The organism is Bradyrhizobium sp. CCGB20, assembly GCF_024199855.1.
In the GTDB taxonomy this organism is placed as follows: domain Bacteria; phylum Pseudomonadota; class Alphaproteobacteria; order Rhizobiales; family Xanthobacteraceae; genus Bradyrhizobium.
The window spans coordinates 3,769,215-3,824,210 of sequence record NZ_JANADN010000001.1; the positions used below are offsets into that span (position 1 = coordinate 3,769,215).

General features: G+C 63.3%; 57 protein-coding genes (2 of these 57 running past the window's edge). 30 read left to right on the top strand and 27 right to left on the bottom strand.

From position 1 onward, the window contains the following. From NLM15_RS17145 to NLM15_RS17165, 5 genes are all read left to right on the top strand, one after another. Positions 1-845, top strand: partial view of a fatty acid desaturase gene (locus NLM15_RS17145; protein ID WP_254118243.1) — the 3' portion only. It extends 115 nt beyond the left edge of the window; 845 of the gene's 960 nt are visible here — the last part of the coding sequence; the start codon falls outside the window, past its left edge; its stop codon occupies positions 843-845. A gap of 393 nt (positions 846-1,238) precedes the next feature. Beyond that, on the top strand, positions 1,239-2,174 hold the full coding sequence (locus NLM15_RS17150; protein WP_254118244.1) for an NrtA/SsuA/CpmA family ABC transporter substrate-binding protein: 936 nt from the start codon (positions 1,239-1,241) through the stop codon (positions 2,172-2,174). After that, a complete protein-coding gene (locus NLM15_RS17155; protein ID WP_254118245.1) occupies positions 2,171-2,950 on the top strand; it encodes an ABC transporter permease in 780 nt (259 codons plus the stop codon). The genes NLM15_RS17150 and NLM15_RS17155 overlap by 4 nt, the downstream gene beginning before the upstream one ends. Beyond that, the gene (locus tag NLM15_RS17160; protein WP_254118246.1) at positions 2,938-3,813 is read left to right on the top strand and encodes an ABC transporter ATP-binding protein; all 876 of its coding nucleotides are present in this window, start codon (positions 2,938-2,940) and stop codon (positions 3,811-3,813) included. The genes NLM15_RS17155 and NLM15_RS17160 overlap by 13 nt, the downstream gene beginning before the upstream one ends. 68 nt (positions 3,814-3,881) lie before the next feature. Continuing rightward, positions 3,882-4,607, top strand: coding sequence for a Crp/Fnr family transcriptional regulator (locus NLM15_RS17165; protein ID WP_254118247.1), 726 nt, complete (start codon positions 3,882-3,884; stop codon positions 4,605-4,607). Here NLM15_RS17165 and atzF read toward each other — a convergent pair. Continuing rightward, positions 4,604-5,986: an allophanate hydrolase gene (atzF, locus tag NLM15_RS17170; RefSeq protein ID WP_254118248.1), complete on the bottom strand. Its 1,383-nt coding sequence runs from the start codon at positions 5,984-5,986 to the stop codon at positions 4,604-4,606. The genes NLM15_RS17165 and atzF overlap by 4 nt on opposite strands. 985 nt (positions 5,987-6,971) lie before the next feature. Here atzF and NLM15_RS17175 point away from each other — a divergent pair. Then, positions 6,972-7,856, top strand: a complete 885-nt coding sequence (locus tag NLM15_RS17175) for an alpha/beta fold hydrolase (RefSeq protein WP_254118249.1) — start codon at positions 6,972-6,974, stop codon at positions 7,854-7,856. Positions 7,857-7,894: 38 nt separating this feature from the next. Here NLM15_RS17175 and NLM15_RS17180 read toward each other — a convergent pair whose 3' ends face one another. From NLM15_RS17180 to NLM15_RS17205, 6 genes are all read right to left on the bottom strand, one after another. Then, entirely contained in the window at positions 7,895-8,404 is a 510-nt protein-coding gene (locus tag NLM15_RS17180; RefSeq protein ID WP_254118250.1) for an Lrp/AsnC family transcriptional regulator, read from the bottom strand. Between the two features lie 45 nt (positions 8,405-8,449). Continuing rightward, positions 8,450-8,671, bottom strand: coding sequence for a hypothetical protein (locus NLM15_RS17185; protein ID WP_254118251.1), 222 nt, complete (start codon positions 8,669-8,671; stop codon positions 8,450-8,452). Between the two features lie 144 nt (positions 8,672-8,815). Further along, positions 8,816-9,142 (bottom strand): hypothetical protein, encoded by a 327-nt coding sequence (locus NLM15_RS17190; protein ID WP_254118252.1) that lies wholly within the window; start codon positions 9,140-9,142, stop codon positions 8,816-8,818. A gap of 9 nt (positions 9,143-9,151) precedes the next feature. Then, complete coding sequence (locus NLM15_RS17195; RefSeq protein WP_254118253.1) at positions 9,152-9,967, bottom strand: MetQ/NlpA family ABC transporter substrate-binding protein; 816 nt, start codon at positions 9,965-9,967, stop codon at positions 9,152-9,154. A gap of 39 nt (positions 9,968-10,006) precedes the next feature. Further along, positions 10,007-11,350, bottom strand: a complete 1,344-nt coding sequence (locus NLM15_RS17200) for an LLM class flavin-dependent oxidoreductase (protein WP_254118254.1) — start codon at positions 11,348-11,350, stop codon at positions 10,007-10,009. A 44-nt stretch (positions 11,351-11,394) separates the two neighbouring features. Then, entirely contained in the window at positions 11,395-12,231 is an 837-nt protein-coding gene (locus tag NLM15_RS17205) for a class I SAM-dependent methyltransferase (RefSeq protein WP_254118256.1), read from the bottom strand. Positions 12,232-12,605: 374 nt separating this feature from the next. Here NLM15_RS17205 and NLM15_RS17210 point away from each other — a divergent pair, with 374 nt between their 5' ends. From NLM15_RS17210 to NLM15_RS17230, 5 genes are all read left to right on the top strand, one after another. Beyond that, on the top strand, positions 12,606-14,045 hold the full coding sequence (locus NLM15_RS17210) for an FAD-dependent oxidoreductase (RefSeq protein WP_254118257.1): 1,440 nt from the start codon (positions 12,606-12,608) through the stop codon (positions 14,043-14,045). Between the two features lie 296 nt (positions 14,046-14,341). Next, positions 14,342-15,268 carry a TauD/TfdA family dioxygenase gene (locus NLM15_RS17215; RefSeq protein WP_254118258.1) on the top strand — a complete coding sequence of 309 codons (927 nt, stop codon included), beginning with the start codon at positions 14,342-14,344 and terminating at the stop codon, positions 15,266-15,268. Between the two features lie 21 nt (positions 15,269-15,289). Beyond that, positions 15,290-16,348 (top strand): ABC transporter substrate-binding protein, encoded by a 1,059-nt coding sequence (locus NLM15_RS17220; RefSeq protein ID WP_254118259.1) that lies wholly within the window; start codon positions 15,290-15,292, stop codon positions 16,346-16,348. Next, entirely contained in the window at positions 16,345-17,220 is an 876-nt protein-coding gene (locus NLM15_RS17225; protein ID WP_254118260.1) for an ABC transporter ATP-binding protein, read from the top strand. Before NLM15_RS17220 ends, NLM15_RS17225 begins: the two co-directional genes overlap by 4 nt. Beyond that, positions 17,213-18,079 carry an ABC transporter permease gene (locus NLM15_RS17230; protein WP_254118261.1) on the top strand — a complete coding sequence of 289 codons (867 nt, stop codon included), beginning with the start codon at positions 17,213-17,215 and terminating at the stop codon, positions 18,077-18,079. Before NLM15_RS17225 ends, NLM15_RS17230 begins: the two co-directional genes overlap by 8 nt. Here the strand turns inward: NLM15_RS17230 and epsC are convergent. From epsC to NLM15_RS17260, 6 genes are read right to left on the bottom strand one after another with little or no spacing between them, the layout of a single operon-like run. Next, positions 18,076-19,020 carry a serine O-acetyltransferase EpsC gene (gene epsC / locus NLM15_RS17235; RefSeq protein ID WP_254118262.1) on the bottom strand — a complete coding sequence of 315 codons (945 nt, stop codon included), beginning with the start codon at positions 19,018-19,020 and terminating at the stop codon, positions 18,076-18,078. The two genes, NLM15_RS17230 and epsC, sit on opposite strands and share 4 nt — an antisense overlap. Before the next feature lie 6 nt (positions 19,021-19,026). Further along, on the bottom strand, positions 19,027-19,599 hold the full coding sequence (locus NLM15_RS17240) for a flavin reductase family protein (RefSeq protein ID WP_254124269.1): 573 nt from the start codon (positions 19,597-19,599) through the stop codon (positions 19,027-19,029). A gap of 42 nt (positions 19,600-19,641) precedes the next feature. Continuing rightward, positions 19,642-20,874: an acyl-CoA dehydrogenase gene (locus tag NLM15_RS17245; protein WP_254118264.1), complete on the bottom strand. Its 1,233-nt coding sequence runs from the start codon at positions 20,872-20,874 to the stop codon at positions 19,642-19,644. A gap of 22 nt (positions 20,875-20,896) precedes the next feature. Beyond that, on the bottom strand, positions 20,897-21,901 hold the full coding sequence (locus NLM15_RS17250) for an NrtA/SsuA/CpmA family ABC transporter substrate-binding protein (protein ID WP_254118266.1): 1,005 nt from the start codon (positions 21,899-21,901) through the stop codon (positions 20,897-20,899). Continuing rightward, positions 21,894-22,646 (bottom strand): ABC transporter ATP-binding protein, encoded by a 753-nt coding sequence (locus NLM15_RS17255; protein WP_254118268.1) that lies wholly within the window; start codon positions 22,644-22,646, stop codon positions 21,894-21,896. Before NLM15_RS17255 ends, NLM15_RS17250 begins: the two co-directional genes overlap by 8 nt. Continuing rightward, positions 22,643-23,443: an ABC transporter permease subunit gene (locus NLM15_RS17260; protein ID WP_254124270.1), complete on the bottom strand. Its 801-nt coding sequence runs from the start codon at positions 23,441-23,443 to the stop codon at positions 22,643-22,645. The genes NLM15_RS17255 and NLM15_RS17260 overlap by 4 nt, the downstream gene beginning before the upstream one ends. Before the next feature lie 337 nt (positions 23,444-23,780). Here NLM15_RS17260 and NLM15_RS17265 point away from each other — a divergent pair, with 337 nt between their 5' ends. Next, positions 23,781-24,872, top strand: coding sequence for an LLM class flavin-dependent oxidoreductase (locus tag NLM15_RS17265; protein WP_254118269.1), 1,092 nt, complete (start codon positions 23,781-23,783; stop codon positions 24,870-24,872). A 1-nt stretch (position 24,873) separates the two neighbouring features. On the opposite strand, the gene NLM15_RS17270 is transcribed toward NLM15_RS17265, so the two are convergent. The 3 genes from NLM15_RS17270 to NLM15_RS17280 form a co-directional block, all read right to left on the bottom strand. Further along, positions 24,874-26,214, bottom strand: coding sequence for an LLM class flavin-dependent oxidoreductase (locus NLM15_RS17270; protein ID WP_254118271.1), 1,341 nt, complete (start codon positions 26,212-26,214; stop codon positions 24,874-24,876). 60 nt (positions 26,215-26,274) lie between these two features. Further along, on the bottom strand, positions 26,275-27,240 hold the full coding sequence (locus NLM15_RS17275; RefSeq protein WP_254118272.1) for an aliphatic sulfonate ABC transporter substrate-binding protein: 966 nt from the start codon (positions 27,238-27,240) through the stop codon (positions 26,275-26,277). Between the two features lie 186 nt (positions 27,241-27,426). Beyond that, positions 27,427-28,833, bottom strand: coding sequence for an LLM class flavin-dependent oxidoreductase (locus tag NLM15_RS17280; RefSeq protein WP_254118273.1), 1,407 nt, complete (start codon positions 28,831-28,833; stop codon positions 27,427-27,429). Between the two features lie 255 nt (positions 28,834-29,088). Between NLM15_RS17280 and NLM15_RS17285 the strand changes: the two genes are divergently transcribed. From NLM15_RS17285 to NLM15_RS17315, 7 genes are read left to right on the top strand one after another with little or no spacing between them, the layout of a single operon-like run. Continuing rightward, positions 29,089-30,408: an O-acetylhomoserine aminocarboxypropyltransferase/cysteine synthase family protein gene (locus tag NLM15_RS17285; protein WP_254118274.1), complete on the top strand. Its 1,320-nt coding sequence runs from the start codon at positions 29,089-29,091 to the stop codon at positions 30,406-30,408. A 36-nt stretch (positions 30,409-30,444) separates the two neighbouring features. Next, the gene (locus NLM15_RS17290) at positions 30,445-31,242 is read left to right on the top strand and encodes a MetQ/NlpA family ABC transporter substrate-binding protein (RefSeq protein WP_254118276.1); all 798 of its coding nucleotides are present in this window, start codon (positions 30,445-30,447) and stop codon (positions 31,240-31,242) included. A 29-nt stretch (positions 31,243-31,271) separates the two neighbouring features. Then, positions 31,272-31,523, top strand: a complete 252-nt coding sequence (locus NLM15_RS17295) for a hypothetical protein (RefSeq protein ID WP_254118277.1) — start codon at positions 31,272-31,274, stop codon at positions 31,521-31,523. A gap of 41 nt (positions 31,524-31,564) precedes the next feature. Continuing rightward, entirely contained in the window at positions 31,565-32,347 is a 783-nt protein-coding gene (locus NLM15_RS17300) for a MetQ/NlpA family ABC transporter substrate-binding protein (RefSeq protein WP_254118279.1), read from the top strand. 24 nt (positions 32,348-32,371) lie between these two features. Further along, positions 32,372-34,000: an FAD-dependent oxidoreductase gene (locus tag NLM15_RS17305; protein ID WP_254118280.1), complete on the top strand. Its 1,629-nt coding sequence runs from the start codon at positions 32,372-32,374 to the stop codon at positions 33,998-34,000. Then, on the top strand, positions 33,997-34,317 hold the full coding sequence (locus NLM15_RS17310) for a ferredoxin family protein (RefSeq protein WP_254118281.1): 321 nt from the start codon (positions 33,997-33,999) through the stop codon (positions 34,315-34,317). The genes NLM15_RS17305 and NLM15_RS17310 overlap by 4 nt, the downstream gene beginning before the upstream one ends. 28 nt (positions 34,318-34,345) lie before the next feature. Then, entirely contained in the window at positions 34,346-34,699 is a 354-nt protein-coding gene (locus tag NLM15_RS17315; RefSeq protein ID WP_254118282.1) for a DUF3088 domain-containing protein, read from the top strand. Positions 34,700-34,720: 21 nt separating this feature from the next. Here NLM15_RS17315 and NLM15_RS17320 read toward each other — a convergent pair whose 3' ends face one another. From NLM15_RS17320 to NLM15_RS17340, 5 genes are all read right to left on the bottom strand, one after another. After that, entirely contained in the window at positions 34,721-35,545 is an 825-nt protein-coding gene (locus tag NLM15_RS17320; RefSeq protein WP_254118283.1) for an ABC transporter permease, read from the bottom strand. Next, on the bottom strand, positions 35,538-36,353 hold the full coding sequence (locus NLM15_RS17325) for an ABC transporter ATP-binding protein (RefSeq protein ID WP_254118284.1): 816 nt from the start codon (positions 36,351-36,353) through the stop codon (positions 35,538-35,540). Before NLM15_RS17325 ends, NLM15_RS17320 begins: the two co-directional genes overlap by 8 nt. A 1-nt stretch (position 36,354) precedes the next feature. Next, positions 36,355-37,362: an ABC transporter substrate-binding protein gene (locus NLM15_RS17330; RefSeq protein ID WP_254118286.1), complete on the bottom strand. Its 1,008-nt coding sequence runs from the start codon at positions 37,360-37,362 to the stop codon at positions 36,355-36,357. Positions 37,363-37,432: 70 nt separating this feature from the next. Beyond that, on the bottom strand, positions 37,433-37,633 hold the full coding sequence (locus tag NLM15_RS17335; protein ID WP_254118288.1) for a hypothetical protein: 201 nt from the start codon (positions 37,631-37,633) through the stop codon (positions 37,433-37,435). A 221-nt stretch (positions 37,634-37,854) separates the two neighbouring features. Next, positions 37,855-38,043 (bottom strand): hypothetical protein, encoded by a 189-nt coding sequence (locus NLM15_RS17340; protein WP_254118289.1) that lies wholly within the window; start codon positions 38,041-38,043, stop codon positions 37,855-37,857. Between NLM15_RS17340 and NLM15_RS17345 the strand changes: the two genes are divergently transcribed. The 8 genes from NLM15_RS17345 to NLM15_RS17380 all read left to right on the top strand — a co-directional run bounded on the left by NLM15_RS17345 (position 38,029) and on the right by NLM15_RS17380 (position 43,892). Continuing rightward, positions 38,029-38,340, top strand: a complete 312-nt coding sequence (locus NLM15_RS17345; RefSeq protein ID WP_254118290.1) for a helix-turn-helix domain-containing protein — start codon at positions 38,029-38,031, stop codon at positions 38,338-38,340. The two genes, NLM15_RS17340 and NLM15_RS17345, sit on opposite strands and share 15 nt — an antisense overlap. Next, positions 38,262-38,651, top strand: coding sequence for a cupin domain-containing protein (locus tag NLM15_RS43735; protein WP_254118291.1), 390 nt, complete (start codon positions 38,262-38,264; stop codon positions 38,649-38,651). Before NLM15_RS17345 ends, NLM15_RS43735 begins: the two co-directional genes overlap by 79 nt. 75 nt (positions 38,652-38,726) lie before the next feature. Then, positions 38,727-39,287, top strand: coding sequence for a hypothetical protein (locus NLM15_RS17355; protein WP_254118292.1), 561 nt, complete (start codon positions 38,727-38,729; stop codon positions 39,285-39,287). Between the two features lie 147 nt (positions 39,288-39,434). Beyond that, positions 39,435-41,078, top strand: coding sequence for an FAD-binding protein (locus NLM15_RS17360; protein WP_375166845.1), 1,644 nt, complete (start codon positions 39,435-39,437; stop codon positions 41,076-41,078). Continuing rightward, entirely contained in the window at positions 41,075-41,455 is a 381-nt protein-coding gene (locus NLM15_RS17365) for a ferredoxin family protein (protein WP_254118295.1), read from the top strand. Before NLM15_RS17360 ends, NLM15_RS17365 begins: the two co-directional genes overlap by 4 nt. A 138-nt stretch (positions 41,456-41,593) precedes the next feature. Further along, entirely contained in the window at positions 41,594-42,586 is a 993-nt protein-coding gene (locus tag NLM15_RS17370; protein ID WP_254118297.1) for an NAD(P)-dependent oxidoreductase, read from the top strand. Between the two features lie 16 nt (positions 42,587-42,602). Then, complete coding sequence (locus NLM15_RS17375) at positions 42,603-43,385, top strand: class II aldolase/adducin family protein (RefSeq protein WP_254118298.1); 783 nt, start codon at positions 42,603-42,605, stop codon at positions 43,383-43,385. A 105-nt stretch (positions 43,386-43,490) separates the two neighbouring features. After that, positions 43,491-43,892: a VOC family protein gene (locus NLM15_RS17380; protein WP_254118299.1), complete on the top strand. Its 402-nt coding sequence runs from the start codon at positions 43,491-43,493 to the stop codon at positions 43,890-43,892. A 38-nt stretch (positions 43,893-43,930) separates the two neighbouring features. On the opposite strand, the gene NLM15_RS17385 is transcribed toward NLM15_RS17380, so the two are convergent. After that, the gene (locus NLM15_RS17385; RefSeq protein WP_256565454.1) at positions 43,931-45,283 is read right to left on the bottom strand and encodes an FAD/NAD(P)-binding protein; all 1,353 of its coding nucleotides are present in this window, start codon (positions 45,281-45,283) and stop codon (positions 43,931-43,933) included. 181 nt (positions 45,284-45,464) lie between these two features. Continuing rightward, positions 45,465-46,379, bottom strand: a complete 915-nt coding sequence (locus tag NLM15_RS17390; RefSeq protein ID WP_254118302.1) for a LysR family transcriptional regulator — start codon at positions 46,377-46,379, stop codon at positions 45,465-45,467. Positions 46,380-46,468: 89 nt separating this feature from the next. On the opposite strand from NLM15_RS17390, the gene NLM15_RS17395 reads away from it, so the two are divergent. After that, positions 46,469-47,392 carry a hypothetical protein gene (locus NLM15_RS17395; RefSeq protein ID WP_254118304.1) on the top strand — a complete coding sequence of 308 codons (924 nt, stop codon included), beginning with the start codon at positions 46,469-46,471 and terminating at the stop codon, positions 47,390-47,392. Continuing rightward, positions 47,389-48,402 (top strand): DUF2891 domain-containing protein, encoded by a 1,014-nt coding sequence (locus NLM15_RS17400; protein WP_254118305.1) that lies wholly within the window; start codon positions 47,389-47,391, stop codon positions 48,400-48,402. Before NLM15_RS17395 ends, NLM15_RS17400 begins: the two co-directional genes overlap by 4 nt. 19 nt (positions 48,403-48,421) lie before the next feature. Here NLM15_RS17400 and NLM15_RS17405 read toward each other — a convergent pair whose 3' ends face one another. The 4 genes from NLM15_RS17405 to NLM15_RS17420 are packed head-to-tail and all read right to left on the bottom strand — an operon-like array spanning position 48,422 to position 53,650. After that, complete coding sequence (locus tag NLM15_RS17405) at positions 48,422-50,134, bottom strand: ABC transporter ATP-binding protein (protein ID WP_254118306.1); 1,713 nt, start codon at positions 50,132-50,134, stop codon at positions 48,422-48,424. Beyond that, positions 50,113-50,952, bottom strand: coding sequence for an ABC transporter permease (locus tag NLM15_RS17410; RefSeq protein ID WP_254118307.1), 840 nt, complete (start codon positions 50,950-50,952; stop codon positions 50,113-50,115). The genes NLM15_RS17405 and NLM15_RS17410 overlap by 22 nt, the downstream gene beginning before the upstream one ends. After that, entirely contained in the window at positions 50,949-51,959 is a 1,011-nt protein-coding gene (locus NLM15_RS17415) for an ABC transporter permease (protein WP_254118308.1), read from the bottom strand. Before NLM15_RS17415 ends, NLM15_RS17410 begins: the two co-directional genes overlap by 4 nt. Positions 51,960-51,997: 38 nt before the next feature. Further along, positions 51,998-53,650: an ABC transporter substrate-binding protein gene (locus NLM15_RS17420; protein WP_254118309.1), complete on the bottom strand. Its 1,653-nt coding sequence runs from the start codon at positions 53,648-53,650 to the stop codon at positions 51,998-52,000. A gap of 1,259 nt (positions 53,651-54,909) precedes the next feature. Between NLM15_RS17420 and NLM15_RS17425 the strand changes: the two genes are divergently transcribed. Next, positions 54,910-54,996 carry the 5' portion of a carbohydrate porin gene (locus NLM15_RS17425; protein WP_254124271.1) on the top strand. Its footprint extends 234 nt past the window's final position, so the window shows 87 of its 321 coding nt (coding positions 1-87); the start codon lies at positions 54,910-54,912; its stop codon lies off the right edge, out of view.

Consider the following 54,996-nt stretch of genomic DNA (forward strand, 5'->3'; position numbering starts at 1 on the left):
TCATCGTCGCTGTCGGCGCGCTGATCTGGCTGGTCTCGTCGCGATACGGAATCGTCTGGGCGTTGCCGCTGGTCGTCGTCCAAGGCTACTTTGTCGCATTCCTGTTCATGGTGGTGCACGAGACCGCCCATAAGACGGCGTTCCGCAGCCGCGCGCTCAATCTCGCCTTCGGTCATCTCTCCGCGTTCGCGGTCGGCTTGCCTTACGAGTACTACTGCCTGTTCCACTGGGATCATCATCGCTATACGCAGGATCCAAAGAGGGATCCGGAACTACTGTCGGTTCCGATCCCGACTTCGGACGCGCAACTGGTGATCGTCTATAGCGGCTTGCGGCAGGTAGCCTTCCGGGCGCGGCTGATGCTTCGCCATGCGTTGACCGGCAACGCCACATCGCCCTGGATTCCGGAAAGCAAACGCCACATTGTCGTGACGGAAGCGCGCCTCTATCTGGCAGGCTACGTCGCGCTGCTGCTGGCATCGGTCGCGCTGCAAACTTTGATCCTGTTGTGGATCTGGGTCGTTCCCGTGATCGTCGGTCAAGTGTTTCTGCGTCCGTATCTCCTTGCCGAACACACCGGTTGCGATCGCACACGCAGCGCCTTCCAGAATACGCGCACCACTTATACCGCCATGTTTGTGCGCTGGTTTGCATGGAACATGCCCTATCATGTCGAGCACCATGCCTATCCTTCGATTCCGTTTCACGCGCTGCCGAAACTGAACCGGATCGTCGCCGAGCAGATCGTCCACCGCGGCCCTGGCTACATCGCAGTGACGCGGCAGACGTGGGCTTGGTTTCGCCGCGCACGCAATGGCATCGAAAGCGCGATCGGTTCTGATTGAATCGAGATCAGGGCCTGACGAAAGCCAGCAGGGTGCCGTTGCCGCAGGCAGCGGCGCGCAGATGCCGCCCGCGCTGCGAACGCCGGTCGCGCGCCTTTGCTTCTCCGGAGGCGGTTCCGATCCCGAACAGATCAGCCCCGGCTACGATGCGCCCAAGGAGTGGGCAGCTTGATGAATTTATTGCCGCGGTCACAGTCGGAAGCTGCTCTGCTTACGCAAGAATTGGGCAGCGTCGGGCCTTGTCGATTAATTGCTTCACGGTCTCCCGTCTTCAGACGACCCTCTCGCCACGGTCGATCACTCCGGTCGCCGGCATCACAGGGGTTTGGCATGCGATCAACAACCGCTCTTCGCTCTGCCGTGTTCGTGCTATCTGCGTCCTTTCTGTTTGCGATGCCTGTGCGCGCGACAGCCGAAGAATTGCGGAAGGCGCGGCTCGCCCAGAATCTTGGGCCGATCTCAGGACTGGCGATCATCGCCAATGCGAAAGGCATTTTCGCCAAGCAGGGGCTCGACATCTCGGTCTCCAATTTCACCAGCGGGAAGCAGTGCCTCGATACGGTGCTTGGGGGAGGGGCGGATATCGCGACAACCGCCGAGGCGCCGGTCACGGCGGCCGCGATGGCGCAACAGCCGATCGCCTTCGTGGCGGGGATGGAATATTCGGATCTCAAGACCATGACCGCAGCTTCTGCCGGGATCAGGACGAAGGCCGATCTGCGTGGAAAGCGAATCGCCTTTACGGCCGGAACCGGCAGCGAAGTTTACACGTCGGTTCTGTTGAAAGCGGCGGGCCTGACATCGAAGGACGTGACGCTCGTCAACCTGCGACCTCAGGAGATGCTTCCCGCCATGGCGGCCGGCAGTATCGACGCGTTCGATACCTGGGAGCCGCACGTCGCGAATGCGAAGAAGGCTCTTGGCGAAGGCGCGATCCCGCTTGAGACCAAAGGTCTCTACTCGGAGACCTTCAACATTGTCGTTACGCAGTCTTACCTCGCGGCCAACCCGGCGACCGTCAGCAAGTTCCTGGCGTCCCTCATCGAAGCCGAGGGCTGGCTCAAGGCGCATCCGGATGAAGCGATCGACGTCATCGCCGCAGCGACCGGGATGAAACGCGATGAATTGGCTGCGATCTGGCCAGACTACATCTACCATGTGCGTCTCGACGACAGGATTCTCGCGACTCTGAAAACCCATGCCGCCTGGCGGCTCGAGACCGGCAATCATCCCCCTGGAGCGAGCATGCCCGATTTCTCGAAAGTCTTGGTGACGGCGCCGCTGAAGGCGCTCGATCCAGCTCGCGTCACACTGGAGGCGCGCCCGTGAGCGTCGGCGGACGCAGCAGTGCGCGCGCGACCGCACGGCTGAGCGTACTGGTCGCTATCCTCTCCGTGCCCGCCTTCACAGGCGTGTGGGAACTGGTTGCGCGCTCCGGCATCGTGAACGCCGTGCTGTTTCCGCCGCCATCGACCGTCGCTGTCGCCGTTCTCGAATGGATCCGCAGCGGACAGTTTTTCGGGGACCTGATGGCGAGCCTCTCGCGCGTGGCCGCGGGATTTGCGATCGGGGCCGCGGGCGGGATCGTACTTGGCGTCCTGACTGGCAGGTTTCGGCTGGTGTCCAGCCTGCTTTCACCCTTGTTTCACATCCTTCGACCAATTCCTCCCATCGCCTTCGTGCCGATCGTCATCCTCTGGTTTGGCCTCTCGGAGACAGGCAAGCTCTTCCTGGTCGTTTGGGGCGTGTTCTTCACGGTATGGCTCGCGACCCACATAGGGGTGCAGAAAGTCGACCGTGGACTTATCCGTGCCGCCCAGATGCTCAGCACGCCGCAACCGCAGATGCTGTGGGAGATCGTCCTTCTTGGCGCGCTGCCTTATATCACGGTCGGTCTTCGGACCGCGGTGAGCATCTCTTTCTACACGCTGGTCGCCGCGGAGTTGGCGGGAGCGTTCGCCGGTATCGTCTACCGTATCGAAATTGCGCAACAGAACATGCAAACGGGTCAGGTCATGGGCGGGTTGGCGGCTCTCGGGTTGCTTTCCTTCGTCGCCGACCGTTCCTTCGCGATTCTTGCCGAACGTGCGGTGTGGTGGCGATGATCCCGAGCCTGCTTCGTCCAGACCAGCCGCTCAGGCTCGTGGATACGTACTCGCCTTCCGCGCCGGCGCGTCAGGCGATCATCCGGGTCGAGGAGCTGAGTATCGTCTTCGATGCGCCGAGGGGACAGGTTATCGCGGTCGACCGCGTATCCCTGGCGGTAGCCCATGGGGAATTCGTCTCGATCGTCGGTCCATCCGGCTGCGGCAAGTCCACGCTCCTGAATGCGATGGCCGGCCTCGAGCGGCCGTTCGAAGGTCAGGTGCTCATAGCCGGCGAAGCAATGCTCGCGCCACGGCCCGAGATCGGGATGGTCTTCCAGCAGCCACATCTGTTTCCGTGGAAATCGGTGCGCCGGAACATCGCGCACGGGCCGCGCGCCCTCGGCAAGCCGAAAGCGGAGGCGCTGCGGATTGCCGACGACCTCATCGAGATGATCGGACTGACCAAATTTGCGTCGTCATATCCGCACACGCTGTCGGGAGGCATGCAGCAGCGGGTTGCGATTGCCCGTGCCCTCGCCAATCAGCCGCGTGTGCTGTTGATGGACGAGCCTTTCGGAGCGCTGGATGCGCAGACCCGGGCGGTCATGCAGGACAATCTGCTCGAGCTCCGCGAGCGGATCAACGCAACAATCGTCTTCGTCACACACGACATCGATGAAGCGATCCTTCTCTCTGACCGTGTGCTGATCATGAGCGCGGGACCAGGCCGCATCCTCAAAGACCTTCAGGTGAGCCTGCCGCGACCGCGCTCCAACGCCATCGTTGCGGAGGCTGCCTATCTCGCCCTCAAGCGGGATTGCCTTGACCTGATCCGCTCGGAAGGCCGCAGGGCCTTCGAGCAGCTGGAAATCAGGAGGTAGGCGCCTGACGACATCGTCTGGCACGGCTCTTGAATGGTTTTCCTTGCGGCGGCAAGGGGAGCGAGCAGATGTCAGCGGCAGGTCTCAGGAATACGACCGGCATCATGCTGGCGGGATCGGATGCTCTGGTCGGGTCGCTGCCCGGCTTGTTGGATCCGCTGTGTGAGGCTGACCGGAGTCGTGTCCTCGCCATCGGCCGCGAGGAGGTCCTGCAGGCAGGCAAGCATGTCTGGCGGCAGGGCGACCTACAGAACGGCATTTATCTGATCGAAGAGGGGCGTATTCGCAGCTACTACGCGGCTCCTTCCGGACGTGAGGTGACGCTGGCCTATTGGTTCGCCGGCAATTTTGTCGGCGGCCCGGATCTGTTCGGTACCGGTGCCCACGTATGGTCTTCGGTTGCGGTGGAGCGGAGCCAAGTGACGTTTTTGCCCGGCCCAGCCCTACGCGCGCTAGCGCTTCAATCGGCCAGCATCGCGGTCGCTCTCCTGGATGCACTCGCGTTCAAGGCAAGGTGCTACTCGGCCATGGCGCAAATGCTGGGGACCCGCTCGGTTACCGAGCGGTTGCATCGTCTGTTGGTTTTTCTCTCGAAGATCTACGGCTCGCAGCAAGGCCGTGAGATCGTGATCGGGATCCCGTTCACGCATGGTGATCTCGCCAATCTGATCGGCTCAACCCGCCAATGGGTTACGGTGCAGCTTTCTCGCATGCAGGCAAGGGGCGTCATCCGTTATCATCGGGGCCTGATTGTGATCCTCAATCTACGCGCTCTCGATCTCGAAGTCGTCTAAGGCGCGGCCTTCTGATATTCTTTTAGATCGAACTGTGCAGCCTTCGCATCGGGCAGCCATCGCTCGGCAAGGTCGAGAAGAGCGTGGTCACGCCACGCAGGCGCCAGCAAAGTGATGCCCATCGGCATCCCGTTGACGAGCGTTGCGTTGGGAACTGCCACCGCGCACAAGTCCACGAGATTGGCAAAATAAGAGTAGTAACCGAGGCGACTATTGAGCGTGATAGGATCTTCCATCATCTCCGAGATCGTGAAGGGGCGTGGTGCGGTAGGTACCACCAGGACATCGATCTCCTCGAAAAGCGATTGGATCTGCCGTCGCAGCTTCAAGAGCAGATGTTGCGCGGCGAACGCATCTATTGCGGAAAACCGGGCAGCTGCGCTCAGCACGTTGCGGGTGACTTCAAGCAGTTCGCCATGATCGATGTCGAGGAGCTTACTGATCGCAGCATGACGTTCAGCAATCCAAGGCCCTGAGAAGAGCATTTCACCGGCTTCGGCGAAGGGCGTGAAGTCAATCTGTCTGGCTTGACCTCCCAGTCCCGAAAGCCTCGCGCAGGCCTGCCTGTAGAGGTCATTACATTCCGGCATGCCGAATGAATTCAGATGACCGACCGAGACCTGGCCGAACCGGAATTTGCGAGGAGATGGGGAGGACGAGGCAATCCGTTGGCGGCTAAAAGGATCGGCGTCGTCGAATCCTTCGATCAACCCGAGCAGAATTCGACCTTCGGCAATGGAATTGCAGAAAATCGAGGGACAATCGAGCGTCGGACAGTTCGGCACAAGCCCCCGGGACGAGACGAGGCCGACGGTTGGCTTGATCCCAATGATCCCATTGAAGCCTGCGGGAATCCGGCCCGAGCCGCCGGTATCAGTGCCGAGAGCGAAGGCAACATGGCCGGATGCTACAGCAGCAGCCGAACCGGAACTCGAACCGCCGGAAATATACAGATCGTTAGCAGCGCTGGAACAGGTGCCATAGGGGGAGCGGGTGCCGGACAGTCCGGTTGCGAATTGATCCAGGTTGGTTTTGCCAAGACAGATCGCACCAGCGGCCGTCAATCTCTCGACGCATCTGGCCGATTGCGCAGCCACATATTCGAATGACGGACAGGCTGCTGTCGTTGGCATGTCCTCGACGTCAATATTATCCTTGACGCCGAATGGCACGCCAAGGAGCGGCAGGACTTCACCCTTCTCCGCTCGCTGTACAAGGGCATCAGCCTCGGCCAGCGCTTCTTCTATGGGCCGCACATAGATCCAGCAGTTGCGGCGCCGGTCCCGTTCGATCCGCTCATAGACGGTTGTAATGATGGAGGCTAACTCGGCAGGCGAACGTAGAGGCCGACTCTGCGCGGATAAGATAGCTTGCGGCACGGAATGAAACTCCTGAGGGGCATGACCCCATAAATACGAAGCCGCTCCCAGCAGTGAAAGCAACTAAGCGCCTCTGCCGCTCCGGCGGGACTCGAACCTGCAACCAGACTGTTATGAGCGGCGGGACATCGATCAGCTTCGTTGAATTTCCTGCGCTTTTCGTGGAATTCGGCCACGTTCGCTGCGCTTCACTTGCGCATTCGCCAACGCACCAATTGGGTCAGGTCGAAAAGAAGCCCTATCGGATAGAGGTGTCGAAATCGGTTCGTCACCATTCGACACTGCTCTTTCGTTTGCCGTTCCTCCATGGTGGCGTCCGCGCGCAGCGAGATCTTGCCGAGGCTGCGGACGGCTTGGCGATCACGCGCTTTCGGTCGCTATACTATTTCCGCAAAAATAGTATAACGGGAGCGAGCTGGAAGAAATTGTGGTAATAGATTGAAATCTCAAGACTATCTCTTCTCCGTGGCCCCCATGATGGATTGGAGCGAGAATTTAAGTTTTTCAACTGGTTAGAGGTCGGCGTGTGCGCCACGTGTGCACCGGGAGATCAAGAAAAATCTTGCGTCAACCAACGTGAGCAAAGTCCTCTGAAACGGAGCGGGCAGTTCTGGAAACACAACATGCTGGAACAGCTACGACTGCGACCTACTATCCCATCAGCGACGCGGCGCACTGGGATCGGAGGGCCATGTTTCACGCCTTCATGCGTCCCCCAAATCGATCATTTGGCGGCGCTTCACTCAAGGTCGGCGAGGATTGGATCGGCAGACTGCCGTTGATGGGATCCAACAGCTGTGTTTTAGGGGAGAACGGGCAAGGAAGTCGGCAGAAAGCGGAAAACTATGTGCCGGTCAACTCGTTCAGGGGGGCCGGGCGACAGACGAGTTGCAAAATTGGGCTACCCTGCGCGAAGCGTTGACATCGCTCTACGGCCGCTGAATGCGGGTAGATCATCAGGAAGCAAATCGGGGCGAGGCCAGTCATGTTCAACGGCTTCGAGCGACATGACATCCGGACCGATGGCGCGACGATTGCCGCGTTCATAGGCGGGAGCGGTCCTCCGCTGCTGCTTCTCCACGGCTATCCGCAGACACACGTCGCCTGGCATCGCATTGCTCCCGTTCTGGCGCGCGACCACACCATTGTCGCTACGGATCTGCGGGGATATGGCGACAGCCGCGGGCCGCAGCAGGCCGACGCCTCGGCCTACTCCAAGCGCACGATGGCGCGCGATCAGGTCGCGGTCATGAAGCAATTCGGGTTTGATCGCTTTGCCGTCGTCGGACACGACCGCGGTGCCCGGGTCGGATACCGGTTGGCATTGGATCACCCTGGAGCCGTACGGGCCTTCGTGTCCTTGACCGTCATTCCAACCAGCGAAGTCTGGGCGCGTGCCGGCAGGGATTTTGCGCTCGGCGCCTATCACTGGCTGTTGTTCGCGCAACCCTATGACTTGCCGGAACGGCTGTTGAGCGGAGACCCCGATTTCTTCCTGGACCGGACGTTGCGAAGAATGACCAAGGAGTTTGGTTGCCTGTCGGACGAAGCGCTCTCGGTCTATCGAGAAGCATTCCGGAGACCGGACGTGCGGCATGCAATGATGCAGGACTATCGCGCCGGAGCCACGATCGACCATGAGCACGACCTCGCCGATCGTGCTGCCGGGCGCACTCTCGATTGCCCCGTGCTGGTGCTATGGGAGCAAGGCCGCTTCAGCGAAACGGATTCGCCGCTCCAGATCTGGAGGAACTGGGCCGCCGATGTCGAGGGCTGGGCCATCCCCGGCGGTCATCTCCAGCCGGAAGAACAGCCTGAGGCCGTGCTCGCCGCCGTCAAGCCATTTCTCTCGCGGTACGCAACGGTCTGACGGCAAGGCCACGGGCCGCGTTCATCGCGTGTGAGATCTCAATCCGCCGCCAACGGCGGAACCGGCAGCGCCGTGATCGACTTGATCTTCTCCATCGCAAAGCGCGAGGTGACGTTCTTGAGCGGAACGGCGTGGATCAGCTTCTTGTAGAATACGTCGTAGCTTTGCATGTCCGGGATGACGACGCGCAGCATGTAGTCGACATCGCCGGCCATCCGGTAGAACTCCATGACCTCCGGCATTGCGCTGACCGCCGTGGCAAAACGCTTCAGCCAGGCATCGGAGTGATCGGAGCTTTCCACCGAGACGAACACCGAAAGGCCGAGGCCGATCTTGTTCTGATCGACCAGCGCAACACGCTTCAGGATGATGCCGTCGGCCTCGAGCCGCTGGATCCGTTTCCAGCACGGCGTCGAGGACAAGCCGACCCGGTCGCCGATTTCAGCCACCGAGAGCGCGGCATCCTCCTGAAGCACCGTCAGGATCTTGCGGTCGATGGCATCCAGGCGGCGGCCGGTCTCGGCGAGCTGCAGCGCAGCGTCGGTCATGTCAAAAACCTCAGTGTGATGGAAAGTTGGACGCGTTGTCTGGCGTCAGCCGTGAGGCCCGAACAGGAAGATCTCGTAGAGATCGTCTTGCTTGTCGTCCGGGCCGCCTGTCCGCGGCCGCGGCGAGCGCTGGAACCATCCGCGTGCCTGTTCGATCAAACGAGCGAAGCCTGATTGCAGCGAGATGACGTAGCTCATGTTCACTCCGGACAACGGTGTAGGGCGAGAACTCGGAAAAGCTATCACGTCGGCGATGGCGTTGAACATTGCTACTCACGCGTCGGGATCAGTTTGGTTGAATCATGCTGGCGTCGTTGCGAGCGCGGTTGGAAAATTGCACGCTGCTTGGCAGCTGTGGATGATTTTGATGCTCACCGCCTCGGGGAAGGCATGAAAGGCATAGCCTTGCCGCTAGTCAGCCGTCATTAGCGCGAGCACGTCGGCTTGTTGGAGCCGCGGCACTGAACCCAGGTTCGACGGCCTGCGGCATAATGCCGACGCCGGATAGAGCATGGGCATGCCCATGCCTCCGGATACGAGATACGGCAAGGCGTCGTTGGCTCGTCCATTCAAATGTGCGCCTGTCATGATGCCCAGCGCGAACAGGAACACGATCAGCAGGACCAACGGGAAGATCAAAGCCTCGCGGATGTGGAGCTGATCAGTCACCGCTCGCGCGTCGATCGCGCGCTCGGCGACGGAACGACGGCCCGCCCATTCAAGCGTGAATTCGAACATGCGCTCCGCTCACTTCATGTAGTCAGGCAAGGTGAAACCGTCGTAGAACCGGTCGGCGTGGATCGCGGCCCTGAACGCAGGCGACTTGTAGCCGGCGACGATGTCCTGCGCCCATTCGGCGTTGGCATTCGCCTTCTTCACGGCGAGCACATTGATATAGGGCGTTGTCATCTTCTCGAGCGCGAAGGCGTTGGTCAGCTTCAGCCCGCTGAAGATCGCGAAATTGCCCTGGATGGCGGCGAAGTCGACGTCGTCGAGCGCGCGCGGTGCCTGCGCGGCCTCGAGCGGGACCAGCTTGATGCCGCCGGGATTCTTGACGACATCGAGCTCGGTGACGTCGACGGGCTTGCTGTCGCGAATCTCGATCAGGCCGAGATCGCGCAACACCCAGAGTGCGCGCTGCAGATTGACCGGATCGTTTGGCACGGCGACGCTGGAGCCCGGCTTGATCGGCGAACCCAGCTGGTGCTTCTTCGAATAGAGGCCCATCGGTGGTGTCGGGACGTGGACGATGCCGACGAGATCGGTCTTCTGACGCTCGTTGTAAGACTCGAGGAAGATCGTGTGCTGCATCACATTGGCATCGATCTCGGACTTGAACACCGCGTTATTGGCTTCGAGCCCCGTCGAGAACTCGACATAGCGGATCTTGTAGCCCTTCTTCTTCAGCTCCGGCTCGACGCCGATCTTGAACTCGTCGATGTAGGGACCCGGCACGAAGCCAACCCGCAACTCCGGCTTCGCGGGTTGCTGTGCCGAGACATTTCCGGCAGCGAAGGGGGAGAGAGCCAAAAGGCCGGAGAGGAGAAACAACGCTGTCTTCATTTTCACTTGCTGAGCTTGAGTTCTGAATGGGGGATGCGGTTAGGCGATCGCCTTGACCGCGTTGGAGTAGATGCTGGCCGGGCGCGCAAGGCCGTAGTGCTCGCGCAGCGTCGTGCCGGTATAATCCTGACGGAACAGGCCGCGCTTGCGCAGGATCGGGACCACCTGCTCGGCGAAAATATCGAGGCCGCCGGGCAGCCAGGGCGGCATCACGTTGAAGCCGTCCGCGGCGCCATTTTCGAACCAGGCCTGGATGTTGTCCGCGATCTTTTCGGGCGTGCCGGCGATGACCCAGTGGCCGCGCGCGCCGGCGAGGCGTTGGACGAGCTGGCGGATGGTCGGCTTCTCGCGGTCGACAATATCGACGACGAGCTTGAAGCGGCTGGCTACGCCGCGCGCGCTCGCCGTGTCGATGAGATGGCGGGGAACGGGGCCGTCGAGGTCGTAGCCGGTGAGATCGACGCCGATCATCTGGCGCAGCTGGGTCAGGGAATATTCGGGCTGGATCAGTGCGTTGAATTCCTCTTCCAGTCGGTCGGCCTCGGCTTGCGTGCTGCCGATGAACGGACTGATGCCGGGCAGGATCTTGATCTCGTCGGGGCCACGGTCGAAGGTGCGGGCCTGGCGCTTGATGTCTTCATAAAAGGCCTTGGCCGAGTCCAGCGTCTGGTGTGCGGTGAAGATCGCCTCTGCATAACGGGCGGCAAAGGCGCGGCCGTCGTCGGAGGCGCCGGCCTGCACATAGACCGGCCGGCCCTGCGGCACGCGCGAGATGTTCAGCGGGCCACGGACGCGAAAGTGCTTGCCGACATGGTCGAGCGTATGGATCTTGCTGGTGTCGGCGAAGATGCCGGAGGCTGGGTCGTTGACGAGCGCGTCGTCCTCCCAGCTGTCCCAGAGCCGCGAGATCACATCGAGATACTCGCGGGCGCGCTCGTAGCGTTCATGATGCGGGGGGTGTTCGGGCAGGCCAAAATTCTGCGCGGCCTGCGGCGCGCTGGTGGTCACGATATTCCAGCCGGCGCGGCCCTGGCTCAGATGGTCGAGCGAGGCAAACAGGCGTGCGAGGTTGTAGGGCTCGGTATAGGTGGTTGACGCGGTCGCGATGAGGCCGATGCGCTTCGTGACTGCGGCGATCGCGGCCAGCCATGTGATCGGTTCGAAGCGAAAGCGCTGGGCATAGCGGACGTTGTCGGCGAGGGCCGGCCCGTCGGCAAAGAAGATCGCATCGAATTTGCTGGCCTCGGCCCGCTGCGCCAACTCCTGATAGAAGGTGATGTCGAGGATGCGTTCCGCCGACGATCCCTTGTAACGCCACGCGGCTTCGTGATGGCCGCCGGGGTAGATGAAAAGATTGAGAACAAGCTGCCGTTGGTTGCTCATGGTTCGAATGTCCAGGTGCGATGGCCGGATAGAGACGCGAGCGGCTATGAGACGGAAGGGGTTGTTTGCGGCGCCGGCTTTCGCGCGAAGGCGAAGCGCAGATAGCGCTCTAGGCGCAGGCCCTCCGGGATACGCTTCGCTTCGAGCAGCGCAGCAAAGGCCGCGTCGATCTGTGTCCGTTCTGCCGGTGAGAAGGCGGCAAGGAAATTGCCGAATGCGCTGGCCTCAGACCATTTGAGCACTGAGGTCACGTTCTGGTGGAGATCGACCAGCGAGCGCAGGTCGCTGCGGTAGTCGACGAAGCCAGTCTCGGCGAACAGCGTCTTGAGCTCGTCGTCGGTCGCCCCGAGCACCCGTTGCGACTCGCCGCTTCTCTCGCCGAACCCGGCCCGTTCGATTGCCTGGCGAAGCAGGGTTCGCGACTCGTGAGGTTTGCTCGGATCCTGAACGTTCAGCCCGATCCGGCCGCCCGGCTTGAGGACGCGCTCGATCTCGCGCAGCGCCAGCCGCTTGTCCGCGATCCAGTGGAAAACGCTGTTGAGGTAGACGGCGTCGAATTCCGCGGGTCCAAAGCGCGAAAGGTCCTCGGCGCGGCCGACATCGAAGGTCAGTGTCTCCGAGGCACGCAGGCGCGCGATGGCGATCCGGTTCTCCAGCGGGTCGATGCCGATCACGCGGCCGGTCGGGCCGGCAAGTCCCGCGACGAACTCGGTCAGGCGGCCAGTGCCGGCACCGATATCGAGTACGCGGTCTCCGGACTTCAGGGACAGCGGGCCTATGAGGAATTTGCCGTGGTGAAACTGAAGGATGCTGGCCTGCTCGTAGGTGTGTGCAAGCTCGGGCGAGTCCCGTTCAAGGCTGATGACGCCGGCGGTCGACATCGTTCTGTCCAAAATCTCCTGCAGCCGCCGAGGCGACTTTGATCGAGACGAACTCTATGTTGCCCGGGTGAGAAAAGTCGATGAAATGGATTTGCGTTGTTCGGTGCAACGCGAGCATGAATCTAGCGGCGGGAGCGCATTAAGTAGATGATGTCACAAACCGATCGTCTCAACAGAAAGTAGTCGCTGCGAACGAATGTCGCGTCGCGCTTCTGGGTTGCTCGGCGCTGTCGACGCAAATCGTTCGACGCGCCGTGACGTCATGGTGAGTTCGTTGTTCGAGCCCGCAAACAAAACCAATTCCATTTCATTGACTGAGCGTCGTTGGCTTCTACGATTTGGTCGCATCTGATGCAGACAAATCCGGGTGCAACATGTTTCAATCCGATATCGACGACGCGGCTCGCGAGACCTTGCGATTGATTGGTCCAGATCCGCAGAACTGGGTCCCGGATCGTCACGCGATTGATCACAACGTCGCGGTCATCGGCGGCGGGCAATCCGGAAGCGCTTTTGCCTTCGCATTGCGCCGCGCCGGCATCGGCAAGGTCACGGTGATCGATGCTGCAAGTGACGCGGCCTCGTCCGGCCCGTGGCTGAGCAGCGCGCGCATGCACAAGCTTCGCACGCCTAAAAGCCTGCCGGGACCGGAGCTTGATCTGCCCGGGTTGAGCTTTCAGGCCTGGTATGAGGCGCGCCATGGCGCGGCTGCATACGAGGCGATCGATCGAATTGCTCGTGTGGACTGGGCAGCCTATCTCGACTGGTATCGCAAGACGCTTGGCATCGAGGTGCGCTACCGGACGAGGCTTCTCCGCATCGAACCGGTGCAGGATCACCTGCGGCTTCATCTCGACGTCGGCGGTGAGGCGAGAACCGAAACCGCCCGTAAGATCATCCTGGCCAGCGGTTTTCCGAGCAACGGCGGTCCGTCCATTCCCGAGGTGCTCTCGCGCCATCTGCCCAAGGAGCTCTATGCACATACCCTGGAGGCGATCGATTTCGGCAAGCTGCGCGACAAGTCGGTAGCGGTGCTGGGCAGCGCGGCGTCCGCGTTCGACGCTGCGGCGGTTGCACTCGAAGGCGGGGCGAGGGAGGTGCATCTGTTCGCGCGCCGCGACAGGATTGCGTCGGAGCCCGTGATCAGGACGCGTGGATATCCTGGTGCATACGACAATTACGGGGCGCTGCCGGATGCGCTGCGCTGGCATCAGGCCATTCGTTTCCGCCGCGCCGGGTCGACGCCGCCGCCCGACGCGATCGCACGCGTGGTCAAATCCCCGAACTTCCACCTGCATCTGGCGGCGCCGTGGACCTCAGCCAGGCCGTTCGGGCGGCGGCTGCTTGCGACCACGTCGCAGGGCGATATCGCATTCGATTTCGTCATCGCCGGTACGGGCTACCAGGTCGATCTCGCCAGACGGCCGGAGCTCGTCGCCTTTTCCCACGAGATCCTGCTATGGCGTGACCGCTTCTCGCCGGCAGCGGGCGAGCAGGACGATTTCCTCGGTGCGCACCCTTATCTTGGCGCGGGGCACGAATTCCTGGAGAAGGAGCCGGGCCGTGCACCTTACTTGCGGAACATTCACGTGTTCAACCCGGCGGCCTTCGTCAGCTTCGGCCTGCCGATCGGAGACGTGCCGAGCTTCAAGCGCGATATTCCAGGCGTCGTTGCGCGGATCAGCCGCGATCTATTCCTCGACGACCTTCCCGCGCATGAGGGGCGGATCAACGGGCCCATCGCCGACGATTTCGAGCCGTCGCTCTATGCGTCGGCCGTCTGGCGGTCGCCGAACATCGTCGCGGCGGAATAGAGGAGAGCGCAAGTCGCAACTGGACAAGCCATGACCATGGTGCGTCTGTTTTCTACTTGCTTCGAACTTTGGAAGCTATTTCCGAAGTCGTTGAGTTAGCATCGTGTGACTGAACAAGAGCTGCATGGATGCAGCTCTCACGGAAAGGTCCCGCCAGACGGGATTGCCGCCAGAGCAGACGGCAGTCCTGCAAGAGGATCGATCGCAACATCACTGTCATTCACTCCGCCGTCGCAGCAGCGATCGGCGAACGGCGGAGCCTTGTCCAAATGGATCGCGGTCTCGGGGAAGATGACATGACTGACGGAATCACCATCGACAACGTCATTCCGCGTGCGGATATCGTCAAGCGGTCCGCCCGTATCGGCGCGGAGATCAGGAACATCAAGCTCTCGGGCGATCTTCCGGATCGGACGATTGCAGCGATCAATCAGGTGCTGCTTGAACACAAGGTGATCTTCTTCCGCGACCAGGGTCATCTGGACGACGCCGAGCAGGAGCGGTTTGCCGTCCGGCTCGGCAAGCTGGTGCCGCATCCGACGGTCGGCGCAACCAAGGGAACGGCGTCGATCCTCGAACTTGATTCCGGGCGAGGCGGCGGCCGCGCGGACCAGTGGCACACCGACGTCACCTTCGTCGATGCCTATCCCAAGATTTCCGTCCTGCGCGGGGTCGTAATCCCTGAGTTCGGCGGCGACACGATCTGGTCGAATACGGCCGCGGCCTATCTCGACCTGCCGGCTCCGCTGCGCAAGCTCGCGGATGAACTCTGGGCCGTGCACAGCAATGCCTACGACTACGCCGTGAAGACGCGGGCGAGCAAAGCCGACAGGAAGCACTTCGAGGAGGTCTTCACCGGGACGATCTATGAGACCGAGCACCCGGTCGTTCGCGTCCACCCCGAAACCGGCGAGCGGACGCTGGTGCTCGGCAACTTCGTCCAGCGCTTCGTCGGCCTGCCGAAATATGACGGCCAGAAGCTGTTCGACCTGTTCCAGTCGCACATCACCGCGCCGGAGAACACCGTGCGGTGGAGCTGGAGACAGGGGGACGTCGTGATCTGGGACAATCGTGCGACCCAGCACTACGCCGTTAATGATTATGGCGATCAGCATCGCGTCGTGCGCCGCGCGACCATCGATGGCGAGGTGCCTGTTAGCATCGACGGCCGCCAGAGCGTGACCCGCATCAAGTCGGCCAAGCCGCAAGCCAAGGCCGCCTGAGGCGGGTAAGGAGTGAACACGATGAGAATTGCTATCTCCACACTACGCCGCCTGGTTGCCGGTTTGCGTGCAAGAGGCCGTCAACTCGGCCTTACCGCTCTTGGCCTGATCGGTCTCGTCGGAAGTGCCATGGCCGAGCCGCAGCTCGAGAAGACCGAGATCCGCTACCAGGGCTGGGCCGGCCAGGTCACATTCATCGAGCTCGCCGACGACCTCGGCTATCTGGCTCCGCTCAAGCTCAAATGGATCGGCAACACCATCAGCGGTCCGCAGGACATCCAGACCGTCGTCACCGGCGATATCGACATCGGCGGCGCTTTTTACGGTGCGATCATCAAGCTGATCGCCGCCAAGGCGCCGATCAAGGCGGTGGTCGGGTACTACGGTTCGGACGACAACACCTACAACGGCTACTATGTGAAGGAGGACAGCCCGATCAAATCCGCGCGGGATCTGATCGGCAAGAAGGTCGCCGTCAACACGCTGGGTGCGCATCTCGAATTCGTGCTGCGCGAATATCTGGCCCGCAACGGCCTGACGCCGGCGGAAGCAAAACAGGTGACGCTGGTCGCGATCCCACCGGTCACGGGCGAGCAGGCGTTGCGGCAGGGACAGGTTGAGGTCAGCACGCTCAACGGCGTGCTGCGCGACAAGGCGCTGGAACGCGGCGGCATCCGGAGGCTGTTTGCGGATACCGACATCTTCGGCAACTTCACTGGCGGCTCCTATGTGCTGCGGGACAAGTTCATCAAGGACAACCCGAACACTTCGCGCAAGCTGATCGAAGGCATCTCCCGTGCCATCGCCTGGGCGCAGACCACGCCGCCGGAAGAGGTTCGGGCCCGCTTTGAGCGCGTCATCGCCGAGCGCAAGCGCAACGAGGACGCAACGCCCATCAAATACTGGAAGAGCACGGGTGTCGCGACCAAGGGCGGCGTGATCGGCGATGCCGAACTCCAGGTCTGGGTCGACTGGCTGGTGAAGGATGGTCTCCTGAAGCAGGACCAGCTCAAACCGTCCGATCTCTACACCAACGCGTTCAACTACTTCCGCCCCGGCAAGACCGCGGAGGCCAAATGACCACGGCCAAGATCCGCTTTGAGCATGTGCGGAAGGAATTCCTGGTCCGCGGTAAGGATGGCGGGCCGACGGAGCGCTTTACCGCGCTGGAAGATATCGAGCTGGACGTTCGTGCCGGCGAATTCCTGGCGTTGGTCGGGCCGAGTGGATGCGGCAAGTCGACCCTGCTGGACCTGCTCGGCGGGCTGACGACGCCGAGCAGCGGGCGCATCCTCCTCGACGGCAAGCCCATCGAGGGGCCGGCGCGCGACCGCGGCATCGTGTTCCAGCAATATGCGCTGTTTCCCTGGCGCACGGCCGCGCAGAACGTCGAGTTCGGGCTCGACATTGCCGGCCTGAAAGCCAGGGAGCGGCGGGAGAGGGCACTGCATTACCTCGACTTGGTCGGACTGTCCGGCTTCGCCAACCGCTATCCGCACGAGCTCTCCGGCGGCATGAAGCAGCGCGTCGCGATCGCCCGCAGCCTTGCTTATGACCCCGAGGTTCTGCTGATGGACGAGCCGTTCGCGGCCCTCGATGCGCAGACGCGCGAGACACTGCAGGGCGAGTTGCTGCGAATCTGGCGCAGCACCGGAAAGACCATCCTGTTCATCACGCACGGCATCGACGAGGCCGTCGTCCTCGGCCAGCGCGTTGCCGTCATGACCTCGCGTCCTGGCCGTATCAAGCAGGTCGTCGATATCCCCGACGAGCTGCACAGCGAGACCGAAGACGTCCGCTCGCTGCCCCGGTTCGGGCAGGTCAGGCACGAGGTCTGGTCCTTGCTGCGCGACGAGGTGCTGAAGGCGCAAGGGTCGCAAGCGCAAGGATCGCAGGTGCGCGCTCCGGACGGCGAGCGCGGCGCAAAGGCGAAGGAGCTGGCCCATGTCTAATCTGGAGATCCTGACGCTGCTGGAGTTGGCCGAGGGGAGCCCGAAAGACCGCGCCAGGCAACGCGCCGGCGCGCTGGCCGCAGCCACGGGCGGCGTCGCGCGATGGTTCGGCGCCATCGGGCAGAGATCCCTGCTGCTGCTCTTGTTTCTCGCCCTCTGGGAGACGGCGCCGCGACTCGGCCTGATCGACCAGACGTTCCTGCCGCCGTTCTCCGAGGTGATCGCCGCGGGCTGGCAGCTCGCGCAGAGCGGAGAGCTCTATGACGACGTCGGCGCCAGCCTGCTACGCGCGCTCAGTGGCTTCCTGATCGCCATCGCCCTGTTCGTGCCGCTGGGTGTGCTGACGGGATGGTATGCCCGGCTCGGCGATCTCCTCAACCAGATCATCGAAATCGCGCGCAACACGGCACCGCTTGCGTTGCTGCCGGTCTTCATCCTGCTGCTGGGAATCGGTGAGCTCTCGAAGGTCTCGATGGTGATCTATAGCTGCGCCTGGCCGCTGCTGCTCAATACCATCGCGGCCGTCCGCCAGGTCGATCCGCTGCTGGTCAAGTCGGCACGGACGATGGGCGCGACGCCAAGCCAGCTGTTCCGGAAAGTGATCCTGCCGGCGTCGCTGCCGACGATCTTCGTCGGCATTCGGCTCGCGAGCGCATCCGCGATGCTGGTGCTGGTGGCCTCCGAAATGGTCGGCGCGAAATCCGGCCTCGGCTATCTCATCATCAACAGCCAGTACAGCTTTCTGATCCCGCAGATGTATTTCGGCATCCTCGGCATCACCGTGATTGGCCTTGTCTTCAACGCGATCCTCGAGGCGCTGGAACGCCGCCTGACGCGCTGGAAGGCGCCGGCTGTCTAGCTCTGCTTGTTGCGGGCCGTAGCCTGGGTGACCATGCTGTTCGGCGGCACGTCCTGGGTCACCCAGACGTTGCCGCCGATGGTCGAGCCCCGGCCGATCGTGACCCGGCCGAGAATGGTGGCGCCGGCATAGATTACGACATCGTCCTCGACGATCGGATGCCGCGCGTCGCCCTTGATCAGATGGCCGTCGTCATCGGTCGGAAAGTGCCGGGCGCCGAGCGTCACGGCCTGGTAGATTCGGACATTGTCACCGATGATGGCGGTCTCGCCGATGACGACGCCCGTGCCATGATCGATGAAGAAGCCGGAGCCGATGCTGGCGCCGGGATGAATGTCAATGCCGGTCCTTGTGTGCGCGATCTCCGCGACCAGGCGAGCAATCAGGCGCGCGCCGAACTGATGGAGAATGTGGGCGAGGCGATGATGGATGATCGCGGTCATGCCGGGATAGCCGATCAGAATCTCCGGAAAGTTCCTGGCGGCGGGGTCGCCAACGAAGGCGGCGCGGAGGTCGCTGATGATCAGCCCGCGGACATCGGCAAGCTGCGAGGCGAATCGGCGCGTCAGCTCGATCGCGTCCTGACGCTCGAAGCCGGGTACGAGCTCGTCCCCGATGAACAGCGCAGCGCGGTGAACCTGGTCGCAGAGGCCGTCGAGTGCGATGCTCAGGCGGTTGCCGACGAAATAGTCGATATTCTCGCCGTCGAGATCGAACTGGCCGTAGTGGCGGGGGAACAGTGCTTCAGTGAAGCCGTCCAAGATCGACTGGAGCGCCTCGCGCGACGGCGCGCGGCGGGCCTCGCCATCCCGGCGAATGCTGTGGGTCTCCTCGCGGGAGACACGGAGTGCCGCGACGAGTTGCTCGAGCTGCCAGCGCTTCTGGGCCGGGCTATCGGGGCCGCGATCGTCGGATGGTTTGCGTGATAATTCGTGCTTCATCCCATCTCATCTGACATGTGCCAGGGGAATGCTGATCTCGGCGAGAAGATCGAGGTCGAAATCGTGGTTGATCTCGATGTACTGGCCGTTCCAGTACACCAGCCCGGAGAGGTGGGGCGACAGCTCGAAGCTCAAGAGACTGCCGACGATGATTCCATGCGAATAGCGCTCGATGATCTCCTCGACCCGGCATTCGACGGTCGCCAGCGAGTTTCCAAGGAGTGGCACGCCCGAGGTTCCGGCAGACCAGGCAATGCCCTCGAAGCGCTGCGAGCCCTTGAGGCGGGCGTTGCTGAAGCGGTCTGCCAGATCCTGCTGGTCAGAGCCGAGGATGTTCACGCCGAACGTACCGAAGCGCTCGATCAATGCGAAGGATGACGCCTGGCGATTGACGCTGACCAACACACGCGGCGGGCTTGCGCTTAAGGAGGTGAGCGACGTGACCGTCATGCCCGTGATGTCGTCGTCACGCCCGGCAGTGATGATGCTGACGCCGCCGGCGAGGCGGCGCATGACCCCGCGGAACTGACGCTCGATCTCATTGCTGTCAGTGACAAGATGGATATCGGATCTTCCCATATCCGTTTCTCCCTGGGGCGGACCCTCGCGCGCCGGCATGGCTTAAAAGAAGCCCTTTGCCGGCAACGGCGTGCCATTGATCTCGTGCTCACCGATCGAACGCGCCTTGTAGGTGGTCGGATTGTGCGAGGAGAGCGTTCGCGCATTGCGCCAGTGACGGTCGAAATTGGTGACTTTCTTGGTCGCCGAGGCGCCGCCGACGTCGAACAGCAGGCTGCCGCCGCGGATCGCGAAATCATCGGCAATGATCTTGGCCTTGGCCGACAGCAGCGCGGCGGTGTGGGCCGCCTCCGTGGCGTTCGACGCGCCGGCGTCAAACGCGTCGGTCGCGACATCCAGCGCTTCGGCGGCGGCAAGCACGACCGTCTCGGCCGCAAAAGCGCCGCTGGCGATCTGGCCCACCGTCTGCTGCAGAAGCGGATCATCGGTCGGGATTTCGGTCGGGGCATAGTAGAACGTGCGCTTGCGCGAACGCACGAGCGCGGTGGCGTCCCGCAAGGTCGCGCGCGCAATCCCCGCGACGATCGCGGTCAGGAAGAGTTGGGCAAACGTGTTGGAATAGGGAACGCCGTAGCCGCCGTCGCGCGTGTCGAACACGACTTCCTGCCGCTTGATCCTGACGTTGCGGAAGTGGGTCGTTCCGGTGGCTGTGAGCCTCTGGCCGAGACCGTCCCAATCGTCGACCAGCTCGATGCCCTCGCGCTTGATCGGAACGATCGTCGCGCTGGTCGCTCCCGAAGGATCGGCCGCGCGGACCAGGACGAAATCGGAGTAGAGAGTGCCGGTGCTGTAGTATTTGGTGCCGTTCAGCAGGAAATCGCCGCTCCCGTCAGGCGTAAACGTCGTGCCGGGCGTCACATTGCCGACGCGCGGGCTTTCGAGCTCGGTCGTCGCAAGCCCAATGATCGCGCCCTCGGCGACGGCCTTCTGCCACTCGCGGCTCTGATCGTCCTTGGGGGTCCGCACCAGCCGCTCAACCACGCTGAAATGGTTGCGCAGGATATGGGCCACGTTCGCATCGGCCTCGCCGAGGCGGATGACGAAAGCGAAAAGATCGCGGATCGTGCTGCCGGCACCGCCAGCGGCGATGGGCAGCCGCAAGGCACCGAGGCGGCCGCGACGAATGAGGTCGATGACATCGAAGGGCAGCACACGGTCGCGCTCGCGCGCGCTCGCGCCATCGGCGATCTGGTTGAGCAGCGCCTCCAGTTCCGGCGAGCCTGTCTTGAGTGGCTCGGATGTCGTCAAGGACGGGGCAGAAACGGTCTTGTTCATGATTGGCCTGTTGGTCACGTTCTCAGAGCTGGGCGAGATGGTCGGTCACCTTGACCGGCTCGGGCAAAACCTTGCGGGCGACGAGCCAGTCGGCGGCCTTTTGCAGCTCGCTGATGAACCGTTCGTCGTTGACGGCGAAGTAGCGGTACTGGCGCTTGAGCGCGATGAACTGGTCGCGGACCTCGTCGCTGTACTTGCCGGCCTTTTGGGCGATGTACTCGGCGTCCTTGCCGTTCTCCGAGATCCACTTCCCTTCAGCACGGAACGCATCGTTCACGGCGCGCACCAGCGCGGGATTGTCGGTCGCGAATTTCCGGGTGGTGAGGTAGGACGTATAATCGATCTGGAAGTCGAGATCGCGGCCTTCCAGGAAAATGTCATGCGCCTTGTATTCGAGGCGAGCGATATCGACGCCGGGGCTCCACATCGACCAGGCATCGACCTTGCCGGAGGCGAGCGCCGGCGCCGCGTCGGGGGGATTGAGATAGACGAACTTGACCGCAGAGCGGTCGACCTTGTGCTTCTCGAGCGCGGCCACCAGCAGGAATTCGCCGAGCCCGGAGCGGTTGACCGCGACCGATTTGCCGACGAGGTCTTCCACCTTGTCGATGCCGGAACCGTCCTTGGCGATGATGGCTGTGGTGCGGGGCTCGTAGACTACGAACTGGGTGAACACCAAGGGTGAGCCGGCAATGATCGCCGCCAGTGCCGGCGTGGTGCTGCCGCCGAAGCTGAAATCGGCGCTGCCGCCGGTCACTGCCTGCAGGGTCGGCGCATGGTTCGGGAAAGGCCCGAGCCATTCGACCTTGATACCGTCCTTGGCCAGGACCTTTTCGAATTCACCACGTTCCTTGGCGATCAAATTGAGGCCGCTGAGTCCCCAGGTCAGGCGCACCGTGTCCGTGGTGCGGCCTGTCGCGGCCTCGGCAAAACCGCCGATGTTCAGGCCGGCGAGGGCACCGACGCCGAAGGCTGCAGTGCCGAGAAAGTTGCGCCGGGACGGCTTGGCGATGGGAGAGTCAGACATACGGGCCTTCCAGTGAATTAGTGGAGGATTGAGACTTCACGCCGAGCTCGCCAAGGAGTTCGCTGCGCGAGATGGGTGTCGATCCGTTACGAACGGCGCGGTGCTCGTAAGCGATGGCGCCGTCCCGCATCACCAGGATGCGGTCGGCCAGAGCGATGGCTTCGTCGACGTCGTGGGTGACGAGCAGAACGCCTGGTTGATGATTGGCGACCAACTCGCGGACGAGCTCATGCATGCGGATGCGGGTAAGTGCATCGAGTGCAGCAAAGGGCTCGTCGAGGAGCAGCAGTTCGGGCTGCTGGACCAGCGCGCGGGCAAGTGCGACGCGCTGGGCCTGTCCGCCGGAGAGGTTGCGGGGCCAGTCGTCGAGACGGTCGCCGAGGCCGACCTCGGTCAAGGCCTCGGCGGCGCGCTGGCGCGCGTTGGGCACCTGCAGGCCAAGCGAAACATTGCGCCAGAGGCTGTCCCAGGGCAAAAGCCGGTGCTCCTGGAACACCACGGCCGGCCGCCGCGGCGCCACGATACGACCGGCCTGAACGGAATCGAGACCTGCGAGCGCGCGCAGCAAGGTGGTCTTGCCACAACCGCTCTCGCCCAGCAGGGCAACGAACTCGCCCCGTTCGATGCGCAGGTTCAGCCGTTCGATGACGACGCGATTGCCATAGCTGCGCACGAGATTGCTGACGACGACAGCCGGTCCGGCCTCGAACGAGGCCGCCGACAAGGGAGCAACATGCGCGTTCATCGTGCCGCTCCGTAATTCGGATGCCAGGCGAGCATGCGCCGTTCAAGGAAGCGCGCGATGCCGTCCGCCGCGACGCCGATCAGCGCATAGATCACGATTGTGAGCACGATCACGTCGGTGCGCAGGAATTCACGCGCGTCCATGGCGAGGAAGCCGATGCCGGACTGTGCCCCAATGGTTTCAGCCACGACCAGCGCGAGCCACGCCGTCGCCAGCGCATAGCGGACCCCGGTCAGAATCGACGGCAACGCCCCGGGCAGGATAATCCGGCGGATCAGCTGAACGGAGCTCAGGCCCTGAACGCGGCCGAGCTCGAGCAGCTTGGGGTCCACCTGTCGAATGCCGAGCACGGTATTGATGTAGATCGGAAAGGTGACGCCAAGTGCGACAAGGAAGATCTTTTGCGTTTCGCCGACGCCGAGCCAGACGATGACAAGGGGCAGGACCGCCAGAAATGGAATGGCCCTGATCATCTGGACGCTGCGGTCGATCGCTGCCTCAGCGATCCTGGAGAATCCGACGAGAATGCCGAGCGTTGCGCCGACCGCCGTGCCGATCACGAATCCCGACGCCGCTCGCAGCAGACTGACGCCGAGATCGTTCAGCAGCGTTCCCGTGGTTGCGAGCTTGAATGCGGTTCGGATAACCTTGCTCGGAGCGGGAAGCACGTGTGGCGAGAGAAATCCTGTCTGCGCCAGCCACTCCCAGACGACGACCAGTACCACCGGCGCGAGCCACGACAGAAGCTGAAGGCCACGCGCGCCGAGCTTGCCTCTCGCCGAAGCCGGAGCGCGCATCTTCTCGTGGATTCGCGACGACGGTCCGCCCTCCGCGCCAATCGCAGTGCGGTCGATGTCGCTCAGTTCGATATTGCTCAAGACGCGAGACCTCGTTTCACGCACTGCATTCAATGCAAGCCGTGTGACGCCAGTGACTTGTTGTCCCGATAAAATGTCCCACGAAATCGGGTCGACAGAAATAGAGCGGTATTTCAATTGTCGTCCGCTCCGGAGTGATCCGCTGTCGTCGCGGCGCCGATGCGCGACAAAGAAAATCTTTTGCTGTCCGTCTGCTTGATCTTGCGCCGGGCATTGGCGAGAACGCGCGAGGTGAAGATATTCACGGGAGAGTACGATGACGACCGCACCGCTTCGCTTCGGCATCTGGGCGCTGGTCCATGGGCCGCGTGCGGCACATCAGGATCCGGAGGAGCCGTATGATGCCTCCTGGGAGCGCAATCGCGATCTGATTCTTGCGGCCGAGGAACTCGGCTACGACTCGACATTAATCGCGCAGCACACGATCAATCCGCACCAGGAGGATCTCGACCAGCTCGAAGCGTGGAGCGCGGCGGCAGCGGTTGCGGCGCTGACCAAGCGGATCGAGATCATCGCGGCGATCAAGCCGTACCTCTATCATCCTGTCGTGCTGGCCAAGCTGGCGCTCGGGATCGAGAACATCAGCCGCGGTCGCTTTGCGATCAATCTGGTCAATGCCTGGAACCGGCCCGAGCTGGAGAAGGCCGGGATTGGCTTTCCCGAGCACGATGCGCGCTATGCCTATGGCAAGGAGTGGATCTCCGTCGTGTCCCGCCTGATGGAGGGGGAGCGTCTCGATTTCAGCGGCGATCACTTCAACGTCTCCGACTACGCGCTGCGCCCGACGAGCCTCTATCGCAAGCGCCCCCTCATCTATGTCGGCGGCGAATCCGAGCCGGCGCGCGATCTGGTCGCGGGCCATGGCGACGTCTGGTTCATCAACGGCCAGCCGCTCGACGACGTCGCCGGCTTGATTGCGGATGTCGCGGCCCGCCCGCGCGGTTCGGCGCCGCCATTGCGCTTCGGCCTATCCGCCTTTGTCGTCGCGCGGGAGACCCGGGAAGAGGCGCAGGCCGCTCATGAGCGGCTGCTTAGCCTTGCCGCAAAGGATGCGCCGATGAAGGCGATCCAGAAGCAGAATACGGACCCGAAGGTTGTGATGATGCAGACCATGCAGAAGACGCCGCGGGTCGGCAGCAATGGCGGCACCGCCGCCGGGCTGGTCGGCAGCTACGACGAGGTCGCGGCGCGCATCGAGGCGTTCCATACGGCGGGCATCGAACTCTTCATGCTGCAATTCCAACCTTTCGAAGCCGAGATGAGGCGCTTCGCGGAAGAGATCATCCCCCGCGTTCGGGCGAGACAGTCGGACGGGCCGTCCGGGAGGATCGCCCGGTCTCTGGCGTAACTCAGGCCGAAGCGACTTCCGGCGCTCGCTTAGCAAAGCGGCTCGGCGGTCGCGGCAGACCAAAATGGTCACGCAATGTCGTGCCGGTGTAGTTGGTCCGGAACAGGCCGCGCTTCTGCAGGATCGGTACGACGGTGTCGACGAAGGTCTCCAGCCCCGTCGGCAGAACATCCGGCATCAGGTTGAATCCGTCCGCGGCGCCAGCCTTGAACCAGGCCTCGATATCGTCTGCGATCTGTTCTGGCGTGCCGACGATGATGCGATGACCGACGCCGCCGCCGAGGGCGCGGATCAATTGGCGGACGGTGAGGTTGTCGCGGCGGGCGATGTTCACGGTGCCCTGGAACATGGTGTGGTTGGCGTTGGCGGGAAGCGGCAACGGATCGGGAAGCGGCTTGTCGAGCTCGAGCAGCGAAGGGTCGATCTGTAGCGTGCCGGCAAGACGCGCCAGGCTGTATTCGATCGGGACCAGCTCCCAGAGTTCATCCTGCCGCCGCTTCGCTTCGGCCTCGGTGCCGCCGATGACCGTGGCCAATCCGGGCAGTGTGACGATGGAATCGCCGGAACGCCCGTAAGCCGCCGCACGCGTGCGCAGATCGCGCGCATAGGCAACACCTTCCTCGATCGACTGCGCCAGCGTGAACACGGCTTCAGCGTAGGCCGCTGCGAAGTCGCGGCCGTCGCTTGAGCCGCCCGCCTGCACCGTGACTGGCCGCCCCTGCGGCGAGCGCGGCACGTTCAGCGGCCCCGCCACCGAATAATACGGGCCACGATGCGCGATCGGATGCACTTTCGACGTATCGACGAACCGCGCGCTCGCCTTGTCGCCGACGAAGGCGTCGTCCTCCCAGCTGTCGAACAGCGCGTGGACGATTTCCGTGAATTCCTTGGCGCGCTCGTAGCGGGCCTTGTGCTCCACTGCACGCGTGAGGCCGAAATTGCGGCTTGAAGCGGCATCTGCGGTGGTGACCGCGTTCCATCCCGAACGGCCGCCACTGGCATGGTCTAGCGTCACGAAGCGGCGCGCGATGTTGTAGGGCTCGTTGTAGGTCGTGGACACGGTGCCGATCAGGCCGACGTGCGTTGTCGCGGCTGCAACCGTCGCCAGAATGATGGTCGGCTCCAGCGAGGTGAACGACCGGTAGTCGATGCGATCGTTCACGGCCGGGGAATCCGCGAGAAAGATCGCGTCGAGCTTGCCGCGCTCCGCTATCTGCGCCACGCGCACGTAATGGCCGAGATCGAAGAAGGCGCGCGGATCGCTGTCCGGCAGGCGCCAGGCCGACGGATAGACGCCGGAGTGAAGCAGGTTGACGTTCAGGTGCAGTTGACGTGGCGGCATTTGAATTCCAGAGGTCAGCGCGTTGTCCGATCATGGTACGCAGCAAGGCGAGCAACCTGATCAGGAACCCTTCGGCGACCAGATCTTGATGACCGTGGTGTCGATCTTCACGGGGATCAGGCCTTCGGCGTGGAATGCATCGGCAATGCGCTGCTGCTCGGACAGGCCCGGACCGGTGACCGCGCCCACTTGATAGGAGCGGTGGCTGTTGGCTTCCTCGACGGTTGCCGCGTCGATACCCCAGAGCCCGGCGAGCAATGTGGCAGCTTCCTTCGGCTGCGCCTTCACCCATTTTCCGGTCGCGGAGAGCTTCGCAAAGATCACGTTGAGCACCTCGGCATGCTTGTTCGCATAAGCGGCGGAGGCGAGGTAATAGCGCTTGTAGCTCGCAAGGCCATTGCTACCATCGGACAGGATCTTGCCTTTGGTCTGGTGCAGGGCGCTGGTCAGGAACGGATCCCACGCGACCCATGCATCCACATTGTTGCTGACGAAGGCCGCGCGGCCGTCCGCCGGCGTCAGATAAGCGGGTGTAATGTCCTTGAAGCTGAGCCCGGATTTCGCCAGTGCTGCGAGCAGCAGATAGTGGCTGCCCGCGCCCTTGGTCACGGCCACCTTCTTGCCTTTGAGTTCAGCGACGGTCTTGATGGCCGAAGATTCCGGAATCACGATCGCCTGTGCCGCCGGCGAGGCGGCTTCCTCCGCGATATAGGCGAGCTTGGCGCCGGCCGCCTGCGCGAAGATCGGCACCGTGTCGGCGACGTCGGCGCCGAAATCGATGCTCCCGATATTGATGGCCTCCAGCAACGGCAAGCCGCTGGTGAATTCGTGCCATGAGACCGTGATGCCGAGTGGCTTCAACGCCTTCTCGAGCTCACCGTTCGTTTTCAGGATCGCCGTCAGCGTCGAGGACTTTTGATAGCCGATGCGGATCTCCTCGGACATCGCAGGCCGAACGGCCGCCATGACAAAGAGGCCGAGCGTGGCCGCGGCGAGGATCCGCAGGCGGGACGTGAGATGAGACATGAAGAATTGTCCTGAAGCTGAGCCGCTTTCGGCGGCGCGTTGTCACAGCAGCAAGTCCGCAATGTGCCTGTAAACGAGCTCGCCTTGCAATTTCAAGGTATGGTTCGGCAGGGAACGAACATTCTCCGGCGGGTTTCAATGCGAGAACGGGATTTCCCCTGCGGTAAAGCGCACCGGCAAGCAGCGCTATTCGGCGGCGTCGGAATGAAACGAACTCTTTGACGGCAACCGCCGAAAACCCGCGCCGGGATGCGTCGTGTGCAGCCGCGGGCCACGTCCCGGAAACAGCTTTTCGCGCAGCGTGCCCTCGCGGTAGGCGGTCTTGTAGACGCCGCGCGATTGCAGCTCCGGCACCACGAGATCGACGAAGGCATTCAGCGATTCCGGAGCGACCAGGCGGAACAGGTTGAAGCCGTCGACGTCGGTCTCGTCAGCCCAGGCGATCAGCTCGTCGGCGACGTCCTGCGGCGAGCCGACCACGAAGGGCGACCGCGCGCCGGCACGGCTCAATCGGGCGAGATCGCCGACATTGACCGGCCGGTCGCTGCGTATTGTGAAATTCTCGACCATCGACTGGATGGCGTTGCTCTCGACATATTCGATCGGCTGGTCAGGCCGATAGGTCGAGAAGTCGATGCCGGTCCAGCCCGACAACAAGGCGAGCTGGCCGGTCTGGTCGACATGCCGCGCATAGTCCTCGAGCAGATCGTTCGCCTCGGCCCGTGTCGGCGCCACGATCACGGTCGCGCCGGCGAACAGGCGGATGTCGTAGGGATCGCGACCAAAGGCCTTGGCGGCCTCCCGTATCTCGCGGACGGCGCGGGCCAGGATCGGCTTGGTCTGGCCGTTGAGAAAGATCGCTTCCGAATGCTGGGCAGCGAAGGCACGGCCGCGTTTCGAGGTGCCAGCCTGATACAGTAGCGGCGTCCGCTGCGGCGAGGGCTCGGCCAGATGGATGCCGTCGACCTTGAAATAGGGACCGTCATGCACCACCCGATGAAGCTTTGCAGGATCGGTAAAGATGCCGCTGCCGCGATCGCGGCGGACGGCGTCGTCCTCCCAGCTTCCCTCCCATAGCTTGTAGGCCGCGGTGAGAAAGTCCTCGGCCGCATCATAACGATCGTCATGCGCGCGGCCGGCCGGAAGGCCCATGCCGCGTGCACCGCTGTCGAGGTAGCCGGTGACGATGTTCCAGCCGATTCTGCCCTTGGTGAGATGGTCGAGTGTCGAGAACGTGCGTGCGAGCTGGTAGGGATGCTCGAAAGTCAGGTTCGACGTGATGCCGAAGCCGAGATGCTCCGTGACGAGCGCCATGGCGGACACAAGTAGCGTCGGGTCCGCGTTGGGAAGCTGGACCGCATGCCGCGCGGCAGCCTCGGCATTTCCGCCATAGACGTCGTACACGCCGAACACGTCCGCGAGAAAAATGCCGTCGAGCAATCCGCGCTCCGCAGTCCTGGCGTAGCCGGTCCAATAGTCGAGCGTGTTGTAGTCGATCGAGGCATCACGCGGATGCGACCACAGGCCCGCCCAATTGTGGCTGGGCGCGGTCATGTTGAAGGCGTTGAAGCGCAGGTCGCGCGGTCGCGTCATGGTCTGATCCGATCGTCAATTGCGAAGCACGTCCACCCCGCTCGGCATTTTCTAACATTTTTGCATGGGCGAGTTTGTTTCCAATTCGGCGAACGCGCGGAAACAAACGCGTTGCGAGGCCACGATGATGCAGTACGCGCATCGCTATTTTCCTGAAGCGCTCGACAGCCGCAGAATCCGACCGCATCATTTTCGCCGACAAGCACCGCTTGCCGCGCAAGGTGCGCGCTCTCGAGACAGACAAGGGAATTGCAGATGGCGTTGGAGACCCGGAACTTCGAGACGCTCGCGTTGCATGGTGGTTCGTATCGTACCGACCCCGCTACGGGTGCGGTGGCGGTTCCGATCTATCAGACCACGTCGTTCCAGTTCGAAAACACCGACCACGCCTCGCGCCTGTTCGCGCTCGAACAACTCGGGCCGATCTACACCCGCATCGGCAATCCGACCCAGCAGGCATTTGAGGACAGGCTTGCTGCACTCGAAGGTGGCGCCGCCGCCCTCGCGGTTGCCTCCGGACAGACGGCGTCGGCATTCGCGATCTTCAATATCGCGCAGGCCGGCGACAATATCGTGTCGTCGACGGACCTTTATGGCGGCACGTGGACGCTGCTCTCGCAAACCCTGAAGCAGTTCGGCATCGAGGTCCGTTTCGTCGATCCCGTCGATCCCGAAAATTTCCGCCGTGCCACCGACGCGAAGACGCGAGCCTATTTCGGCGAGACACTGCCGAATCCCAAGCTCAATGTATTCCCCATCAAGGAAGTTGCCGACATCGGCCGCTCGCTTGGCGTGCCGCTGATCCTCGACAACACGGCTTCGCCGCTGATCGCGCGGCCGTTCGAGCATGGCGCTGCGGTGGTGGTCTATTCGACCACGAAGTATATCGGCGGCCATGGCACTGCGATCGGCGGCGCCATCGTCGACGGCGGCAATTTCGACTGGGCCGCACATGCGGATCGCTTCCCGCTGCTGAACAAGCCCGATGAGGCCTATCACGGTGCGATCTGGACCGAGGCCGCGAAGCCGCTCGGCCCGATTGCCTACATTCTGCGCGCCCGCGTCAAGCTGCTGCGCGACCTTGGCGCATCGATCGCGCCGCAGAATGCCTTCCAGTTCATCCAGGGCCTCGAGACCCTGCCGCTGCGCATCCGCCAGCACAACGAGAATGCGGGGAAGGTCGCGAATTTCCTCGCCAAGCATCCGTCGGTGTCGAACGTGATCTTCCCCGGCCTGCAGACCGGAGAGAACCGGCGCAGGGCGGATGCCTATCTGAAGGGCGGCTTCGGCGGGCTTGTCGGCTTCGAGCTGAAAGGTGGCGTCGAAGCCGGCCGTCGCTTCATCGATGCGCTGAAACTATTCTATCACGTCGCCAATATCGGCGACGCCCGCTCGCTCGCCATTCATCCGGCATCGACGACGCATCAGCAGCTCACTCCGGCCGAGCAGCTCGCAGCCGGCGTGACCCCCGGCTACGTCCGCCTGTCGGTCGGCATCGAGCATCCCGACGACATCCTGGCTGACCTCGGCCAGGCGCTGGCGCAGGCCGATGCCGGTGCGCGCAAGGCCGCGTGAGACCTTTCACCTGAATTGAAACGGGAATTTGAGACAATGAAGATCCTTCGTCGTACCGCCCAGGCTGCCGGTATCTGGCTTGCATTCATGGCAGCCGCCTTCGCGGGCGAACCGCTGAAGATCGCGACCAGCGCCGGCCCCGTTGGGCATTTGGCGTCTTTTGCCGCCAAGCTCGCCAAGGAGAAAGGGCAGCACGTCAAGATCGTCGAGCTGTCGGATTGGGTGGCGCTGAACGAGGTCGTGAACAGCGGCGAGGTCGATGCCAATCTGTTCCAGCATGCGACTTACCTCGCGCTTCAGAACAAGCAGCGCGGCTTCAATCTGGTGCAGGCCGACAAGGTCGGCGTGATCGCGCCGGTCGGTCTGTTCTCGAAGAAGATCAAGAAGCTCGACGAGATCAAGTCGGGCGACAGCGTCGCCATCCCGAACGAGCCGCTCAACGGTGCGCGCGGGCTGATTCTGCTGGAGCGGGCCGGGCTGATCAAGCTGACGCCGGGCAAGGGCTTTTCGGTCAGCAAGTTCGACATCACCGAAAACCCGAAGAACCTCAAGATCGTCGAGCTCGACCCCGCGCAGACCTATCGTTCGCTCGACGACGTGACGCTGGCGCTCGTCAACATCACCTATCTCATCCCGGCCGGCGGCGACCCGAAGTCTGCACTGATCATCGATCGCACCGTCGACGAAGGTCTTGTGCTGCGCTTCACAGCCCGCCCCGACAAGAAGGACGATCCGCGCCTGAAGGCGTTCATCCAGGTGTTCAACTCGCCCGAGGTGAAGCAGTTCATCGAGGAGAAGCTACCGGCATTCATCCCGGCGGGCTTCAGCAGCTAGGATAGCGCGCTGCACAAGGGCATCACGCCATGATCTATGTCGTCGACGTCAACCGGATGAGCTTTGCCTTCGTGGCTGGAAGCGAGAGGCATGCTGCGGAGATCGCGGGTTCGCCGGGTTTTGTGCAGGCGCTGGACCGGTTTTTCCTCAACCAGCGAGGTGCGATGGCGTCGAGCCATCGTCCGCGTGCCGCGACGGTTCAGGAACTTGCTCTCTTCCACGACATGTCTTCCGAATTCGCGGAGGCCACGGCGGACGTCCTGGTCGCCCGCGTCGGCTAGGCGTCGAAACAAATGATCGCTCAAGAAGGAGATCGCAGACTATGAGACGCCACTTGCTTCTCGTGATGGCCGCCCTTGCCCTGTTCGCCGCACCGGCCTCCGCGGATCAGAAGATCAAGGTCGGGATATCGGGCGGCGATGCCGAAATCGTCTGGGCCAAGGTCAAGGAGATCGCCGCCAAGGACGGCCTCGACGTTCAAGTCGTCGTCTTCAACGACTACCTGCTGCCCAATGCCGCGCTGGATGTTGGCGATCTCGATGCGAATGCCTTCCAGCACAAGCCCTTCCTGGACAACCAGATCAACGCGAGGGGATACAAGATCGTCGCGGTTGGCGAGACCATCGTGGCCCCGATCGGCCTCTATTCCAGGAAGGCGAGATCGGTCGCCGAGATCAAGGACGGCGCTTCGGTCGGAATCCCGAACGACCCGTCGAACGGCGGCCGCGCCTTGCGGCTGCTTCAGGCCGAGAAGCTGATCGAGCTCAAGGATGGGGTCGGGATTCTGCCGACCGCGCTCGACGTGACCGGAAATCCCAAAAAGCTCAGGATTCGCGAAATCGATGCCGCCCAGCTGCCGCGCAGCCTCGACGATGTCGATGCCGCGGTCATCAACACGAACTATGCCGTCCCGGCCGGCCTCATCCCGGGCAAGGATTCCATCGCGATCGAGTCCCCCGTCAACAATCCCTACAACAACTTCATCGCCGTTCGCGAGAAGGACAAGGATGCGCCCTGGGTCGCGAAGCTGGTGCGCGCCTATCAGAACGACACGATCCGCCAGATCATCAAGGACAAGCTGCCGGGCCAGATCCCCGCGTTCTGAACAATCTCAATCCGGAGACCAGCGATGACGAATCCATCCAGCTGTGCCGAAAGGCTGTCGAGTTCAGCAGGATCGGTCGTGTTCGACGCCGATGTGCTGGTGCTCGGTGGCGGTCCCGCGGGCACATGGGCCGCGATCAGCGCCGCGGAGCACGGCGCACGCGTCGTGCTCGCTGACAAGGGCTTTTGCGGCACATCCGGTGCGACGGCGGCGGCCGGCACCGGCGTGTGGTATGTCGACCCCGCGCCCGAACGGCGCGAAGCCGCGATGGCCAGCCGCGAGAAGCTTGGTGGTCATCTCCAGGATCGCCGCTGGATGGCGCGGGTGCTGGACCGGACCTACGCCCAGAGCAATCAGCTTGCCGATTGGGGCTATCCTTATCCTGTCGACGAGGACGGCAAGCCGCAGCGGAATTCGTTGCAGGGGCCGGAATACATGCGGCTGATGCGCAAGCGGACGAAGCAGGCCGGCGTGACGATCCTGGATCACTCTCCGGCGCTTGAGCTGCTCGTGGACGGCAGCGGCGTCGTTGCGGGTGCAACCGGTCTGCGACGGCAGAAGGGCGATCGTTGGACGGTCAATGCGAAGGCGGTGGTGATTGCCACCGGCGGATGCGCCTTCCTCAGCAAGACGCTCGGGTCGAACGTGCTGACCGGCGACGGCTATCTGCTGGCCGCCGAAGCCGGTGCGGAGTTCACCAGCATGGAATTCTCCAACGCCTATGCGATCTCGCCGGCCTTCGGATCGGTGACCAAGACGCTGTTCTACAGCTGGGCGAGCTTCACCGATGAGCAAGGCAGCGTCATTCCGGGAGCTTCGTCGAAAGGCGGCCGCTCGGTGATTGCGCGGGCGCTGCGCAAGGGCCCGGTCTACGCCCAGCTCGACGAGGCGGATGCCGAGACGCAGAAGCACATGCGGGTATCGCAGCCGAATTTCTTCCTCCCGTTCGACAGGACTGGAATCGATCCCTTCACACAGCGCTTTCCCATCACGCTTCGCCTCGAGGGCACGGTTCGGGGCACGGGGGGCTTGCGGATTGTCGATGACAGTTGCGCGACGACGGTTCCTGGCCTCTATGCGGCAGGCGATGCTGCTACGCGCGAACTGATCTGCGGGGGCTTCACCGGCGGCGGCAGCCACAATGCCGCCTGGGCGATGTCGTCGGGGTATTGGGCCGGGCAGGGCGCCGCGGGATTCGCGCGCCAACTGGGCGTCACAGCCGGGCGTCAGGTGATCCGACGGGGCACTGTGGGTTTGCGCTCCCGCAGCGGGCGACCCTTGCAAGGCGACGCGCTCGCCCAAAGCGTTCAGGGCGAGGTGTTTCCCTATGAGCTGAATTACTTCCGCGAGGCCGGACGACTCGGCGAGTCGCTCCGTCGGCTGGATGCATTGTGGTCCGATGCGTCGGTTGCCGATGCGCCGGACGAGCAGGGGCTGCTGCGCGCGCGCGAAGCCGCCGCCATGCTCGCGACCGCGCGCTGGATGTATCGCAGTGCGCTCGCGCGTCAGGAAAGCCGGGGAATGCATCGCCGCGACGACTATCCCGAGCAGGACGACCGCTATCGCCACTATGTGTCGACCGGAGGGCTCGACGACGTCTGGACCTCGGCGCGGCCGCTGCCTTCCCCCCACTACGCTGAGGCTGCCGAATGATCGAAGTCATCGATACGGAGCGGTGCACGGCTTGCGATATCTGCGTCAACGTGTGCCCGACAAACGTCTTTGATAAGACGGACCGCATTCCCCGGATTGCGCGTCAGAGCGATTGCCAGACCTGCTTCCTGTGCGAACTCTACTGCCCTGAGGACGCGCTGTTCGTCTCTCCGTTCGCCGACACCCCGCAACAGCTCGACGTCGCCGCGTTGAAGGAGGCTGCAGTGCTGGGCAGCTATCGGCGTGCGGTGGGGTGGACCGATGAGAGTCGGCACTTGCGCGATGCCGACCGGAGCTACCGGCTGTTCGGCCATTGAAGGATCATATCGACTTGCGGAGCGCGCCATGAGTGGAGACCGCTTGTTCCTGTTGAAGCCGGGGTTTGAAGTTCCGGAGCAGCCTGGGCGCTTCTTCGTCTGTCCGCACTGCAACGCGATCGAGGGATTGCTGGCGTCGTTTCCCGGGCTGGCAACGCAGATCGAGGTGCATCGCCTGCCATTCGCGCGCCCGCGAACGGCGATCGTCGAGCTCCTCGGCGAGCAGCATCAGTCGCTTCCGGTTCTGGTCTTCGACGACAGCCAGCCTGTGCCTGACGACGCCGGCATCGCCAACGGCCGGCGCTTCGTGGATTCGTCGGAGCGAATATTGCGCTATCTGGCCGAACGCTACGCATTCCCGCATGTTCACCATGAGGGTTGAGCGGAGGCGGCCAGCCACACCCTAGGTCTGCACCTGTCCCCAGCGTTGGACAGTGATCCGTGTCAGGCTCCGGAAGATCACGCCTTCCACAAGGAGCCCGATCAGGATGACCGTGAGCAGCCCGGCAAAGACGCTCGCGGTCTCCAGTTGCGCGCGGCTGGTGTAGATGAACCAGCCAATTCCGCCGGAGCGGGCGCTGACGCCGAACACCAGCTCGGCCGCGATCAGCGTGCGCCAGGCGAACGCCCAGCCGATCCGCAAGCCCGACAGGATCTGGGGGAACGCCGCGGGCACCAGGATCTCCGCGACGAACCGGCCGCCCGAGAGGCCGAGATTGCGGCCGGCCATTCTCAGGGTCGGCGGCACCGCGAGGAAGCCGCCGTAGCAGGCGAGGGCCACCGGCCACAGAACCGAGTGCACGATGACGAAGACGAGGCTCGGCGTTCCCACACCGAACCACAGAAGCGCGATGGGCAGCAGCGCGATCGCCGGAAGCGGATTGAGCATCGACGTCAAGAGGCCCAGGGCTTCGTTGCCCCAGCGCGACAAGGCGGCGAGGGTCGTCAGCACCGCAGCAACGGCAATGCCGAGTGCGTAGCCCGTGATCAGAACCCGGAGCGAAGTCAATGCGCGGTTCGGCAGTTCGCCTGACAGGATGGCAGACCATAGCGCCGACAGTGTCGCGCCCAAGGTCGGCAGCAGCAGTGCGTTGTCGAGCCAGCGTGCATAGAGCTCCCAGGCGAGAGCAAAGCCGGCGAGAATGACGACGCGCCGCCAGGGCGTGCCGTCGAGGGCCCGCCGCAACGCTGAAGCGCGTACGAGCTTTGGCGCGGCGATGTCAGACATGATTGGGTTCCGGGGCAGAAAATACGGTTTCCTGGATCTGCCGTTCCAGCTCGGCGAAACCAGCGGTGCCGCGCGTGCGGGTGTCCGGCGGAACGTTGAAGGTGGCGGCCAGCCGCCCGGGATGCGGCGTCAGCGCCAGGATACGAGTGCCGACACGGATCGCCTCGTCGATGCCATGGGTCACGAACAAGGCGGTGTTCCCGGTTTCCTCGCACAGCTTGAGCAGCTCGTCCTGCATCTGCCGCCGCGTCAGCGCGTCGAGCGCGGCGAAGGGCTCGTCCATCAGCAGCAGCGCCGGCTCCAGCGCAAAGGCGCGCGCGATCGCCACGCGCTGCTTCATCCCGCCCGACAGCGTGTGAGGAAAGGCGTCGACGAAATTCTTCAGCCCGACCCGCTCGAGCCAACGGCGCGCAACGCCTTCTGCGTCCCGCCGCGGCATGGATTTCCCTCGCTCCAGCGCATAGCGCACATTGCCGAGCACGGTGCGCCACGGCAGCAACTGGTCGAATTCCTGAAACACGGTCATGCGGTCGGGGCCCGGGGCGCCGATCCGCCGGCCGTTCATCCGCAGCTCGCCGGCGCTTGGCTTGAGAAAGCCGCCGACGGCGCGCAGCAGCGTGGACTTGCCGCACCCGGACGGGCCGAGCAGGACCAGCCGTTCGCCGGCCGAGATCTTGAAGCTGACGTCCTCGACGGCCGTGAGGATGCCGTCCGGCGTCGGATAACTGATGCTGACGTGGTCGAGTTCGAGCAGCGCCGGTGAGGCAGTGTCGCCGGCGAGGCCCGTCAGTCGCGGAGCGACGTTCATGTCAGCTTCCAGGCTTCTCTCCGAGGCCGGACCAGAACAGATCGCGCCACGACGCCGGCGCCTGCTTGATCAGGCCGACCTTGGCCTCGAAATCCGCGAACTTCTGGGCACCTTCCGGAGCCGTGGTGAAGTTGACGTCCTTGTCGCGAATGATGCCTTCGACGAAGTCGGGCGCGAGCTTCGAGCCTTCCGCCTTGATGTAGAGCGCGGCGGCGTCCTTCGGATTGGCCTTGATCCATTCGTTGGCGCGGTCGAGGCCGCGGACGAACGCCAAGATCGTCTTGGGATTGTCGTTGACGAACTTCGTGGTGGAATAAACCACGTTGAAGGTGTGGGGGCCGCCGAGCACGTCGTAGCTGTTGAGGACCTGATGTACCTTGCCGCTCGCCAGCTGCTGCTGCGAGAACGGCGGCGAGGTGAAGTGCGCCGTGATCTCCGAATGCCCGGACAGGATCTGCGCCGTCGCGTCCGGATGCGGCATGCTGACGGTGAGTTCGTCGAGCTTGTCGTATTTGCCGAACGCCTTGTCCGCGGCCATCTGGAGCACGATCGGCTGGAAGCCGACCTTGACCGACGGAAGGGCGATCCGGTCCTTCTCGGTGAAATCCGCCAGCGTCTTGATGTTCGGATTGTTGGTGGTGAGGATATTGGCCATCGAGCCCAGCGCCGCCACACCGATGATCTTGGCAGTGGTCCGCGTCTTGTCCCAGGTCAGGATCATGGGCGTGATGCCTGCCGTCGCGAAGTCGAGGCCGCCCGAGATGAGGGCCTCATTCATGGCCGCAGCGCCGGAGAGCCGCAGCCACTCGATCTTGGGCGGGGTGATGCCGAGCGCCTTGGCCTCTTGCTCGATCAATCCATTTTCGCTGGCGACGATGAGCGGAAGATAGGCGATACCGAATTGCTGGGCGATGCGAAGCTGGTCCGTCTCGGCGCGGGCAACATTTACAGCCCCGGCCGCCATCACCAGGGCGAGCGCGGCTGCGCAAATGGACTTCGATGCAATCATTTCCGTGTCTCTCGCGTTCACGTCGGATGGGCCGTGACGTGTCGTGTGTCCAGCCTTTGACAGCCACATGTCAGGAAATCTGCTGGCCGGTCCAGTGAACTGATGTCACTGCGCGATTTTCGAAAGAAACGCGCTGGGAGGTACGCATTCGATAGAGTTGTTGTTCTTCAGTCGTCCGGTGATGAGAAAATGTTTTCTCGATGCGGCGGCCGAGCATCGATCGCCTCTCGCGCTCGATGCGCGCGCCCGCAAGACCACGATGAGCGGACATTCCCGCGGTCACCACGCACGCAGGGCAGTGAGCGTCTGACGGATGCACTAATTTGAGAAGCCTTTGCTACGTGGCCGAGCTTTACAGGCTCCGTGTTGTTTTGTTTGGCGATGGCTTGCCGGGCAAGGCGATGCAACTAGGATATCGCGTATTGCAATCGAACGCGGATCAAAGAAGGTGACAGAGGCTACGAGTTCAGCGCGGATTATCGATCTGGCTGCCTATCGGTCGGAGCGGAGCAGGCAGCAATCCGCGGCATCAGCGGCGCCGACGCCAAGCATCGGCACGGGCCTATTCGCAACGGGCGCTCCCATGCCGCTCTGCTGGTTCTGGCCGACCTGGGTCTGGGTGCCGATGCCGGTACCGGCCATGTCGCCGGTGCAGTGGGATGCTTCATGAGCGGCGGGCACGTCGCTTCGTCGCCGGACACGAACGCATCATCCTCCAGTGATCTCGACCTGCCGGCCATCCTCGGGCGCAATTTGCGTCGGCTGCGGACCAGCCGGGGTCATTCGCTTGAGCGGCTCGCCAAGCAATCGGGAGTGAGCCGGGCCATGCTCGGGCAGATCGAGACCGGGAAAGCGTTCCCACCATCGCGCTGCTTTGGAAGGTCGCGAGCGCGCTCCATGTGCCTTTTGCCAATCTGCTCCAGAGCGAAGTGCCGCGCGGCCCAAAGGTCCTGCGCCGCAGCGATGCCAAGCTGCTGACATCCAGCCAGGGGCAGTTCACCTCGCGCGCGCTGTTTCCCTTCGATGGCGACCATCAAGTCGAATTCTACGAGCTGAGGATCGGCCCGCTTCACCGCGAGGCGGCGGAACCGCATGCGCCCGGTACGCGCGAGAATCTCTTCGTCGCCAAGGGCGTGGTCGAGATCACGGCCGGGTCGGACAAGCCGCAGACGCTGACCGAGGGCGATGCCGTCCTGTTCGAGGCCGATGTGCCGCACGTCTACAAGAACCTCGTCGCCGACGAAGCGGTTCTCTACCTCGTGATGACCTACGCCGAGACCGCCGCATGAAAAGCAAAAGGGCTGGCGCGAGCCAGCCCTTCGTCCATCGCGCCTGGCGAAAGCGATCAGGCAGCCTTCATCGGCATGCACATCATCATCATGCCGCCGCAGCACATCATCATGGGCATGCCCATCTGCATCATGCTCATCATGCTTTCGCAGCACTTCATGAACATGTCCTTCATGGCCGGGTCCGTCGGCATCATTTCGCAGGTCATGCCGGCCGGCGTCATGGTGCACTTCACCTGGCAGGGCATCATCATCGGCATGCCCATGCCCATCATGTTCATCATCGGCATCATGCCGCCGGCCATTGCGGGGTTCATCATGCCGCCCATCATCATCGGCATCGGCATCATCTGCATTGCGGTGTTCATCGTCGTTCTCCAAAATCAGAGCAGGAAGCACTCGTTTGCGCTGAGATTGGAGATAAAGCGATCTGCCGCCGAAGTGAATCGTGAAATGTTTCCGCTGTTCGCTTTCATCCAACAAAATGGAAGTGCTGCGCGGCCTGTAATCCTGCTTGTAGTTCATAGCGGATATCCATCCGCTATGTTGGACGGACTCCGGCTTCGCCCGTCCGTCAAATTCCCGAAAGCTCCTTGTCGTTCGCCGTCGCGCGCGGAGAAACCTGTTCTACGCTGAAAGACTCATCATGCGGGCCTCAACGACGGCGGCATGAGTCGTTTGCGTGGCATGCCGAAAAGAGTTTTGCCTTTCATTGACCTGCGCGCGGCCTCGCCCAAACATGCTGCGACAAGGTGGCGCGCGTCTGCATCCGGCATTTGCCCGATGCCGGAATGCGGTTGCACCATTGCCAGGAGGCGCAAGGTGGTTTCGTCGTCGCTCGAAGAATTGTCGCTGACGGCCGACGTGTTGATTGTGGGCGGCGGCATGGCGGGCGCCTGGGCGGCGACGTCAGCGGCGCAGGCGGGCGCCAAGGTCGTGCTGGCAGACAAGGCCTATTGCGGCACCAGCGGCGTCACGGCCGCAGCGGGCCCGGGCCATTGGTGGGTGCCGCCGGATCCTCCCGCGGCGCGCGACGCGGCCGTGGCCAACCGAATTGATGCCGGTCTTGGCCTTGGCGAAGCGGAGTGGATGTATCGCATCCTCGACCAGACCTGGCGCACGCTGCCCACGCTTGCGCGCTACTACAAGTTCGGCGTCGACGACGAGGGGCGCGTGAACCATCGCGCGGTACGCGGGCCGGAATATATGCGCGCCCTGCGTCAGGAGGTTCTCAGCCACGGTGTCACCATTCTCGATCATTCGCCCGTTCTCGAGCTGCTGGCGCGTTCCGATGGATCGATCGGCGGCGCGCGTGGCCTGCGCCGGCAGGATGGCGGCCGGTCCTATTGGGTCGAGGCCGGTGCCGTGGTGCTCGCGGCGGGCGGGACCAGCTTTCTGTCGCACTTGCTGGGATCGCATACCAACACGGGTGACGGCTATCTGATGGCGGCCGAGGCGGGCGCGGAGATGTCCGGCATGGAATTCACCGCCGCCTACACCATCGCGCCGGCGCATTCGACGATGACGCGCAGCATGGCCTATTCATTTGCGACCTATTATGATGCCGAGGGGCGGCAGCTGGATCTGCCGTTCGGGCCTGACCAGACCATCCACCTGGCGCGCGCGCTGCAGCGCGGGCCAGTTTACTGCTCGCTGCATCGTCTGCCCGATGACATCAAGGCGAGGCTGCATACGATCTCGCCTAACGTGCCGCTGGTATTCGACCGCTGGGGCATCGATCCCTACCGCGACCGGTTCGAGGTCACCCTGCACAATGATGGTACTATCCGCGGGATCGGTGGCGTGCGCGTGCATGATACGGATGGCGCGACATCCGTGCGGGGATTGTTCGTAGCCGGCGATAACGCATCGCGTGAGAAGGTCGCCGGCGCGATCTCCGGCGGCGGCAACGTCAACTCGGCCTGGGCGCTGTCGTCGGGCGTCTTCGCCGGACGCGCGGCGACGCGTGTGGCGCGCAGCGCGGCGCGACGGGTTGAAAGGCTTCGGCCGCTCGGACGTGCCGGGCTGCGACCAGGCGGTCGACCTCAGACGGTCGACGTCGCCGCTATTCGAAGCAGCGTACGCGCCGAGATGCATCCGTTCGACAAGAACCTTTTCCGTACAGGCCCCGGGCTTGCCGCGTCGTCGCGCGTCATCGACGATCTCTGGCGCGATGTGGCGGAGCACGGGCATGCGGGCACGCTCGCCCTGCGCGAGGCTGCGGCGCTCGTTGCAACAGCGCGCTGGTCGGTGGCCACTGCTGCTGCGCGCAACGAGAGCAGAGGACTTCACCGCCGCGAGGATTTTCCTGCACAGGATCCCGGATTGGCCGCGCGCCTGCTCAGCGGCGGACTGGATCGGATCCGGGTGTCGCTCGACCGTCCATCGCCGGCGACCAGACCCGATCAGCTCGAGGCGGCGTCATGATCGAGCTCGTCGTCGAAGAGCGCTGCACGGATTGCGGCGCATGCATCGAGGTCTGCCCGGCCAATGTGCTCGAGCCCGGCCGCGCCGGCCTGCCGGTTCTGGCGCGGGTCGAGGATTGCCAGACCTGTTTCATGTGCGAGCTCTATTGCCGCGCGGATGCGATTTATGTGGCGCCCGATTGCGATCGCCGCGTTGCCGTAACCGAGGCGGAAGTGCTGGCGTCAGGCCGTCTCGGCCAATACCGCAAGCACTCCGGCTGGGATGAATGGGCGGAGCGCTTTCCTAACGAGCAATGGCTGATGGAGACGGTCTTCCGACGCGCCGGCGAGGCTGCGGCAAAGGCAAAAGCGGAACGGCTCGCCGCTGCGAAGGAATAGCCTCGAGTGCGGAGACGAATTCATGTGTCTCATCGAAGCGCGTCGTCCGGTTGTTGCCCGATGCCGAAGATCTTTGAAAAGACTATCTTGCGTCATGCGCCTAGCATGTCCGCATCAAAGCCATCATGAACGCGTGACATGAACACTCCCCGCATTGAAAACAAGCGCGCCTCCACCAGCGTGCGATCGCCGATCATCATCAACCAGCTCGGCGCGGAGGTTCGCGCCGCACTCGCCGAGCATTGGTCGCGCCCGCTGATCATCGACCATCCCGCCGGTCGTGCTGCGTGGGAGGTCGCACCTGAAGCCGACGTGCTGCTGACGCGGCCGCTGGCGAGCTGGAACAAGGCGCCCGGCGAGAAGCCTGCGGGCTGGCCGTTCGGCCTGCGCTGGATCCAGACCGCATCCACCGGCATCGATTTCTTTCCGACGTGGCTCCTCGACGGGCCCGTGGTGACGGTCGGCCGCGGCATCTCGGCCGATCCTATTGCAGAATACGTTCTCGCGGCGATCCTCGGCTTCGAAAAGCGAATTCACGAGATCCGTCCGCGCAACCGCGCGGAATGGAAAATCGCTCCGCTGGGCTCGGTGAGTGGCAAGACGATCGGCATCGCGGGTTTCGGTGCGATCGGCCGTGCCGTCGCCGAGCGGGTCAAGCCGTTCGGCGTCAACATCAAGGTTCTCAGGCGCTCGGCCTGGCCCTACGTTCTTCCGGGCATCCAGCCGGTGGACAGCATCGAGCAGCTGGTCGAGGTCTCCGATCATCTCGTCCTGGCGCTGCCGGCGACGACGAAGACCACCCGCCTGATCAATGCCGACGTGCTGGCACGGGCCAAAAAATCGCTGCATCTCATCAACGTCGCGCGCGGCAGGATCATCGATCAGAAAGCGCTTCTGCAGGCGCTCGATGACGGACGGATCGCCGGCGCCACGCTCGATGTCACGGATCCGGAGCCGCCGCTCGATGGCGATCCCATCTATAGCCATCCCAAGGTCGTTCTCACCCCGCACGTCTCGTGGACCGGCGGCGAGGACGTCAAGCGGCTGGCCGACAAGACACTGGTCAATCTCGACGCCTACGCGCATGGCGTGGCGCTGGCCGACGTCTTCGACAAGACTCTCGAATACTAGAAAAGGAAGCGCAACAATGAACAAGGTTGTCGAGAAGCCCAGGAAATATTCGTTGGTCGAGCGGACGCCGGCGGCGACGTTCGAGGAGGAGAGGCTGCACCGCAAGCAGCGTCTCGCCGCTACGTTCCGGCTGTTTTCGCGCTACGGGTTCGATCAGGGCCTCGCGGGCCATGTCACCGTGCGCGATCCGGAATTCCCCGAACGGTTCTGGATCAACCCGCTGTCGAAGCATTTCAGCCAGATCAAGGTGTCCGACCTTCAGCTCGTCGACCACGACGGCAATATCCTGATCGGCGACAAGCCGATCAACCAGGCCGGCTTCGTGATCCATTCGGCGATTCATGCGGCGCACCCCGAGGTGATCGCGGCTGCGCACACCCATTCGACTTACGGCAAGGCCTGGTCGGCGCTCGGCCGGCTGCTCGATCCGCTGACGCAGGATTCCTGCGCCTTCTATGAGGATCACGTGCTGTTCGATCCGTTCTCTGGCGTCGTGCTGGAGGCGGAAGAAGGTCGCAAGATCGCGCAGGCGCTGGGATCGAAGAAGGCCGCGATCCTGCAAAATCACGGCCTGCTGACGGTGGGACCGACCATCGAGGCCGCGGCCTGGTGGTACATCGCGATGGACAATGCCGCCCGTGCTCAGTTGCTTGCGGAGGCCGCCGGTACGCCGAAGCCCATCCCGCATGAGATCGCCAGCCTGACCTCGCGACAGGTCGGCACGCACAAGGGCGGCTACTTCAGCTTCCAGCCACTGTGGGACTGGATCACCGAGGCGGAACCGGATCTGTTCAATTAGAGCCATAACTCGCGCGAATTGCCCACGCCGTGAGTTCGTGAGATATCACGGCGCGGCCGGTTGTGCTGCTTGCGCAAGCACGCTGCAATGGTGGGGAGTGGCGACATGGTCGATGGTCTGCCGGGCGAAGTTGAAGTCATCACATTGTTCGTCGATGATATTGCATCGTCGAAGGCGTTCTACGCCAAGGTTTTCGCGCCTGAGACCGTCTGGGAGGACCAGGTCTCATCCGTGCTCAGATTTGGCGGGCTCCTGATCAACCTTCTCGACGTGTCTCAGGCGCCGACGCTCGTCGAGCCGCTGCCTGTCGGGCCGTCATCCGCTGGGGCGCGCGCGCTGTTGACGATCAGGGTTGTTGACGTTGATCAGGTCTGCGCGGCTCTCCGGGAGATTGGTGTCGATTTGCTCAATGGGCCGATCGACCGTCCCTGGGGAAGGCGAACCGCGTCTTTCGCGGACCCCTCGGGTCATGTCTGGGAGATTGCGCAGGTGATTGACCGGACCTAAAGCGCCTACGGCGAATTTTGGCCGAGACTCTGTGACCCCTACAGCGAAAGAGTCCGGAGACGCGCCGCCAGATCCGCGCATTGCTGCCTTATATCTGGTACGGCGATGATCTCCCAGAACGCGGCCCGGGTGAGCGGGCCAACAGCGTAGAGGCGTCGTGATGGTGATCCATGTTCGCCAACGATCGCACAATCCGGCGTAACCTCGATGCCGATCCGTAAGGGATCGATCCGCGCAAGACCATTGTCGAACAGGCTGCGCACCGCCGGGTTGCTGCTGGCGCCCGGGTCTTTGACAATGCCGGTGCAGTCCACGATCGCGCCGACCTGAAGCTCGGACAGCGCGCTCTGGCCGCGCCTGCGATAGCTGACGAGCGCACCACATTGGTTCGGTGTGACGGTGGTGAGCTTGCCGGAGATGACGGTCAAGCGTCCATTCGCAAGCGCCTCCGTGATGCGAGTCTCGACCTCGGGCGCCGTACGGTGGCGATGGACGTCCCACCAGGCGCGGGCATGCTCCAGGAATCTGCGCCGTGATTCCAGCGGCAACTCCCGCCAGAGCCGCTGGGTGTGTGGCCTGATGGCGTCGATCGCGCTGCGCCAGTCGCCGCCCTCTGCCGCATGCGCTTCGATACGGCGGCGAAACCAGTGCAGCAGGGCGCCGATCCGGGCGCCGAACGGAATTTCACTCTCGGCGAGACGCATCGGATCGATGCGGCGATGGGCTCTCGGCAGCAGTCCGCGCCGCGACAGGGCGACGATCTGCCCCCGGTGTCCGTGGCGAAGCAGGGACAGCACGTAATCGACCATCGACAGACCCATGCCGAGGATCAGCATGGTTGCGTTTCTGTCGATGCCGGCAGTAGTGGGAGCGACCCATGGATCGACATGGCCGGGCAGGCGCGACGCCGGGGCGTCGTGGCCGGTGGCCAGAACGGCCATGGTACCTGTCAGCCGTGTTCCATCGGCGAGCAAGACGGCGACATCGGAGGGCGTTTCGCGAATCGCGATGCACTCGTTCTGCAAGATCGTGAGACCTCGTGTTCCGTCGGGGCAGGTCAGTGGCGCGATCAGGTCGGCGAGATAGTCGCCATAGGTCTGCCGCGGAACGAAGCAGTAGGGATCAGGACACATCGGCCCATCGGGTCGCCCGCACAGCCACTCCCAGAAATGCCCGGGATCATCAGGCAGCGCGCTCATGTTCGATACGCGAACGTTGAGGAGGTGTTCGGGATTGCCTGCATGATAGGCAAGGCCGCGGCCGATCTCGGGTCGTTTCTCGATCAGTGTTACGCGCAGATCCGGTGGAGACGCTTTCAGGAGCTGAAACGCCATCAGGGCGCCGCTCGCGCCCCCGCCGATGACAATCGCGTGCCGCCCCTCCGGACCCATCGTGCCGCCCCCCGTTTTATCGGTCGGTCAACGTCGCAGGACTGCGATTGGTTCTACGGCTCAATTGCGATGATAGTCGGACAGGCTGCGATATCGTTGTCGCAGCATCACGGAAGTAATGTTTCTCCTGTCGCAATGGACGTTTGTGGAATGATCATATCGGCGCAGAGGCGGCGGCCAGTCAGAGCTTCTTGCAGATGCGATTGACCAACTCGATGAACCAGCGCAGCGCCGGGACGGTCGTGCTGCGGCGCGTGTAGAGCAGGTCGATGGTGAAGGCCTCGACATCATAGGGAACCGGAACGACGGACACGCCGGCGCTTGCGGCGAAGCGGCGGGCGATACGCTCGGCCATCGTCGCCACGAGATCGGTACCGGCGATCGCGAACGGGACCGCGACGACATGCGCGAGGGTGACGGCGGTCCGGCGTTTGCGCCCATGCCGGGCCAGCATCGTATCGATCGCGCCGGGGAGCCCGTCGCCGCCCGCCGACGAGAACAGGGCATGCGGGAGGCGCGTATAGTCGTCCCTGGTCAGCCTGGCTCTCCGCTTGGCCTGGCCGGCATCGCGGATGCAGACGAAGTTCTCCTCGAACAGCGTACAGCGCGTGATGCGCGTCGAGGCCGGAAGATGCCCACCGATCAATGCGTCGACGTCGCCGTGTTCGAGGCTCGCGACGCTCGCAGCAGCGTCAATGATGGGGCGCACCACGAGATCGATGCCCGGCGCCTCCCGTCGCAGCGCCGCGACCAGCGGCGGTATGACGACGAGGTCGCCGTAATCGGTCACCGCGATGGAGAGGCGGCGGCGGGCGGTCGCAGGATCGAAGCTCGATCCGGGCGCCAGCACGCCCCTGATCTGTCCGAGCGCCTCGCTGATCGGCCGGGCCAGCGCCAGCGCCCTGGCCGTCGGCTGCATGCCCGATGCGGACCGCACGAACAGATCGTCGCCGAACAGTGCCCGCAGGCGGGTCAGGACGCCGCTCATCGACGGCTGCGCCAGGCCGACGCGTTCGCCGGCGCGGGTCACGTTGCGCTCCTCCATGAGCGCCTCGAAGGCGACCAGGAGATTGAGATCGACGGAAGCTAAATTCATTTGAACGATGGTATGCATATCAAAAATCGATTTCAAGAATGTCGCTCGAGGTGGTCTATTGATGGGGAAGACCCGATTGGACGAGGCGCATGCGACCCTCACTCCTGCGCCTCATCCCGCGCGGACCGACATTGCTGGCGCTTGGCGTCCTGCTCGGGCTTGCATGCCCGGCCCTTGCAGACCTGATCCGTCCGCTGATGCCGGCCACGATCTTCGTGATCGTGCTCGGAACGCTGTTGCGGGTCGATGGTAGGGCCGTCGTCGAGACGCTGCGGCAGCCATCGCTATCCGTGCTCCTGCCGGCCGTCGTCATGGTCGCCTGTCCGCTGGCGATCGGCTTTGCCAGTCATACCCTCGGTCTTGCCACGGAATTCGCGCTTGCGATCGTGCTTGCCGTCTCGGCGCCGCCGTCGAGCGGCACCGCCGCTGTGGCCCGCATGCTCGGGCTCGACGCTGCGGTGCCGCTCGTGGTGACGGTGTTGTCCATGGTGCTTGCTCCGGTCACGGTCCCGCTGCTTGCAGGCTGGTTCGGCGGGCTCGAGATCAGCGCGCCCGAGCTGGCACTGCGGCTGGCGTTGCTGATCGGCGGCGCCGAGGGTGTCGCCTTCCTGCTGCGCCGGCACGCCGCGCAAGTTCTGGCGGCCCGTGGCGACGTCGTCGACGGGATCATCGTCACGGCGCTTGTTCTTTTCGCCGTGGCCACCATGGCCGGCATCCCCGCACAGATCGCAGCGGATGTGCCGGCCGCGGCGCTCTGCCTTGTGCTCGCCTTCGCCTGCAATCTTGCGCTCCAAGCCTCGGGCGCCCTGTTGCTGCCGGGAACTCTGCCCCAGCGATTGACGGTCGGCCTCATTCTCGGCAATCGCAATGTCGGGCTGGTCTGGTCGGCGCTCGGCGCTGCCGCTTCGCCGCGCATGGCCCTATACTTTACCGCGACGCAATTTCCGATCTACATCCTGCCGCGTTTGATCGAGACGTTGATTAGTCGCGGCAAACGAAAGGCCACTCTATGACGACGTCCCGTCTCACCCGCGAACAAGCCACGCAATTCGCCCGCATCGCGCTCGGCCATGTCAGGCGCGAATATCCCAACAACGTGGACCACGCGCTGGCCGAGCCCGCGGACGCCCGCACGCCAAGCCAGCTGCATCCGATCTTCTATGGCAGCTATGACTGGCACTCCTGCGTTCACAGCTACTGGATGCTGGCGCGGTTGCTCCGGCGCTTTCCGGATTTCGCCGCGGCATCCGATATTCGGGCCTTGTTCGACGAGCAGTTCGTGCCCGAGAAGGTTGCTGTCGAGAGCGCCTACTTTGCCCGTCCGACCGCCCGCGGCTTCAAGCGGCCCTATGGCTGGGGCTGGCTGCTGAAGCTGGCGACCGAGCTGGCATTGCAATCCGATGGCCGTTGGGGCCGCAATCTCGCGCCGTTGGCGGACGTCATTGCTCAGCGCTTTCGCGACTTCCTGCCGCTGTCGCTCTATCCCGTGCGCGTCGGCACCCACTTCAATACAGCGTTCGGCCTGCGGATGGCGTCCGACTACGCCGAGATCAGCAAGGACGAAGGGCTGGCCAAGCTGCTGCTCGAGACGGGCCTGCGCTGGTATGGCGAAGATCGCGATTGCCCCGCCTGGGGCGAGCCCAGCGGCGACGATTTCCAATCCTCGGCCTTGATCGAGGCCGAGTGCATGCGGCGCCTGTTGCCGCTAGATGTGTTCCTACCCTGGTTCGATCGGTTCCTGCCGCGCGTGCTCGAGCGGCAGCCTGCGACCTTGTTCCGGCCTGCGACCGTCAGCGACCGCACCGACGGCAAGATCGCTCATCTCGATGGCCTCAATCTCAGCCGCGCCTGGTGCTGGCGCGCGCTCGGCGACGCCTTGCCGGCAAGCGACGAGCGACGCGCCATTGCCCACGCGGCGGCGCAGCAGCATCTCGCTGCAGGCCTTCCCCATCTCGCCACGCATTACATGGGCGAGCATTGGCTTGCGAGCTTCGCCGTTCTCGCGCTCGATGAAGCGGAATGAGCGGTACGGTCCGCGTCGATTATTCGGCCGCGACGATCAGCTGAGGCGTCGGCGGCGGTGCATGTGCGGCGTCGGTAACGCCTGACGGGATCGAGGCCAGCAGCGAGCGCGTATAGGACTGCCGGGCATTGTCGAAGATGTCGGTGACGGTCCCATGTTCGACAATACGTCCGCGATGCATCACCGAGACGGTGTGGGCGAGCTGACGCACCAGGGCCAGGTCGTGGGAGACGAACACATAGGTCAGGCCGAGGTCGGCCTGCAGCGACAGCAACACCTCGACAATGTCCGCCTGGACGCTGACGTCGAGCGCTGAGGTGGGTTCGTCGAGCACGATCACGTCAGGCTTGAGGACGAGCGCGCGAGCGATGGCAACGCGCTGGCGCTGGCCGCCGGACAGTGCGCCGGGTTTGCGCGCCAGCAGATGCTGACCGAGCCCCACGTCGGCGAGAGCCTTGTGCACGCGCTCGTCGCGCTCCCGAACTGTGCCGATCCTGAACCGGTCGAGCGGCTCGCGGATCAGCTGCTCGACCTTCCAGGCCGGGTCGAGCGACGTAAAGGGATTTTGATAGATGAGCTGAAGGTGGCGCCAAGCCGCGCGCAGTTCGGTCGGAGACCGCCCGTTGAGCTGCTCGCCGGCGACCGAGATGGTCCCGGCATCAGGCTGTTCCAGCCCAAGCAGCAGCCGGATCGTCGTCGTCTTGCCCGAGCCGGATTCGCCGACCAGCGCGTGCGTGGTGCCGGCCGGAACGCTGAACGACACGTTATCGACGGCCGTCAGCGTCTTGCTGTCCACCGCGAAGGTCTTGGTGACGGCGCTGACCTCGATCTTCGTTGGCTCGGTCCTGGTGCGACGGAAGCCGAGGTCGCGCAGGTCGTCGTAGCGGTCGGGGTTGAGGGCCGGAACGTCGGCATGCAGCTTCCTCGCATAGGCCGACGCCGGCGAGGCGAAGACAGCGGAGGTCTTGCCGGTCTCCTGGACGATCCCGTCCTTGAGCACCACCAACGTGTCGGCTCGCTCCGCGGCGATCGCGAGATCGTGGGTGATGAGCAGCAGGCTGATATTCCGCTCGTCCTGAAGGCGCGAGAGCAGATCGAGGATCCGCTTCTGGATCGTGACGTCGAGCGCGGAGGTCGGCTCGTCCGCGACCAGCAACGACGGCCGGGGCAGGATCGCAAGGCCAATGAGCACGCGCTGGAGCATTCCGCCGGACAGCTGGTGCGGGTAGGAGCCGTAGACCCGCTGGGGATTGTCGAGCCCGACCTGTGCGAAAATGTCCAGGATGAGCTGCTTGCGCACGGCCCTGTCGGGTTCGTCGAGGAGCGCGGCGGCCTCATGCGCCTGGGCGCCGATCGTTCGCACCGGATTGAGCGAGTTGCCGGGATCTTGCGGCACGAACCCGATGGCCCGTCCGCGCAGCGGCCGGAAGCCGCGTTCGGGCATCCGCAGGATCTCCTGGCCGTCGAATGCGACGCGACCGGTGGCGTGACTGCCGCCCGGAAGCAGCCGCAGCAGCGCGCGTGCGATCGTCGACTTGCCGGAGCCGGATTCTCCGATGAGGGCGAGGCTCTTGCCGCGGCCCAGTTCGAATCCCACGTTGGTCACAACCTGATGCGACCCGTAGGCGACCGACAGGTCGTCGACCCTGAGGAGAGGGATCGACCGCAGGGGCCGCGGCGCGACGAGCTCGGGGCGGATGAGAGTGGCGGTCAGTCCGTCTTGCGGAGCCATCGGCTGATCCTGTTCACGGAGAGGACGGTCGCGATCGTGACGAAAGCCGGCGCGTAGACCAGCCAGGGCCATTTGAGGTAATCCTTGCCGATCGAGATCAGCAGACCCCAGTCGGAAGCGGGCGGTGGATCGCCGTAGCCGAGGAAGGCAAGGCTTGCGATCACCAGGATCGACAGGCCGAATTGCAGCACCGCGAGCGGCAACAGCGAGCGCGAGGCGTTCGGCAGCACGTGCCGCAGCAGGATGTGCCAGCGCGAGCCGCCGAGCAGGAACGAGGACTCGACGAACGTCGCCTGCCTGATCTTGATGACCTCCGAACGCATCACCCGCGCGAACACGGCGACCGCCGAGACGCCGGTCGCGATCGCCGCATTCGTGGTGTCGAAGCCGATCGCCGTGACGACGATGACGGCCAGCAGGAAGTGCGGGATCGCCAGCAGCACGTCGACGAGGCGGGCGAACACGATATCGACCCAGCCCCCGAAGAAGCCCGACATCAGTCCGATCAGGCCGCCGGTGACGGCGGCGATGACGACGGCGATGAGCGCGCTCGTCACCGATGACGCCGTGCCATAAACCACGCGGGTGTAGAGATCGCGGCCGAGATGGTCGGTGCCGAACCAGTGCGCTGTGCCGGGAGCGAGCAGCTTGTCGGCGGGAACGCCGTTGACGGGGCTCTGGCTCGTGAACAGGCCAGGAGCGAGCGACCAGGCGATCACCAGCGCGATGATCGCGAACGACACAACGACGGTCGGCGGAACGCGGAAGGATGTCAACCGGCGGCTTGCCGTAAGGTGTACGTCGGTGATGAGGCTCATGGTGTCACCGCCTGCGGCGTACCGGCCGAGCTGTCATCGGCTGTCGTCGGGCGATATTTGGGTCCGCTGACGAGTTTCACGCGCGGGTCGAGCAGGGGATAGACGAGGTCGGCGATCAGATTGACGAGCACGAACACGACCGCTGCCAGCGAGACCACGGCCTGCAGGACTGGGAGGTCCTGTGTGCTCACCGAACGCTGCACCAGGCTGCCGACGCCGGTGCGTCCGAACACAGTCTCGGTGATCAGCGAGCCGCCGAGCAACTCACCAAGGGTGAGTGCGATGATGGTGACGACCGGGAGCGACGACGGCTTGAGCAGGTGCATTGCGAACAGTCGAAACTGCCCGAGGCCGCGGCCGCGCGCGACGGCGGCATAGTCCTGTGCGGATTCGTGGTCGAGGTTCGCGATCAGCACCTCGGCGATCTGTGCGGAGATCGGGATGCCGAGCGCGATCGCCGCGAAAAATGTCGCCCAGAAGCTGTTGGGCGCGATCACGCGGAAAAGACCGAGCTGGAAGCCGAAGACGTGGATCAGCATGAGGCCGATCACGAAATTGGGTACCGACAGGAACAACGATGGGAAGCCGCGCAGCAAGCCTTGGCCGAAGCGCTTGGGAAGGAACTGCGTGCCGTAGGCGATCGTCGCCGCCAGCAGCAACGCGACGGCAAAGGCCGATGACGCCAGCACCAGCGTCGAGGGAAGAACTTCGGCGATCAGGGTTGTCACCGGCCGGCTCGACCGCATCGACAGGCCGAAATCGCCGGTCAGGAAATGGGACAGCGACGTCCAGAGCTGGACGAGAATTGGCTGGTCCAGCCCCTGGGCTGCGATGATCTGTCGGATCTCGTCCTCGGAGAAGCCGTTCTGGGGATCGCGCAGGACGTTGGTGATGGGATCGCCCGGCAGGATGCTGACGACGACGAACGTGAAGACATAGGCGAGCAGGATGACGACAACGGCCTGGACGAGGCGCTTTGCGGCATAGCGCAGATAAGGACCACTCATGCCGGCCGCCTTCTCACATCGTTCGGGTGCACGGCGCCTTACTCGCTGATCGTCGCCGTGTAATAGCTGGCGTAGGCGACGCCGTTGTAGACTTCGCCCTTCAGCTTCGGCGATTGCACGTAGATGCGCTGGACGATCTGCGTGCGCGGGATGAAGTAACCCTGCTCGAGGACGTAGGTCTGCAACTGGTCGAGCAGCGGGTCACGGATCTGGCTGGAGCCGGCGCTGGCGATCTTGTCGCGGAGTTCGCTAAGCTTCTTGTCGCTGTCGCCGAGGTTGAACCAGTTCTCGCCGTTGTTGGCGTCGGTGAGGATGCTGGCGACCGTGCCGGCGTCGATGAAGCTGCGCGTCACCTCATAGGCCGGCACGGCCGGGCCGCCGAACCTGACCTTCTCGCCGAACGTCACGACGTCGTAGGCCCGGATGAAGACCTTCCAGCCGATCTTGCCGAGTTGCTGGGCGATCAACTCGTCAATCGCCTTCGCGGTCGCAAGGTAAGGGTTGGAGTAGAGCGTCAGCGAGAGCTGCTTGCCGTCCTTGGTGCGGATCCCCTTGGAATCCTTGGTCCAGCCTGCGTCATCCAGAAGCTTCTCGGCCTTGCCGGGATTGTACGCGAGGAGATCGCTGTGGTCGGTCGCGCCGGGAACGTTGCTCTGGATGAACGATGTCGCCAGCTTCCAGTCGGGCGTATAGACGGTGTCGATGATCTCCTTCCGGTTGATGGCCGCCTGGAGCGCCTGACGGACCTTCAAATCGTTGTAGGGCTCGAGCTTGGTGTTGATCGCGAGGCCGTTGACGAAGCCGAGATAGCGCGGCGTCGCGGTGATGAAGCCGGCTTCCTTGAGAGACTTCAGTTCCTGAGGGGAGGGGCTGTAGGCGACATCGGCCTGGCCGGACTGAACGGCGGCCACCCGCAGCGATGGCTCGTTCACCAGCTTGTAGGTGATCGAGTCCAGGAAGGCCGGGCCGGTGTGGCCGGCCGCCGCAGGACCCCAATTGTAGTCCTTGCGCTTGACGAGCTTGACGAAGTCTCCCTCTTTCCAGGAATCGACCACATACGGGCCGCTGCCGGATGTCTTGGAAAGATCGGCCTGTTGCGCGGCGGGCTGCGCGATGGTCTTCGGTGAGATCAGGATCGAGCCGTGGTAGCCGAGGGTCGGGATGAAGCCGAGCGTCGGCGCCTTGAAGACCACCTTCACCGTGGTCGCATCGATCGCCTCAGCGCGATCGTAGGTCTTCGGAAACAGGCCAATCGGGTTGATGCCTTCGCTCTTGCGGCCGGCATACCAGATGTCGAGATTGGCGACGACGGCCGCAGCATCGAGCGGGCTGCCGTCGGAAAAAGTCACGCCCTTCTTGAGGTGGAGGGTGAATTGGGTGGCATCGTCGTTCTGCTCCCAGCGCTCGGCAATCCACGGGCTGACCTTGCCGTCAGCATCGACATAAATGAGCTTGTCAGTGACGTGGCCCCAGATGTGGCCCTGGAAGCTTGAGATGGCGCTGTTGTTCGGGATCCAGGTGCTGCCCAGCGAGTCGATGAGAAAGGTGATGTTGCCGCCGTTTTGCCGAGCGTCGGCGCTCCGGGCCGGCGAAAGACCCGCCATGGCTGTCAACGCTAAGGCCGCCACTACCGAGGTGGCGACCAACAGCCGACGTCGGGAGATCGAGCGCGGAGAAAAGCGAGCAGTCATGGATGGCCCCTAATGATTGGTGTCGTCGATTGCATCGCCGTTTCGGCGGCTAAGCTTCGTACGATCAGCGTTCGCGCCAGAAGAAGCGAAACGAACAGATCTGGCCATTCCAAATTTCGCCGGAGGCAAGCAACAAATACCTCGGCATCGCGGCAATTGGCGCGACGGTCATTTTGTCGTCAAACGCAAGCGTGCGTGATTGCGTTTGCCTGGAGACGATACTCTCAAGTTCGTCAAATCGTGTGAAGTATCATTATATTGAAAAGATATTCTGCAGAATCTGAAGCTAGGTAGAACGTCATTGATGCCGACGATTGAAATATGAACCTTGCGACTATCGAATTGCGCGCGCGAGTTTGCGATGGCGTCCCTGCTTCAAGTGCCACAGAGCAGGTTCGATCTCAGGAACGAGACTACACCAACGGCTTCCCGCAAACACTGAGCGAACCACCGTAGACCGGGTCTGCTGGAGTCTCTTGGCAGGCTGAAGCCTTCGGCCTTCGCACCTTTGACCGACGTCGACGTAGGGGAAGTGGAGGCGTGTGCACACCTGGTTCTCGTGTGCACCACGTGTGCACCGAGAATCCGAAATCGCGATTTTCGCTTCCATTTCGAGCCTGGAAAAGCCTAGAAGAGCCAGGTTGGAGAAATGTGGTCGAGCGGAGTTTCTCAGTCGGTCCAATGACATAGAGGACTGATCGAGTTGAAAATAGATCAATGATATGAATGACTTGCGCTGGAAGTTTTCCACGGCCCCATGATGGATTGGAGCGAGAGTTTAGTTTTTTCAGATGGTTAGAGGGTGGCGTGTGCGCGACGTGTGCACCGGGAGATCAAAAAAGATCTCGCGAAAGCCAGCGTGAGCAGGGTTCTCCGAAGCGGTAGATCGGTCGCGGAAAGTGCCAGTCCTCGCTGCGCATTCTCGTAGCGCGCCTGTGACCTACTCGATCAAGTACGCGGCGCACTGAGAAAGACCAACTGACTCTTAATCAGCGGGTCCCAGGTTCGAGCCCTGGTGCGCCCACCAAATCAATGGTTTAGCGGGCAAGACCGTTTGAGCATCTGATTTTTAAAACGGTCTTTATGAAGCCAGCCGTGATGCCGTCTGACTGCTGACAGGTGGTCGGGGATCTTGGCGGAGACGGTGTTCGGACAGAAGCTCTATCGCATGCCGAACAGCGACGACCGCGGATCGGCATTTTGCGCGCATCTCGGCAGCCGCCGACCGCAATCTGATCGACCGTTACGCCAACGCCGGCATTGAATTCATTGGTCTCAATGACAGCCGTCCTGACGACAAGTTCGGAATCGCGGCAGGCTACGCGCGTGTGTCGAGACGCGCGCAG

Excerpts from the sequence above, each read along its gene's own strand:
- NLM15_RS17150 (WP_254118244.1), top strand. The coding sequence starts at position 1,239 with ATGCCTGTGCGCGCGACAGCCGAAGAATTGCGGAAGGCGCGGCTCGCC.
- NLM15_RS17165 (WP_254118247.1), top strand. The coding sequence starts at position 3,882 with ATGTCAGCGGCAGGTCTCAGGAATACGACCGGCATCATGCTGGCGGGA.
- NLM15_RS17175 (WP_254118249.1), top strand. The coding sequence starts at position 6,972 with ATGTTCAACGGCTTCGAGCGACATGACATCCGGACCGATGGCGCGACG.
- NLM15_RS17180 (WP_254118250.1), bottom strand. The coding sequence starts at position 8,404 with ATGACCGACGCTGCGCTGCAGCTCGCCGAGACCGGCCGCCGCCTGGAT.
- NLM15_RS17185 (WP_254118251.1), bottom strand. The coding sequence starts at position 8,671 with ATGTTCAACGCCATCGCCGACGTGATAGCTTTTCCGAGTTCTCGCCCT.
- NLM15_RS17190 (WP_254118252.1), bottom strand. The coding sequence starts at position 9,142 with ATGTTCGAATTCACGCTTGAATGGGCGGGCCGTCGTTCCGTCGCCGAG.
- NLM15_RS17195 (WP_254118253.1), bottom strand. The coding sequence starts at position 9,967 with ATGAAGACAGCGTTGTTTCTCCTCTCCGGCCTTTTGGCTCTCTCCCCC.
- NLM15_RS17200 (WP_254118254.1), bottom strand. The coding sequence starts at position 11,350 with ATGAGCAACCAACGGCAGCTTGTTCTCAATCTTTTCATCTACCCCGGC.
- NLM15_RS17205 (WP_254118256.1), bottom strand. The coding sequence starts at position 12,231 with ATGTCGACCGCCGGCGTCATCAGCCTTGAACGGGACTCGCCCGAGCTT.
- NLM15_RS17210 (WP_254118257.1), top strand. The coding sequence starts at position 12,606 with ATGTTTCAATCCGATATCGACGACGCGGCTCGCGAGACCTTGCGATTG.
- NLM15_RS17215 (WP_254118258.1), top strand. The coding sequence starts at position 14,342 with ATGACTGACGGAATCACCATCGACAACGTCATTCCGCGTGCGGATATC.
- NLM15_RS17220 (WP_254118259.1), top strand. The coding sequence starts at position 15,290 with ATGAGAATTGCTATCTCCACACTACGCCGCCTGGTTGCCGGTTTGCGT.
- NLM15_RS17225 (WP_254118260.1), top strand. The coding sequence starts at position 16,345 with ATGACCACGGCCAAGATCCGCTTTGAGCATGTGCGGAAGGAATTCCTG.
- NLM15_RS17230 (WP_254118261.1), top strand. The coding sequence starts at position 17,213 with ATGTCTAATCTGGAGATCCTGACGCTGCTGGAGTTGGCCGAGGGGAGC.
- epsC (WP_254118262.1), bottom strand. The coding sequence starts at position 19,020 with ATGAAGCACGAATTATCACGCAAACCATCCGACGATCGCGGCCCCGAT.
- NLM15_RS17240 (WP_254124269.1), bottom strand. The coding sequence starts at position 19,599 with ATGGGAAGATCCGATATCCATCTTGTCACTGACAGCAATGAGATCGAG.
- NLM15_RS17245 (WP_254118264.1), bottom strand. The coding sequence starts at position 20,874 with ATGAACAAGACCGTTTCTGCCCCGTCCTTGACGACATCCGAGCCACTC.
- NLM15_RS17250 (WP_254118266.1), bottom strand. The coding sequence starts at position 21,901 with ATGTCTGACTCTCCCATCGCCAAGCCGTCCCGGCGCAACTTTCTCGGC.
- NLM15_RS17255 (WP_254118268.1), bottom strand. The coding sequence starts at position 22,646 with ATGAACGCGCATGTTGCTCCCTTGTCGGCGGCCTCGTTCGAGGCCGGA.
- NLM15_RS17260 (WP_254124270.1), bottom strand. The coding sequence starts at position 23,443 with ATGCGCGCTCCGGCTTCGGCGAGAGGCAAGCTCGGCGCGCGTGGCCTT.
- NLM15_RS17265 (WP_254118269.1), top strand. The coding sequence starts at position 23,781 with ATGACGACCGCACCGCTTCGCTTCGGCATCTGGGCGCTGGTCCATGGG.
- NLM15_RS17270 (WP_254118271.1), bottom strand. The coding sequence starts at position 26,214 with ATGCCGCCACGTCAACTGCACCTGAACGTCAACCTGCTTCACTCCGGC.
- NLM15_RS17275 (WP_254118272.1), bottom strand. The coding sequence starts at position 27,240 with ATGTCTCATCTCACGTCCCGCCTGCGGATCCTCGCCGCGGCCACGCTC.
- NLM15_RS17280 (WP_254118273.1), bottom strand. The coding sequence starts at position 28,833 with ATGACGCGACCGCGCGACCTGCGCTTCAACGCCTTCAACATGACCGCG.
- NLM15_RS17285 (WP_254118274.1), top strand. The coding sequence starts at position 29,089 with ATGGCGTTGGAGACCCGGAACTTCGAGACGCTCGCGTTGCATGGTGGT.
- NLM15_RS17290 (WP_254118276.1), top strand. The coding sequence starts at position 30,445 with ATGAAGATCCTTCGTCGTACCGCCCAGGCTGCCGGTATCTGGCTTGCA.
- NLM15_RS17295 (WP_254118277.1), top strand. The coding sequence starts at position 31,272 with ATGATCTATGTCGTCGACGTCAACCGGATGAGCTTTGCCTTCGTGGCT.
- NLM15_RS17300 (WP_254118279.1), top strand. The coding sequence starts at position 31,565 with ATGAGACGCCACTTGCTTCTCGTGATGGCCGCCCTTGCCCTGTTCGCC.
- NLM15_RS17305 (WP_254118280.1), top strand. The coding sequence starts at position 32,372 with ATGACGAATCCATCCAGCTGTGCCGAAAGGCTGTCGAGTTCAGCAGGA.
- NLM15_RS17310 (WP_254118281.1), top strand. The coding sequence starts at position 33,997 with ATGATCGAAGTCATCGATACGGAGCGGTGCACGGCTTGCGATATCTGC.
- NLM15_RS17315 (WP_254118282.1), top strand. The coding sequence starts at position 34,346 with ATGAGTGGAGACCGCTTGTTCCTGTTGAAGCCGGGGTTTGAAGTTCCG.
- NLM15_RS17320 (WP_254118283.1), bottom strand. The coding sequence starts at position 35,545 with ATGTCTGACATCGCCGCGCCAAAGCTCGTACGCGCTTCAGCGTTGCGG.
- NLM15_RS17325 (WP_254118284.1), bottom strand. The coding sequence starts at position 36,353 with ATGAACGTCGCTCCGCGACTGACGGGCCTCGCCGGCGACACTGCCTCA.
- NLM15_RS17330 (WP_254118286.1), bottom strand. The coding sequence starts at position 37,362 with ATGATTGCATCGAAGTCCATTTGCGCAGCCGCGCTCGCCCTGGTGATG.
- NLM15_RS17335 (WP_254118288.1), bottom strand. The coding sequence starts at position 37,633 with ATGTCCGCTCATCGTGGTCTTGCGGGCGCGCGCATCGAGCGCGAGAGG.
- NLM15_RS17345 (WP_254118290.1), top strand. The coding sequence starts at position 38,029 with ATGAGCGGCGGGCACGTCGCTTCGTCGCCGGACACGAACGCATCATCC.
- NLM15_RS17355 (WP_254118292.1), top strand. The coding sequence starts at position 38,727 with ATGCACATCATCATCATGCCGCCGCAGCACATCATCATGGGCATGCCC.
- NLM15_RS17360 (WP_375166845.1), top strand. The coding sequence starts at position 39,435 with ATGCCGGAATGCGGTTGCACCATTGCCAGGAGGCGCAAGGTGGTTTCG.
- NLM15_RS17365 (WP_254118295.1), top strand. The coding sequence starts at position 41,075 with ATGATCGAGCTCGTCGTCGAAGAGCGCTGCACGGATTGCGGCGCATGC.
- NLM15_RS17370 (WP_254118297.1), top strand. The coding sequence starts at position 41,594 with ATGAACACTCCCCGCATTGAAAACAAGCGCGCCTCCACCAGCGTGCGA.
- NLM15_RS17375 (WP_254118298.1), top strand. The coding sequence starts at position 42,603 with ATGAACAAGGTTGTCGAGAAGCCCAGGAAATATTCGTTGGTCGAGCGG.
- NLM15_RS17380 (WP_254118299.1), top strand. The coding sequence starts at position 43,491 with ATGGTCGATGGTCTGCCGGGCGAAGTTGAAGTCATCACATTGTTCGTC.
- NLM15_RS17385 (WP_256565454.1), bottom strand. The coding sequence starts at position 45,283 with ATGGGTCCGGAGGGGCGGCACGCGATTGTCATCGGCGGGGGCGCGAGC.
- NLM15_RS17390 (WP_254118302.1), bottom strand. The coding sequence starts at position 46,379 with ATGAATTTAGCTTCCGTCGATCTCAATCTCCTGGTCGCCTTCGAGGCG.
- NLM15_RS17395 (WP_254118304.1), top strand. The coding sequence starts at position 46,469 with ATGCGACCCTCACTCCTGCGCCTCATCCCGCGCGGACCGACATTGCTG.
- NLM15_RS17400 (WP_254118305.1), top strand. The coding sequence starts at position 47,389 with ATGACGACGTCCCGTCTCACCCGCGAACAAGCCACGCAATTCGCCCGC.
- NLM15_RS17405 (WP_254118306.1), bottom strand. The coding sequence starts at position 50,134 with ATGGCTCCGCAAGACGGACTGACCGCCACTCTCATCCGCCCCGAGCTC.
- NLM15_RS17410 (WP_254118307.1), bottom strand. The coding sequence starts at position 50,952 with ATGAGCCTCATCACCGACGTACACCTTACGGCAAGCCGCCGGTTGACA.
- NLM15_RS17415 (WP_254118308.1), bottom strand. The coding sequence starts at position 51,959 with ATGAGTGGTCCTTATCTGCGCTATGCCGCAAAGCGCCTCGTCCAGGCC.
- NLM15_RS17420 (WP_254118309.1), bottom strand. The coding sequence starts at position 53,650 with ATGACTGCTCGCTTTTCTCCGCGCTCGATCTCCCGACGTCGGCTGTTG.